At 71.6% G+C, this 57,671-nt stretch carries 42 protein-coding genes and 1 pseudogene (1 of these 43 running past the window's edge); 27 read left to right on the top strand and 16 right to left on the bottom strand.

The window, feature by feature from the left end; all coding sequences use genetic code 11:
- The 5 genes from crtI to H7A69_RS07100 all read left to right on the top strand — a co-directional run.
- On the top strand, nt 1–1,131 hold the 3' portion of the coding sequence (gene crtI, locus H7A69_RS07120) for a phytoene desaturase family protein (RefSeq protein WP_182046421.1). 501 nt of this gene lie to the left of the window's left edge; the window shows 1,131 of its 1,632 coding nt (coding positions 502–1,632); the start codon falls outside the window, past its left edge; its stop codon occupies nt 1,129–1,131.
- 3 nt (nt 1,132–1,134) lie between these two features.
- A complete protein-coding gene (locus H7A69_RS07115; protein WP_182046420.1) occupies nt 1,135–1,497 on the top strand; it encodes a lycopene cyclase domain-containing protein in 363 nt (120 codons plus the stop codon).
- Nucleotides 1,494–1,874 carry a lycopene cyclase domain-containing protein gene (locus H7A69_RS07110; protein ID WP_182046419.1) on the top strand — a complete coding sequence of 127 codons (381 nt, stop codon included), beginning with the start codon at nt 1,494–1,496 and terminating at the stop codon, nt 1,872–1,874. Before H7A69_RS07115 ends, H7A69_RS07110 begins: the two co-directional genes overlap by 4 nt.
- The gene (locus H7A69_RS07105; protein ID WP_182046418.1) at nt 1,871–2,797 is read left to right on the top strand and encodes a prenyltransferase; all 927 of its coding nucleotides are present in this window, start codon (nt 1,871–1,873) and stop codon (nt 2,795–2,797) included. Before H7A69_RS07110 ends, H7A69_RS07105 begins: the two co-directional genes overlap by 4 nt.
- Nucleotides 2,798–2,899: 102 nt before the next feature.
- Nucleotides 2,900–3,943 (top strand): Gfo/Idh/MocA family protein, encoded by a 1,044-nt coding sequence (locus tag H7A69_RS07100; RefSeq protein WP_182046417.1) that lies wholly within the window; start codon nt 2,900–2,902, stop codon nt 3,941–3,943.
- A 351-nt stretch (nt 3,944–4,294) separates the two neighbouring features.
- On the opposite strand, the gene H7A69_RS07095 is transcribed toward H7A69_RS07100, so the two are convergent.
- Nucleotides 4,295–5,035 carry an MBL fold metallo-hydrolase gene (locus H7A69_RS07095; RefSeq protein ID WP_182046416.1) on the bottom strand — a complete coding sequence of 247 codons (741 nt, stop codon included), beginning with the start codon at nt 5,033–5,035 and terminating at the stop codon, nt 4,295–4,297.
- 63 nt (nt 5,036–5,098) lie between these two features.
- Here H7A69_RS07095 and H7A69_RS07090 point away from each other — a divergent pair, with 63 nt between their 5' ends.
- The 3 genes from H7A69_RS07090 to H7A69_RS07080 all read left to right on the top strand — a co-directional run bounded on the left by H7A69_RS07090 (nt 5,099) and on the right by H7A69_RS07080 (nt 7,451).
- A complete protein-coding gene (locus H7A69_RS07090; protein ID WP_182046415.1) occupies nt 5,099–5,620 on the top strand; it encodes a hypothetical protein in 522 nt (173 codons plus the stop codon).
- 3 nt (nt 5,621–5,623) lie between these two features.
- Entirely contained in the window at nt 5,624–6,685 is a 1,062-nt protein-coding gene (locus tag H7A69_RS07085; RefSeq protein WP_259346123.1) for a YihY/virulence factor BrkB family protein, read from the top strand.
- 67 nt (nt 6,686–6,752) lie between these two features.
- The gene (locus H7A69_RS07080) at nt 6,753–7,451 is read left to right on the top strand and encodes an SDR family oxidoreductase (protein ID WP_182046414.1); all 699 of its coding nucleotides are present in this window, start codon (nt 6,753–6,755) and stop codon (nt 7,449–7,451) included.
- A 6-nt stretch (nt 7,452–7,457) separates the two neighbouring features.
- Here the strand turns inward: H7A69_RS07080 and H7A69_RS07075 are convergent, their stop codons facing one another.
- Nucleotides 7,458–9,032: an ABC-F family ATP-binding cassette domain-containing protein gene (locus H7A69_RS07075; RefSeq protein ID WP_182046413.1), complete on the bottom strand. Its 1,575-nt coding sequence runs from the start codon at nt 9,030–9,032 to the stop codon at nt 7,458–7,460.
- 284 nt (nt 9,033–9,316) lie between these two features.
- Between H7A69_RS07075 and H7A69_RS07070 the strand changes: the two genes are divergently transcribed.
- Entirely contained in the window at nt 9,317–9,742 is a 426-nt protein-coding gene (locus tag H7A69_RS07070) for a DUF3151 domain-containing protein (protein WP_182046412.1), read from the top strand.
- 147 nt (nt 9,743–9,889) lie between these two features.
- Here the strand turns inward: H7A69_RS07070 and H7A69_RS07065 are convergent, their stop codons facing one another.
- The 4 genes and pseudogenes from H7A69_RS07065 to H7A69_RS07050 all read right to left on the bottom strand — a co-directional run bounded on the left by H7A69_RS07065 (nt 9,890) and on the right by H7A69_RS07050 (nt 16,255).
- Nucleotides 9,890–12,904: a glycoside hydrolase family 2 TIM barrel-domain containing protein gene (locus H7A69_RS07065; RefSeq protein ID WP_182046411.1), complete on the bottom strand. Its 3,015-nt coding sequence runs from the start codon at nt 12,902–12,904 to the stop codon at nt 9,890–9,892.
- On the bottom strand, nt 12,901–13,809 hold the full coding sequence (locus tag H7A69_RS07060) for a carbohydrate ABC transporter permease (RefSeq protein WP_182046450.1): 909 nt from the start codon (nt 13,807–13,809) through the stop codon (nt 12,901–12,903). The genes H7A69_RS07065 and H7A69_RS07060 overlap by 4 nt, the downstream gene beginning before the upstream one ends.
- Before the next feature lie 188 nt (nt 13,810–13,997).
- Nucleotides 13,998–14,921 (bottom strand): annotated as a pseudogene (locus H7A69_RS07055) (carbohydrate ABC transporter permease); the annotation flags it as partial.
- Nucleotides 14,918–16,255 carry an ABC transporter substrate-binding protein gene (locus H7A69_RS07050; protein WP_182046409.1) on the bottom strand — a complete coding sequence of 446 codons (1,338 nt, stop codon included), beginning with the start codon at nt 16,253–16,255 and terminating at the stop codon, nt 14,918–14,920. The gene H7A69_RS07050 and the pseudogene H7A69_RS07055, both read right to left, overlap by 4 nt.
- A 262-nt stretch (nt 16,256–16,517) precedes the next feature.
- Between H7A69_RS07050 and H7A69_RS07045 the strand changes: the two genes are divergently transcribed.
- Both H7A69_RS07045 and H7A69_RS07040 read left to right on the top strand, forming a co-directional pair.
- On the top strand, nt 16,518–16,823 hold the full coding sequence (locus tag H7A69_RS07045) for a hypothetical protein (RefSeq protein WP_182046408.1): 306 nt from the start codon (nt 16,518–16,520) through the stop codon (nt 16,821–16,823).
- Nucleotides 16,823–17,989, top strand: coding sequence for a Vms1/Ankzf1 family peptidyl-tRNA hydrolase (locus tag H7A69_RS07040; RefSeq protein WP_182046407.1), 1,167 nt, complete (start codon nt 16,823–16,825; stop codon nt 17,987–17,989). Before H7A69_RS07045 ends, H7A69_RS07040 begins: the two co-directional genes overlap by 1 nt.
- 146 nt (nt 17,990–18,135) lie before the next feature.
- On the opposite strand, the gene H7A69_RS07035 is transcribed toward H7A69_RS07040, so the two are convergent.
- Nucleotides 18,136–19,338, bottom strand: a complete 1,203-nt coding sequence (locus tag H7A69_RS07035) for an MFS transporter (protein WP_411469353.1) — start codon at nt 19,336–19,338, stop codon at nt 18,136–18,138.
- Nucleotides 19,339–19,414: 76 nt separating this feature from the next.
- On the opposite strand from H7A69_RS07035, the gene H7A69_RS07030 reads away from it, so the two are divergent.
- Nucleotides 19,415–20,155, top strand: a complete 741-nt coding sequence (locus tag H7A69_RS07030; protein ID WP_259346122.1) for a GntR family transcriptional regulator — start codon at nt 19,415–19,417, stop codon at nt 20,153–20,155.
- 65 nt (nt 20,156–20,220) lie between these two features.
- On the opposite strand, the gene H7A69_RS07025 is transcribed toward H7A69_RS07030, so the two are convergent.
- Nucleotides 20,221–20,376, bottom strand: a complete 156-nt coding sequence (locus tag H7A69_RS07025) for a hypothetical protein (protein ID WP_182046406.1) — start codon at nt 20,374–20,376, stop codon at nt 20,221–20,223.
- Between the two features lie 205 nt (nt 20,377–20,581).
- Between H7A69_RS07025 and H7A69_RS07020 the strand changes: the two genes are divergently transcribed.
- From H7A69_RS07020 to H7A69_RS06990, 7 genes are all read left to right on the top strand, one after another.
- A complete protein-coding gene (locus H7A69_RS07020) occupies nt 20,582–21,685 on the top strand; it encodes a LacI family DNA-binding transcriptional regulator (protein WP_182046405.1) in 1,104 nt (367 codons plus the stop codon).
- A gap of 139 nt (nt 21,686–21,824) precedes the next feature.
- Nucleotides 21,825–23,555: an ABC transporter substrate-binding protein gene (locus tag H7A69_RS07015; RefSeq protein WP_259346121.1), complete on the top strand. Its 1,731-nt coding sequence runs from the start codon at nt 21,825–21,827 to the stop codon at nt 23,553–23,555.
- On the top strand, nt 23,552–24,532 hold the full coding sequence (locus tag H7A69_RS07010; RefSeq protein ID WP_182046404.1) for an ABC transporter permease: 981 nt from the start codon (nt 23,552–23,554) through the stop codon (nt 24,530–24,532). Before H7A69_RS07015 ends, H7A69_RS07010 begins: the two co-directional genes overlap by 4 nt.
- A 58-nt stretch (nt 24,533–24,590) precedes the next feature.
- A complete protein-coding gene (locus H7A69_RS07005) occupies nt 24,591–25,517 on the top strand; it encodes an ABC transporter permease (RefSeq protein ID WP_259346120.1) in 927 nt (308 codons plus the stop codon).
- Nucleotides 25,514–27,283 carry an ABC transporter ATP-binding protein gene (locus H7A69_RS07000; RefSeq protein ID WP_259346119.1) on the top strand — a complete coding sequence of 590 codons (1,770 nt, stop codon included), beginning with the start codon at nt 25,514–25,516 and terminating at the stop codon, nt 27,281–27,283. Before H7A69_RS07005 ends, H7A69_RS07000 begins: the two co-directional genes overlap by 4 nt.
- Nucleotides 27,280–28,140, top strand: coding sequence for an alpha/beta fold hydrolase (locus H7A69_RS06995; protein WP_182046402.1), 861 nt, complete (start codon nt 27,280–27,282; stop codon nt 28,138–28,140). The genes H7A69_RS07000 and H7A69_RS06995 overlap by 4 nt, the downstream gene beginning before the upstream one ends.
- A 22-nt stretch (nt 28,141–28,162) precedes the next feature.
- Nucleotides 28,163–29,359 (top strand): glycoside hydrolase family 1 protein, encoded by a 1,197-nt coding sequence (locus tag H7A69_RS06990; RefSeq protein WP_411469354.1) that lies wholly within the window; start codon nt 28,163–28,165, stop codon nt 29,357–29,359.
- Nucleotides 29,360–29,557: 198 nt separating this feature from the next.
- Here H7A69_RS06990 and H7A69_RS06985 read toward each other — a convergent pair whose 3' ends face one another.
- The 5 genes from H7A69_RS06985 to H7A69_RS06965 all read right to left on the bottom strand — a co-directional run bounded on the left by H7A69_RS06985 (nt 29,558) and on the right by H7A69_RS06965 (nt 37,765).
- Nucleotides 29,558–30,643: an acyltransferase family protein gene (locus H7A69_RS06985; RefSeq protein ID WP_182046401.1), complete on the bottom strand. Its 1,086-nt coding sequence runs from the start codon at nt 30,641–30,643 to the stop codon at nt 29,558–29,560.
- A gap of 40 nt (nt 30,644–30,683) precedes the next feature.
- Nucleotides 30,684–31,586 (bottom strand): ankyrin repeat domain-containing protein, encoded by a 903-nt coding sequence (locus H7A69_RS06980; protein WP_182046400.1) that lies wholly within the window; start codon nt 31,584–31,586, stop codon nt 30,684–30,686.
- Between the two features lie 75 nt (nt 31,587–31,661).
- Nucleotides 31,662–32,096 carry a hypothetical protein gene (locus tag H7A69_RS06975; RefSeq protein ID WP_182046399.1) on the bottom strand — a complete coding sequence of 145 codons (435 nt, stop codon included), beginning with the start codon at nt 32,094–32,096 and terminating at the stop codon, nt 31,662–31,664.
- A gap of 41 nt (nt 32,097–32,137) precedes the next feature.
- A complete protein-coding gene (locus H7A69_RS06970) occupies nt 32,138–33,520 on the bottom strand; it encodes a polysaccharide biosynthesis tyrosine autokinase (protein WP_182046398.1) in 1,383 nt (460 codons plus the stop codon).
- Between the two features lie 102 nt (nt 33,521–33,622).
- Entirely contained in the window at nt 33,623–37,765 is a 4,143-nt protein-coding gene (locus H7A69_RS06965; RefSeq protein ID WP_182046397.1) for a hypothetical protein, read from the bottom strand.
- Between the two features lie 246 nt (nt 37,766–38,011).
- On the opposite strand from H7A69_RS06965, the gene dnaK reads away from it, so the two are divergent.
- From dnaK to H7A69_RS06940, 5 genes are all read left to right on the top strand, one after another.
- Nucleotides 38,012–39,883 (top strand): molecular chaperone DnaK, encoded by a 1,872-nt coding sequence (dnaK, locus tag H7A69_RS06960; protein ID WP_182046396.1) that lies wholly within the window; start codon nt 38,012–38,014, stop codon nt 39,881–39,883.
- 2 nt (nt 39,884–39,885) lie between these two features.
- The gene (locus H7A69_RS06955; RefSeq protein ID WP_182046395.1) at nt 39,886–40,533 is read left to right on the top strand and encodes a nucleotide exchange factor GrpE; all 648 of its coding nucleotides are present in this window, start codon (nt 39,886–39,888) and stop codon (nt 40,531–40,533) included.
- A gap of 23 nt (nt 40,534–40,556) precedes the next feature.
- The gene (locus H7A69_RS06950) at nt 40,557–41,558 is read left to right on the top strand and encodes a DnaJ C-terminal domain-containing protein (RefSeq protein WP_182046394.1); all 1,002 of its coding nucleotides are present in this window, start codon (nt 40,557–40,559) and stop codon (nt 41,556–41,558) included.
- Nucleotides 41,559–41,743: 185 nt separating this feature from the next.
- A complete protein-coding gene (locus tag H7A69_RS06945) occupies nt 41,744–42,154 on the top strand; it encodes a heat shock protein transcriptional repressor HspR (protein WP_182046444.1) in 411 nt (136 codons plus the stop codon).
- A 70-nt stretch (nt 42,155–42,224) separates the two neighbouring features.
- A complete protein-coding gene (locus H7A69_RS06940; RefSeq protein WP_182046393.1) occupies nt 42,225–43,931 on the top strand; it encodes a hypothetical protein in 1,707 nt (568 codons plus the stop codon).
- Nucleotides 43,932–44,183: 252 nt separating this feature from the next.
- Here the strand turns inward: H7A69_RS06940 and H7A69_RS06935 are convergent, their stop codons facing one another.
- Nucleotides 44,184–44,840 (bottom strand): GntR family transcriptional regulator, encoded by a 657-nt coding sequence (locus H7A69_RS06935; protein WP_182046392.1) that lies wholly within the window; start codon nt 44,838–44,840, stop codon nt 44,184–44,186.
- Between the two features lie 146 nt (nt 44,841–44,986).
- On the opposite strand from H7A69_RS06935, the gene H7A69_RS06930 reads away from it, so the two are divergent.
- Complete coding sequence (locus tag H7A69_RS06930; RefSeq protein WP_182046391.1) at nt 44,987–46,135, top strand: class I SAM-dependent methyltransferase; 1,149 nt, start codon at nt 44,987–44,989, stop codon at nt 46,133–46,135.
- A 57-nt stretch (nt 46,136–46,192) separates the two neighbouring features.
- Here the strand turns inward: H7A69_RS06930 and H7A69_RS06925 are convergent, their stop codons facing one another.
- Together H7A69_RS06925 and H7A69_RS06920 are read right to left on the bottom strand one after the other, a co-directional pair.
- On the bottom strand, nt 46,193–48,115 hold the full coding sequence (locus H7A69_RS06925; protein WP_182046390.1) for a hypothetical protein: 1,923 nt from the start codon (nt 48,113–48,115) through the stop codon (nt 46,193–46,195).
- Nucleotides 48,116–48,309: 194 nt separating this feature from the next.
- Nucleotides 48,310–49,140: an aldo/keto reductase gene (locus H7A69_RS06920; RefSeq protein ID WP_182046389.1), complete on the bottom strand. Its 831-nt coding sequence runs from the start codon at nt 49,138–49,140 to the stop codon at nt 48,310–48,312.
- Nucleotides 49,141–49,447: 307 nt separating this feature from the next.
- Here H7A69_RS06920 and H7A69_RS06915 point away from each other — a divergent pair, with 307 nt between their 5' ends.
- Together H7A69_RS06915 and H7A69_RS06910 are read left to right on the top strand one after the other, a co-directional pair.
- Nucleotides 49,448–53,467 (top strand): hypothetical protein, encoded by a 4,020-nt coding sequence (locus H7A69_RS06915; protein WP_182046388.1) that lies wholly within the window; start codon nt 49,448–49,450, stop codon nt 53,465–53,467.
- 263 nt (nt 53,468–53,730) lie between these two features.
- A partial coding sequence (locus H7A69_RS06910) for a hypothetical protein (RefSeq protein ID WP_411469352.1) occupies nt 53,731–57,671 on the top strand: 3,941 nt, incomplete at its 3' end.

Below are 57,671 nucleotides of genomic sequence, written 5' to 3'. Positions count from 1 at the left end.
ACGAAGCTCGCCGCCCCGGACGTGCTCCGGCGGCTGCCGAAGCTCGCGCGCCTGCTGCTCCAGCCGCTGTCGACCTTCGCGTCGAAGGCCGTGCGGGACCGTCGGCTCTGGCAGGTCCTCGGCTACCCGGCGGTGTTCCTCGGCACGAGCCCGTACGCGGCGCCGAGCATGTACCACCTGATGAGCCACCTCGACCTGGCCGACGGGGTGCTCTACCCGAAGGGCGGTATCACCGAGGTGATCGCCGCCGTCGAGCGCGTCGCCCGCCGCGAGGGCGTCACGATCACCACCGGCGCGCCGGTCGAGCGGATCGTCGTCGAGGACGGGCACGTCACGGGGGTCGTCCACCGCGACGCCGCGGGTTCGTCGCACACCGTCCCCGCCGACCTCGTCGTGAGCGCCGCCGACCTGCACCACACCGAGCTGCAGCTGCTCGACGCCGAGCACCGGACCTTCCCCGAGCCGCACTGGCGGAAGCGCGACCCCGGGCCGAGCGCCGTGCTCGTCTACCTCGGCGTCGAGGGCGAGGTGCCGGGGCTGCTCCACCACACGCTCGTGTTCACCGCCGACTGGCGGGCCAACTTCGGCGCGATCTTCGGGAAGGACCGGCACGTGCCGGACCCCGCGTCGATCTACGTCTGCGCGCCCTCGCTCACCGACGACTCCGTCGCGCCCGAGGGGTCGAGCAACCTGTTCGTCCTCGTGCCGCTGCCCGCCGACCTGTCCATCGGGAAGGGCGGCATCGACGGCGCCGGCGACGCCGAGGTCGAGCGGATCGCCGACCGGGCGATCGCGGTCATCGCGGAGCGCTCGGGCGTGACCGACCTGCGCGACCGCATCCGCGTCCGGCGCACCATCGGCCCGCAGGACTTCGCGGACGACTACAACGCGTGGAGCGGCTCGATGCTCGGGCCGGCGCACACCCTGGCGCAGAGCGCGTTCTTCCGCGAGGCGAACGTGTCCCGCAAGGTGGAGGGGCTCTACTACGCCGGCGCCTCGACCACGCCGGGCATCGGTCTGCCGATGTGCCTGATCAGCGCCGAGGTGCTGCTCAAGCGCATCCACGGCGACACCTCGACCGAGCCGCTCCCGACGCCGCTGCCGGCGACGGCGGCCGCCCCGGTCGCGTAGCCGATGCCGGGCGTCTACCTGATCGGACTCGTGGTGTCGATCGCCGGCATCGCGGTGCTCGACGCCCGGTACCGACTGTTCTTCTGGCGGAGCCCCCTGCGGGCGGCGGCCGTGATGGTCGTCGGGCTCGTCTTCTTCCTCGTGTGGGACGTCGCCGGCGTGCACCTCGGCGTCTTCTTCATCGGCCGGAACGACCTGCTCACCGGGGTGCTGCTCGCCCCCGAGGTACCGCTCGAGGAGGTCTTCTTCCTCGTGCTCCTCTGCTGGACGACGATGGACCTCTTCGGCGCCCTGCGTCCCGTCGTCGCGCGGCGGCTGGAGCGGACCGACGGGCTGGAGCGGACCGACGGGGGGTCCCGCTCGTGACCGGGACGGCGACGTACGCGCTGCTCGCGGTGCCGTTCCTGGCCACCGCCGCACTCGTCGCGGTGGCCGCCGGCGCGGTCGCCGCCCGTCGTCGCGGTGCCGGCGGCCGCCGGGTCGGGATCGTCAGCGCCGTGGTCGCCGGGGCCGTCCTGCTCGTCATGACGGGCGTGTTCAACAACGTGATCGTCGGGCTCGGGATCGTCGCGTACGACCCCGCGCTCGTCTCGGGGGCGCGGATCGGGCTGTTCCCCGTCGAGGACCTCGCGTACTCGATCGGGGCCGCCCTGCTGCTGCCGAGCTGCTGGGTGCTGCTCGAGCGCCCGGTACGGTCGGAGCGCCCGGGCCAGCCCACCCACCGACCGGAGGAGACCCCGTGACCGTGAGCCGTGCCTCCCGACCGTCGACCCTGCGCGCACTCTTCGTGTCGTCGCGGCCGATCAGCTGGGTGAACACCGCCTACCCCTTCGGTGCCGCGTACCTGCTCGGCAGCGGGGTCGGCCTCGACGGTGGTGGCGGGTTCTCGCTCGTCGCGTTCATCGTCGGTGTCGTGTACTTCCTCGTGCCGTACAACCTCGCGATGTACGGCATCAACGACGTCTTCGACTACGAGTCGGACCTGCGGAACCCGCGGAAGGGCGGCGTCGAGGGGGCCCTGCTCGACAAGAGCGTGCACCGCGCCACGCTGTGGGCGGTCGTCGTCACGAACGTGCCGTTCCTCGTCGCGCTCGTCGTGCTCGGCGCGCTGAGCGGCAACGGTCCGTGGTCGTGGGCCGTCCTGGCGATCAGCGTCTTCGCGGTCGTCGCGTACTCGGCGCCGGGCCTGCGGTTCAAGGAGCGGCCGTTCCTCGACTCCCTCACCTCGTCGACGCACTTCGTGTCGCCCGCGGTGTTCGGTCTCACGCTCGCCGGTCCGCACTGGACCGGGCAGCTCGTCGCGGTGTGCGTGGCGTTCTTCCTGTGGGGGGTGGCCTCGCACGCGTTCGGTGCCGTGCAGGACGTGCTCGCCGACCGCGCGGGCGGCATCGGCTCCGTCGCGACCGTCATCGGGGCGCGGGCGACCGTCCGCCTGGCGTTCGTGGCGTACCTCGTCGCGGGGGTCGCGCTGCTGTTCTCGGCGTTCCCGGGGCCGATCGCGGCGGTCGTCGTCGTGCCCTACGCGCTGAACGTGCTGCCGTGGTGGAACGTCACCGACGAGGGGGCGGAGTCGGCGAACGCGGGCTGGAAGCGCTTCCTGTGGATCAACTACGTCGCGGGCGCCGTCGTCACGATGGCGCTCATCGGGTACGCCTTCACGCACTGACGGCCGTCCGCGCCGCGCCTGCGGGCAGCGTCCGAGGCCCCTGACAGACTGGAGGGACGCGCCACGGGAGCCGTGGTGCGCCGGTCACGAAGGAGTGCACGCATGACGGTCCGCATCATCCACGTCGGTCTCGGAGGGTGGGGCGGCAACTGGGCCCGCACCGCCATCCCGCAGGTCACCGAAGTGGAGGTGGTCGGGCTCGTCGACCCGGTCCCCGCGACGCTCGAGGCCGTCCGCACGGACCTCGGGCTGCCCGCGACCGCCGCCTTCGCCTCGCTCACCGAGGCCCTCGCCGGGGTCGAGGCCGACGCCGTCGTCATCACCGCGCCGGCGGTCACGCACGTGCCGCTCGCGCTCGAGGCCCTCGACGCGGGCAAGCACGTGCTCGTCGAGAAGCCCTTCGCGAACTCCACCGACGAAGCCCTGCAGGCCGTCCGCCGTGCCGAGGAGCTCGGCCTCGTGCTGCAGGTCAGCCAGAACTACCGCTGGTACCCGGCGCCCCGGGCGGTCAAGGACCTGCTCGCGGCACGGACGCTCGGCGAGCTCTCCGCCATCAGCATCGACTTCCGGCAGTGGGACAACGACGCCCCGGTGGAGACCTACCCGCACTACCGGTTCCCGCACCCGATGATCAACGACATGGCGATCCACCACTTCGACCTGATCCGGATGGTGACCGGGCTCGAGGCCGTCCGCGTGTACGCCCGCGCCTCGTACCCGGAGCACAGCAAGTACCAGGACGAGGCCGTCACGTCGATGATCATCGAGCTCGAGGACGGCCTCGTCGTGAGCTACCGCGGCAGCTGGCTCTCGCGCGCACCCCGGACCGCGTGGGCGGGGGAGTGGAGCATCCAGGGCGAGGACGGCGAGCTCTGGTTCACGAGCCGTGACGGGTCGCCGAGCGAGATCGCGGGCGACCGGGTGACGCTGCGGGCCGACCAGGACGCCGAGGCGGAGGCCGTCGAACTGCCGACGCTCGAGCACACGGACCGGCAGGGCGGGCTGCAGGCCTTCGCGCGCTCGGTCGAGGGCGGCCCGGCGCCGGAGACGAGCGGGCGCGACAACCTGCGGAGCCTCGCGGTGATGGAGGCGGCGGGGCGCTCGGCCGTGTCCGGCGTCCCCGAGGACGTCGTCCTGCCCGAGTAGCCCGTGCGCGCCGAGCCGAGCCGGGCCGAGCCGGGCCGCTCGGGCGCGCGCTCCCGAGTGCGCCCGGTCGGATCGGGCTTACCTGGTCGGATCGGGCGTACCTGGTCGGACGGTTCCACCAGGTACGCCCGATCGCACTTGCCATCGCGGCCGTCCTGGGAAGGAACGAGCGCGCCGACCTGCGCGCGCACCCGCGGCACGGACGTCCCACCCGACGGACGGGAGGCGCGTGGCGGGCCCGCACCGCGCCTCCCGTCCGGCGGGGGGCACGAGACTCGCGCTGGGCGACAGCCCTCGTGCGTGCGAGCGCGAGGATCGTCGCTGGGTCCGAGACTCGTGCCGTTGCGCGCGCTACGCGGCGCCGGCGGCGCGACGCGCCTGCGCCACCGCCGCACGCACCCCGCGCGAGAACACGGGACCGTGGCCGGGCAGCACGTGCCGGGCCTCGGTGTCCTCGAGGCGGGACAGCGACGCGACCGCGGTGTCCACGTCGGCCGTCGCGGCCGGCGCGACGATCCGCGGACCGATCCCGCCCGTGTACGGGTCGAGCGTGACGAGGGCGTCGCCGGCGATCACTGCGTCGCGGTCGGCGAAGTGCAGCGCGACGTGGCCGTCGGTGTGGCCGGGCGTCTCGATGATCCACGGGTTGCCGGGGACGTCCGCGCGGGACACCATCGGCTCGGTGTCGTCGATCCCGTCGACCGTCGCCGCCCCGGCGAGCAGCATCCGGCCGAGGGGCGCGAGCCCGCCGGGGTGCACCGCGACGAAGCCGAACCGGTTCGTCTGCGGCCGGTACGAGTACGGGTGCGCCGCGAGGTCCCGGTCGCCCGGGTGCACGTACACCGGCGTGCCCCACTCCCGGTGCATGCGGGCGGCGGTCCCGACGTGGTCGAAGTGCCCGTGCGTGAGCAGCAGTGCCTCGACCCGCGCCGGGGCGTAGCCGAGGTCGTGCACGGCGAGGAGCAGGTGCGGCCACGCGGCGGGGAGCCCCGCGTCGACGACGAGCAACCGGTCGCCGGTCTCGACGAGGTAGGTGTTGGTGTGTGCGATCTCGAGGCGGTGGATCCCCTCGGCGACGTCCCGGAACAGCATGACCTGCACCGTAGACCGCGGCCGCTGGAGGCGGGTCCGGCCCCCGCCTGGTAGGCACGATGCATGGCCAAGGACAGCATCCCCGAGCTGGAACTCGCGAACGTGCGCACGCGTGAGCGCCTCACCGACAGCGTCACCGAGATCCGGCGGCGCTCGGACGTGCCCGCGCGCACCCGGCTCGCGGTCGCGAAGGCACGGCAGCGCTGGCACCGCGACCCCACCCCGCTCGTGGCCATGGGGGTCACCGCAGCGGCCGGCATCGCCGCGATCGTCCTCGGCACGCGCATCGGCCGCACCGACGCCGGACACCTCGACCGTCCCGCGGCATCGACGGCGTTCACCGCGCTGCTGCCGTTCGGCCCGCGCGGCGAGCTGGACACCGACCAGACGAAGGACGGCCGCAAGGGTCGCAAGGCCCGCCGGAAGGCCGCCGAGGAGTCCCTCGAGCGCGACCCGGTGCACAAGAACCGGGTCAAGCAGCGCGCGGGCATCGCCGCGGTGCAGCGCCGCGCCACCAAGAACCGCAAGCAGGCCGCGAAGCGGTCCAAGGCGGCGGCGAAGGCCGCGGCGAAGGTGAAGGGCTAGACCATGGCGCGCAAGGACCACGACCTGCAGCAGGACATGCAGCACAAGCCCGCGCCGGACGACCCCCGGAAGCCGGACAGCCCGACGGACCTCACCAAGCCGTCGTTCACGTACACGCTCAAGAAGACGCTCCGCGAGTTCTCGAGCGACCAGTGCACCGACCTCGCCGCGAGCCTGACGTACTACACGGTGCTCGCGCTCTTCCCCGGGCTGCTCGCGGTGGTGTCGATCCTCGGGCTCGTGTCGAACCCGCGGGACACGATCGACAGCCTGCTCGAGATCATCACCAACGTCGGTGGCGGGCAGGTCGCCGACCTGCTCCGCAGCCCGGTCGAGGGCCTCGTCCGCTCGCCCGCCGCCCCGATCACGTTCATCGTCGGTGTGCTCGGTGCCCTCTGGTCGGCCTCCGGCTACGTCGGCGCCTTCGGCCGCGCGATGAACCGCATCTACAACGTGCGCGAGGGCCGGCCGATCTGGAAGCTCCGCCCGACCATGCTCGGCGTCACGGTCTTCACCGTCGTGCTCCTCGTCATCGGCCTGCTCGTGCTCGTCTCCGGACCGCTCGCCCGGACGTTCGGTGACGTCATCGGCCTCGGTGACGCCGCCGCGCTCGTGGTGTCGATCGTGCAGTGGCCGATCCTGCTCGCGGTGATGATCGTGGTGGTCGCGGTCCTGTACTACTGGGCCCCGAACGTCCGCCAGTCGAAGTTCAAGTGGGTCAGCGGCGGTGCCCTGGTCGGCATCGGCATCTGGATCATCGCCAGCGTCGGCTTCGGCTTCTACGTCGGGAACTTCTCGAACTACAACGCCACGTACGGGTCGCTCGGTGGCGTGATCGTCTTCCTGCTCTGGATCTGGATCACGAACAACGCACTGCTCTTCGGCGCCGAGTTCGACGCCGAGCTCGAGCGTGGCCGCCAGCTGCAGGCCGGCATCCGGGCCGAGGAGGACATCCAGCTCCCCGAGCGCGACACCCGCCAGATCGAGAAGCAGGACGAGCAGCACGCCAAGGACGTCCTCGAGGGCATCCGCATCCGCGAGAGCGCGGGACGCTCGAAGGACTGACGCACCCCCGCCACGGCCTGGAGGCGCGGTGCGGGTCCGCCCCGCATCCTTTCGTAGGGTGGGACGCATGACCGACACCGCGCCTCCCGTCACCCGTCCGACCGCACTCGTCACCGGGGCGACCCGGGGGATCGGCCGCGCGATCGCGATCGAGCTCGGGCGTACGCACCACGTGTTGGTCGGTGGCCGGACGGCATCCGCGGTCGATGCTCTGGTGGCCGAGCTGCCGAGCGCGGCACCGTTCGTCGGCGACCTCGGTGCCGGTGACGTCCCCGCGCTGCCGGACCGGCTCGACGTCCTCGTGCACAGTGCCGGCGTCGAGCAGGGCACTCGGATCGCGGACACCCCGCGCGACGTGTGGGAGCAGGTCTTCGCGACGAACGTCTTCGCGGTCGCCGAGCTCACCCGGCTGGCGCTCCCCGCGCTCCGGACGGCGCGCGGCATCGTCGTGCCGGTGAACAGCGGGTCGGGCTTCGTCGCCGGTCCCGGTGGGGGCGTCTACGCGGCGTCGAAGTTCGCCCTCCGCGCGTTCGCCGACGCCCTGCGCGAGGAGGAGCGGACGTCCGGCGTCCGGGTGTCGAGCGTGCACCCGGGCCGGACGGACTCCGACATGCAGCGGGCCCTGACCGAGAAGCTCGGCGAGGACTACGACACCGCCTACTACCTGGCGCCGGAGGACGTGGCGGCAGCCGTCCGCACCGTGGTCGACCTGCCCGAGCGCGGCACGATCGAGTCCCTGGCGATCCGGCCGACCCGGAAGCGCTGACCCGGGCTACACGAGCTCGAGCCGCGCCGTCAGCGACAGGCGGTCGAGGAACACCTCGTCGTGGCTGACCACGACGAGGGCTCCTCGGTACGCCCGGAGCGCGTCGACGAGCTGGTCGACGCTCGTCAGGTCGAGGTCGTTCGTCGGCTCGTCGAGCACCAGGAGCTGCGGGGGCGGGTCCGCGAGCACCAGGGTCGCCAACGCCACCCGGAAGCGCTCGCCGCCCGACACGGTCGCCACCGGGCGGTCCACGGTGTCCCCGCGCACCAGGAGTCGCGCCAGCTGGTTGCGGAGCTCGGCATCGGGGACGTGGCTCGCCGCCCGACGGACGTTCTCGAGCACGGTCGCGCCGTCGTCGAGGGCGTCCCGCCGCTGCGGCAGGTACCCGATCGGGTCGACGTGCGGGGCCGCGGCGGTGTCCGGGAGCGGGTGCTCGCGCGCGCCCGGCAGCCCCACGAGCTGCTCGAGCAACGTCGTCTTGCCGACACCGTTCGCCCCGGTGACCGCGACGCGCTCGGGCCCCTGGACGACGACCGACCGGCCACGCACGGTGACGGTCGCGATGCGCCGTGATGCGGGGACCCGCGGGTCGGGCAGCGTGACGTGCAGCGACTCGTCGTCGCGGAGTCGCAGCTCGGCCTCCTGCACCGCAGACCGTGCCTGCGCCTCTGCCGAGCCGTGTGCCGCACGCAACCGACCGGCGGTCTGCTCGGCCCGCTTGCGCTGCTCGTTCGCCAGGATCTTCGGCATCGAGCGCGCGGCCTCGCGGCCGGCCCGGGCCCGGCGGGCGATCTTCGTCTCCGCCTCGATGCGCTGCCGCTGCTCGGCACGGTGCCGTTGCTCGGCGACCCGGACCTCGCGCTCGACGGCGGCCTGCTGCACGGCGAGGTGCTCCTCGTAGGCGCTGAAAGTCCCGCCGAACACCGTGGCCGATCCCGAACGCAGCTCGACGGTCTCGTCGACGTGCTCGAGCAGCTCGCGGTCATGGCTGACGACGACGAGCGTGCCGTTCCACCCGTCGACCAGGTCGAGCAGCGCGGCGCGGGCCCGTCGGTCGAGGTTGTTCGTGGGCTCGTCGAGCAGCGCGATCGGCCGGCCGCGCAACCGGATGCCGGCGACGGCCGTCAGGACCGCCTGCCCGCCGGACAGCGTCCCGACGGGCCGGTCGAGGTCGGCGCCGCCGAGCCCGGGCACGTGCGCGAGCGCGGCGGCGGCCCGCTCCTCGACGTCCCAGTCGTCGCCGATCGCGTCGAAGTGCTCCGGCGAGGCATCGCCGCCGAGGACCGCCCGGAGCGCGGTCAGGGTCGCTCCGACGCCGAGCAGGTCCGCCACGGTGTCCCCGGGGCGGGCGTGCAGTCGCTGGGGCAGGTGGTCCACCGGACCGGAGGTGCGGATCGAGCCGGACGTGGGGCGGAGCCGTCCCGTGACGAGCCGGACCAGCGTGGACTTGCCGGCCCCGTTCCTCCCGACCAGGCCGGTGCAGCCACGGCCGAAGGCGGTTGTGAGGTGGTCGAGCGCGACGGAGCCGTCGGGCCAGGTGAAGGTGAGGTCGTCGAGGACGACGGACGGTGTTGCGGGCATGGGTGTGCCTCCCGGATCGTGAGCTGGGCGCACGACACCGGACCCGCGGCGACCGGAGGGGTCGGCGCGCGGAGCGCCCGACGGGGCGCGACGATCACGGTGTCAGCGCGAGGACTGCGCGGTACCGGTGATCGACAGCAATGCGGCTCTTCCGTCGGGGACCCCCGTGACCGCCACCCGTGCTGCCGGTCGGTCTCCCGCCCCGGCGGCCCCGCGGTGACGACGAGGTGTCATCCACGGTACGACCGGACCCGGCCGGGGGCAAGAGGTGACAGGCTGGACGCATGCCGGAGAACCTGCTGCCGAACCCGACCGCGAACCCCGCGACCCTGCTGCCCGAGGAGCCGGAGGTGACCGCCGCGCTCGCCGCCGACGCCCCCGTGTCGAGCGTCGTCGTGTCGCACCCGTCCTCGAGCCTGGCGTGGGCACTGCTCGCCGACGAGGCCTGGGAACGCGGCGCCACCCTCGAGTCGTACGCCTACGCCCGCGTCGGGTACCACCGCGGCCTCGACGCGCTGCGGAAGGCCGGCTGGCGCGGAGCCGGTCCGGTGCCGTGGTCGCACGAGCCCAACCGCGGGGTGCTCCGGGCGCTGTTCGCCCTGCGCCGCGCGGCCGAGGCGATCGACGAGCCGGGCGAGCCCGAGCGGCTGACGGACTTCCTCGACGCGTCGGACCCCGAGGCGCTGCGCGCCCTCACCGCGGGGGAGTAGCGCGGGGCGGGGCGCCCGCTGCACCGTGCCCCACGCACCCCGAACAACCGGAGGCACCTCGCGCCACGGAAGTCCGTGGCGCGAGGTGCCTCCGGTCGTGCGCGAGCGAGCCGCGCCACGAGCACCCCGCCGCGCGCCCGCCCCGCCCTACCCGAGCACCACGCTCCACGAGAACGCCTGCGGCCACAGCTGGTGCTCGGGCAGCACGTCGAGCCCGCACGCCCGCGACCCGAGCCCGTGCTGCGCCGCGTCGAGGTACAGGTACGTGTGGTCCGGCGTCGGCAGCTCGTACGGGTGCATCGCCCGCCCGACCTGCTGCGCGGTCCAGGGCGTGAGCGTGAACCCCGCCCGGTGCGCCCCGACGGTCGACACCGTGAACGGGCCCACCGACAGCGCACGCAGCCCGGGGCGGTGCCCGGTCTCCTGCGGCATCGAGTAGTCGACGGTCAGCGCACGCACCGGTTCCGAGAAGCGCCCCACGCGTGCGGCCCGCGACGAGTCCGCGTACGACTCCGCCGGCCCGGTGCCGAACCACGAGGCCTCGCCGTCGAGCAACGACGCCGGCAGGTCGAACCGCACGCCGACCCGCGGCCACGTGACGTCCCAGGCGCCGAAGGGCACCGCGTCGGTCTGCAGGAGCAGTCCGTCGTCCGTGAGCGTCCAGCGGTGCGTCACGTCGACGCCCCACCCGCTGTTGGCCGCAGCGACCCGGACCCGCTGGACCAGTCCGGACGAGCTCCGGTCCACCGACACGAGCCGGTGCGTCAGCCGGTCGAGCCCCCGCTCCCGCCACCGCACGGCCGACGCCGGTGCGTCCGGATCACCGACGCCGCCGGTGAGCACGGGGTCGGCGGTCTCGTAGCCGCCCTGCGAGGCGAGGCTGTCGTTGTCCGTCGGTGCACGCCACAGCTCCAGGCGCGGCCCGGCCACCTCGTGCCCCTTCCAGGACACCAGGTCACCCCGGGCGCTGAAGGTCCCGTCCCCGAGCACGTCACCGTCCCAGCCCTGCCGGGAGGCGCGGGGCACGTCCGCAGCGCGCGACGCCACGAGCCGCTGGCTGCGTGCCACGACGTGGCCGGTGTCCGCCCACGCGGTCGGCCCCGCCAGTTCCACCGTCACCTCGAACCACAGCTCGTCCGCGGGTGCGAGCTCGGCCGTCGCGGCGGCGAGCACCTCGTCCGGCACCGGCACCGTCGCCGACTGCCGGGCGGCGACCACGCCGGGGGCGAAGCGGCCGGACGACTCGACGACGCCGTTCCGCGAGAGGGTCCAGCAGAACCGCAGCCCCGCGGTGGAGGCGGAGTGGTACCGGTTCTCCACGAGCACGGTGCGGTCGCCGAGCGCGACCCGGACCGGGGCGACGACGGCCGCGAACTCCGCCAGGCCCGGGGTCGGGGTGTCGTCGGGCAGCACGAGGCCGTCCATCACGAAGTTGCCGTCGTGCACGACCTCGCCGAAGTCACCGCCGTACGCGAAGTAGTCCTGGCCGTCGGCGGTCCGTGCGAGCAGACCGTGGTCCCGCCACTCCCACACGAAGCCGCCGTGCAGCCGCGGGTACCGGTCGACCAGGGCCTCGTACTCGGCGATCTGCCCGGGGCCGTTGCCCATCGCGTGCACGTACTCACAGTGCAGGAACGGCTTCGAGCGCTGCCGTGCGGCCTCGGCCGGACCGCACCCGAGCAGCGGGGTCTCGGGACCGCCGCCGATCGACTCGGTCTCCTGCAGCGTCGGGTACATCCGCGAGTAGACGTCCGTGTAGGCGCCGGTGTAGTCGCCCTCGTAGTGCACGGGGCGCTCGTCGTCGCGGTCGTGCACCCACTGCGACATCGCCGCGAGGTTCCGCCCGGTGCCGGACTCGTTGCCGAGCGACCACATGACGATCGACGCGTGGTTCTTGTCGCGCTCGACGGTGCGGGCGATCCGGTCGAGGTACGCGTCCCGCCAGGCCGGGTCGTCAGAGGGGTTCCCGACCCAGTCGGTGAAGAGGAACCCGTGGGTCTCGAGGTCGCACTCCAGCACCACCCAGAACCCCAGCTCGTCGGCCAGGTCGAGCACGCGCGGGTGCGGCGGGTAGTGCGAGGTGCGGATCGCGTTGACGTTGTTCCGCTTCATGAGCACCATGTCCGCGCGGGCGTGCTCCTCGTCGAAGACCCGGCCGCGCACGGGGTGGGTCTCGTGCCGGTTGACGCCGTGGAAGACCACGCGCTCGCCGTTCACGAGGAACCGGTCGCCCTCGATCGCCACGGTGCGGAAGCCGAGCCGCAGCGACACGGTCTCGCCGCCGTCGCGACCGCCGGCGTCCGTGCCGGTGGCGACGGTGGCGTCGTACAGCCTCGGGACCTCGGCACTCCACGGTTCGACGCCCTCGACGGTGATCGGCGCGACGTCGTCGGCCGACCGCCAGGTCACGTCGACGCCCAGGTCCGGCACGGCGAACCGCACCGGGAACGCGGCGTCGAGCGTCGGGAACGTGATGGTCCCCGTGCCGGTGCCCGGTCGTCCCGAGGCGGCGGTGCCGGCGGTCGCGGCGTCACCGAGGGTCGCGGTCCAGCCGGCGCGCACGAAGACGTCGTCGATCGGTGCCGTCGGGCGGGCGAGCAGGGTGACGTCGCGGAAGATGCCGGGCAGCCACCACTGGTCCTGGTCCTCGAGGTACGAGGCGGCGCTCCACTGGTGCACGCGGACGAGCAGCTCGTTCGTGCCGGGCACGAGCAGCGGGGTGACGTCGAACTCGGTGGCGAGCCGGGACCCGGTCGACCACCCCACCTCGGTGCCGTTCAGCCACACGCGGAAGTGCGACTCCACGCCGTCGAAGCGCAGCAGCACCCGGGCGGCACCGTCGAACGACGCGGGCAGCGAGAACGCGCGCCGGTGGTCACCGGTCGGGTTCTCCTCCGGCGGGTGCGGCGGGTCGATCGGGAACGGGTACTGCAGGTTCGTGTAGCTCGGCGCGCCGTGCCCGTGCAGGACCCAGTGCGACGGCACCGGGATGCTGCCCCACGTGTCGTCGGCCCCGGGCAGCGGCACGTCGGCGACCGGCGACCACCGGAAGTCCCAGTCGCCGTTCAGCGACGCGCTCGGGGCGTCCGTGTGCAGCGAGGCCCGCGGGGCGAGCCGCGAACCGGAGCCGGGGGTGGTGGAGGCGAGTGCAGCGATGGTCAACCCTTGACCGATCCTTCCGTGAGGCCCCCGCGCCAGAAGCGCTGCAGGACGATGATCGCGATCACCAGCGGGATGACCGAGACGAGCACCCCGCCGGTGGTGAGCTGGTAGAACTCTGGCAGACGATCGACCTGTGCTCGCCAGTTGTTGAGGCCGAGCGTGATCGGGTACAGCTTCTGGTCGGCCAGCATGATGAGCGGCAGGAAGAAGTTGTTCCAGATGCCGACGACCTGGAACAGGAACACCGTCACCAGGGCCGGGGTCAGCTGCCGGAGCACGATGGTGTGGAAGATCCGCAGCTCGCCGGCGCCGTCGATGCGCGCCTGCTCGAGGAGCGCCGTGTCGACCGAGGCGGCGGCGTACACCCGGCAGAGGAACAGCCCGAACGGGGAGACGAGGCTCGGGATGAGCACGCTCCAGTACGTGTCGGTCAGGCCCATCGTCGAGAACAGCAGGAACAGCGGCAGCGCCGTCGCGGTCCCCGGCACGAGCACGCCGCCGAGGATCGTCCCGAACACGAGCTGGCGCCCCCGGAACTCGTACTTCGCGAGCGCGTAGCCGCCGGCCGCCGCGAAGTAGGTCGCGAGGACCGCACCGACGCCCGAGTACAGGACGCTGTTGGCGATCCACCGGACGAAGATGCCGCCGTCGTACGAGAAGACCTGCTGGATGTTGCTGAACAGGGCGAACTCGCCGCCGAACCAGAACCCGTTCGTGCTGAACAGTGCGCCGGTGGTCTTCGTCGCCGCGATGACGACCCAGTAGAGCGGCACGAGGAAGTAGACCGCGACGACGACGAGGATCGCCGTCACGACGATCTGCGAGCGGGGTGAGCGGTCGAGCTTTCGACGCTGGTGCGCCGTGATCGACGTGGTGTCGACGGGCTCGGCGGCCCGCTTGGTCACCGGCGCCTCGATGGCTTCACTGGTCATCGGTCCGTTCCTTCCGTCGTCGCGACGCGACCGGACTGGAGGCCCTGGTCGGCCTGGGTGGTGACCACCGGTCGGGCGGATGCGCGCCCCTGGAGCGCGCGCCGCGCCTCCAGGCCGTCGCGCTTCGCCCGCTTGCGGCGGTCTCGCTCGTCCTTCGGCGGACGGTTCGTCAGCGCGAGGAACACGAACGACAGGACGAACGCGGCCAGCGCGATGATCACGGCCTGCGCGCTCGCGACCCCGTACTCGTTGAACGCGAAGGCGTTCGTGTACGCGGCGTAGTTCGGCGTGTACTCGGTGTCGATCGCGGGCGCGACCGTCGACAGGATCTGCGGCTCGGCGAAGAGCTGCAGCGTGCCGATGATCGAGAAGACCGTCGTGAGCACCAGGGCCGGCGCGATGAGCGGGATCTGGATGCGCCACGCGACCTGGAAGGGGCCGGCGCCGTCCATCTTCGCGGCCTCGTAGACCTCGCCGGGGATCGACTTCAGCTGCGCCACGATGATGAGCATGTTGTAGCCCGTGTAGGTCCACGTGACGATGTTCGCGATCGACCACAGCACGCTGTTCGCGCCGAGGAAGTCCGGCTGCAACCCCATCGACTGCAGCAGCGCCACGATCGGCGACAGCCCGGGCACGTAGAGGAACGACCAGAGGATCGTCGCGATGACGCCCGGGACGCCGTACGGCATGAAGTAGACCGCTCGGAAGAACGCGGGCCACCGGGCGCTGGCGGACTCGAGGAGCAGCGCGAGAATCGTGCACGCGATGATCATGACCGGCACCTGCACGATGCCGAACAGCAGCATCCGGCCGATCGACGCGACGAAGCCGGAGTCCTGCAGGGCGATCGCGTAGTTGTCGAAGCCGGCGAACCGCCCGGTGACGCCGTCCTCGCCGAACAGGCCCTCGCGGTCGACGGTGGTGAAGCTCTGGAACAGCGCGCTGATGATCGGGATGACGAAGGTCAGCACGAACAGTGCGAGGAACGGGGCGAGCAGGATCCACGGCGCGCGCTTCTGGGCGCTCGTGGCCTTGGTCGACGTGCGGAAGCCGGTCGTGCGGTCGCGGGTCGTGGTGCTCATCGTGCCGTCCTCACGCTCAGGCCCTTGTCCTTGAAGGACTGGACGATCTCCCGCTGCGCCAGCTCGACGGCGTCGGTGAGCTTCAGCCCGCCGGTGAGCTTGCGGCGGAACTGGTTCTGCAGGCTCGTGAAGGCCGACTGCGTCACGGGCGACCACGACCAGTCGAGGTTCTGCTCCTGCGCCGACGGCACGAAGACGTCCTCGTTGTAGTTCTGCCCGGAGAACCACGCCGACGGCTCCTGGCGGGCCGCGCCGATGTAGTCGGCGGCGGGTGACCAGCCGATGCCGCAGTACTTGATCATCGCGTCGACGCCCTCCTTCGAGGTGGTCATCCACGTGATGAACTCGAGCGCCTCACGTGGGTGCTTCGCGTTGGCCAGGACCGCGGCCGTCGAGCCGCCGATCGAGCTCGAGCCGTAGCCCGTGTCGCCCCAGGTCTGCATCGGCGCGACCTTCCACTTGCCCTCGCCGCCCTGCACCGACTGGATGAGGGCGTCACCCCAGCTCGCGCTCGTGACGGCGGCGATCTTCCCGCTCGCGGCGGCGGCGTACCAGCCCGGGGTGTACGCCCCGGCGCTGGTGTCGACGAGCTTCGCGTCGATGACGCCGTCGAAGAACTCGGCGACCATCATCGTCTTGTCGTCGGTCATGTCCACGACCCACTCGTCGCCGTCGGTGCGGAACCACCGGGCGCCTGCCTGCTGCACGTAGGCGGCGAACGGCGAGGCGTCGGCGACCGGGAAGACCTCGAGGTAGTTGCCGTTGCCGGTGCTCCGGACCTTGTCCGCCAGGTCGCGCCACTCGTCCCAGGTCGTCGGGGGTTCGCCGCCGGCCTGCTCGAGGATCGCGGTCTGGTAGTAGAAGCCCATCGGGCCGGTGTCCTGCGGGATGCCGTACACGCCGTCGACGAACTGCACCTGCGACCACGCGGCCTCGTCGTACTTCGACTGCACGTCCTTCGCCCCGTAGCGCGCGAGGTCGACGAGCCCGTTCGCGAGCATGAACTCCGGGATCTGCCGGAACTCGACCTGGCCGATGTCCGGGCCACCCCCGGCCGCCAGCGCCGAGTACATCTTCTGGTACCCGCCGGCGTTGCCACCGGGGATCCAGTTCGCGGTGACCTGGATGCGGGGGTTCTTCGCGTTCCACACGTCGCAGACCTTCTGCAGGTCCTTGAGCCACGCCCAGTACGTGATCTGGACGGTCCCGCTGCCGGCGGCGGCCGGCACCAGGGGTGCCTTGTTCACGTTGGTGGAACCCGGGACGGCGCACCCGGCGAGCAACCCCGCCGCGGCCGTGCCGAGCCCGAGGCCCAGCAGGTTCCTTCTCGTCATCACACGTCGGGATGGTGTCGGCGTCATTGCCTGCGCTCCGGTTCGTCGTCGGATCGGGTTCCCTGCCAGTAGAGCACGAAACCGAGCGACGCTGTGCATTCACGAAGGTTTCACGGCGACGCGTGTCGACGCCCGTGCCTGCGTGTTCGCTCCGACCTCCGAGCGCCACCAGCGCCGGGCGCGCAGCGTGGGAACCACGCAGAACACCGAAGCCGCGAGCGGCCCGACAGCGCCGTCGGCGGCACGAACGGGAGGACCGACCATGACCGATCGCGGCAGCAGCACGAACGGACCCCGCATCGACGACGAGCTCGCGCACGAGGCGCAGAGCATCGTCCAGGGGCACGGCAGCAACGCCCACGTCGAGGAGTTCCGGCAGGCCGAGGCGGTGCCCGACGACACCGACGACGCCGAGACGCTCGCCGCGTCCGGGTACGACGGCGAGGTCGAGGGCTCGTTGCAGGACGACGGGTCCGTCCTCGACGGCGGGTCCGACGCCGTCTTCACGAGCGAGACCGACGCGGACGACGTCCCGCCGAGCGGGACCGACGCGGACGGGGGCCGCTGATGGCCCAGACGACCCGCGAGGCCAGCGCCCTGCAGCCCGAGGTCGTCCAGGCGCTGCAGGCGCCGGGCACCTGGACGTGGGCGTACGTCGACGCCTCCGGCAACCGCGAGGACCCCCGCCGTCTCGCCGCACTCCAGCGCCGGACCGTCTCGGACGCGCTCCGCGAGCAGGGGACGTCCGACCGGGCGGTCCGGGTCGTCGAGGACGAGCTCGCCGAGCAGCCCGGCGCCCCCGCACCGGTCGCGCGCTACGTGCTCGTCCGCGACGACGAGCTCGTGCTCAGCGAGGTGCTGCCGGGCCACCTGCACGGCCAGGAGTCGGTCGGGACCGGAGCGGTGCCCGACCTGCTGCCCCTGCTCGCCCACCGGCCGTTCGACCTGCCCTTCCTGGTCGTCACCGTCGGCCGCGAGGGCGGCGGCTTCCGCAGCTACCGCCTCGGGCACGCCCCGACCGGCGCGGCCGAGGACGAGCAGCGCATCCAGGGCCGGACCGACACCCTGCACAAGGCGAAGTCCGGCGCCGGGTGGAAGCAGCCGCACTGGCACCAGCACGCCGAGGAGATCTGGAAGCAGACCGCGGGCGAGGTCGCCGCGTCGATCGAGGAGGCCGTCCGCGCGACGTCGCCGCGACTCGTCGTCGTCGCGGGGGACATCCGGGCCCGGGAACTGCTGCGCGGCGAGCTCTCGACGTCCACCCGCGCGCTCGTCACCGAGGTCGCGGTCGACCCCCGCGCCGACGACGCGTCCGAGAAGGCGCTCGTGCAGCACGTCGACCTGGCGCTCGCGCGGATCCTGGCGTCGCACCGGCACGACGTGCAGGACCTGCTCCGGACGCACGAGGGCCGCGGCGACAACGAGAGCGTCAGCGGGCTCGGCGCGGTGGTCTCGGCGCTCCAGCAGGCGCAGGCCGCCGTGGTCGCGCTCGACGCCGGCGCGCTCGGCGATCGCACGCTCCTGGCGCTCGACGCCGCACCGTGGGTGGCGACCGCGCCCGAGCAGGCCGCGGGGGCGACGGTCCTCGGACCGGTGCCCGCCGTGTGCGCCCTCGTGCGCGCGGTGGTGCTCACCGACGCCGAGCTCGTCCTGGTGAACGCGGCGTCGCTGCCGAGCGGTGCCCCGGCGTCCGCGCTCCTGCGCTGGCCGGTCGGCCCCGCCGTGCCCGCCTGACCTGCCGCCGGGACCTTCCGCCCGCCGGCGTACCCGGTCTCTCCGGGCGTACCTGGCCGGTTCGGGCGTACCTGGTCGTTCCGAACGACCAGGTACGCCCGTTCCCGCCTTCCACCGCGGCCGTTCTGGGAACGAACGGGCGGGAGTCAGTCGTGGGAGCGATCGGCGCGCGGGACGATCGGCAACGCCAGCAGGGGCAGCGCCGCCACGATCGCGAAGGACGCCGCGAAGCCGAGCACCCCGACGAGCGCACCGACGCCCGGTCCGACGGCGCTCGCCGCGAGGAACTGCCCGGTGTTCTGGGTCCCGAGCGCCCGCCCCGACCACGATGGCCCGGCGGCCTCGGCCACCGAGGTGTACGCCAACCCGTTGTCCGCCACCGTGACGCTCGTCGCGACGACGAGGAACACCGCCGCCGCTCCCCAGTGCGACACGTCGACGAGTGCGAGCACGCCCATCACCACCGCCGCGGCGACCGCCACCAGCCGGAGCGGTCCGACGCGCGACCCGGCGCGGTCGCTCCACGCGCCGACCAGGATCCGCCCCACGGCACCGACGAACTGCGACGCCCCGACCAGGAGGCCCGCCGCGGGTGTCGACCAGCCGAGGCCGACGAGCCAGACGAGTCCGTAGGTCGAGAGCGTGAACTGCGGGACCACGAGCAGCACGGACACCGCGTGGACCCGCCAGAGGAAGCCGGACGTCCGGTACGGGTTCGCGGCCCGGACGGTGCTCGTGCCCTCGGCTCGCGGTGCTCGAGGGGGATCGGTGATGCCGACGGCGCACAGCACGGTGAGCACGGCGCACAGCACGAAGGGCAGGACGAGCGCGGTGCGGATGCCGTGCGTCTCGGTGAGCACCGGGACCGTGACCGCCGCGAGCGTCACCCCGAGCGGCTGCGACATCTGCCGGATGCCCATCGCCAGTCCGCGGCGCTCCTTCGGGAACCAGCCGACCACGACCCGTCCGCTCGCGGCGTTCGTCGAGGCGCTCGTCATCCCCGCGGCGAGGAAGGCGATCCCGAGCAGCAGCGGGTCGCCGGCGCTCACCCAGGCCGCCACGACCGCGAGGGTGGTGAGCGCCAGACCGCCCGCGATGACGACGCGTTCACCGACCCGGTCGGTCACCGCGCCCCAGGCGATGAGCGTCAGGACGAGGCCGATCGTCGGGGCGGCGGCGAACAGTCCGGCCGACGCGAAGGGCATGCCCCCGGCGAGCAGGTGCGGGATGAGCAGCGCCGGAGCGGAGACGACCAGGGTGCCAGCGGCCTGCGCGGCCACCCCGAGCCCGAGCATCGTCCAGGCGCGCCGCGGGACGGTCGTCGCGGCAGCAGCGGTGGTCGGCGGCACGGGTCCCGTCCTGGGTGCGGTTGGTGTACCACGACGGTATACCAACCGTCACCCAGCCGCACTATGCTGGTCCGCCGTGACCGAGACGACCGAGAACGCCGTGCCCGTGTCGCAGACGAGCCAGCTCTACGACAACCTGCGCGAGGCGATCCTGACCCTCGACATCGCGCCCGGCGAGCGGATCTCCGAGCGCGGCCTCGAGGGTCGCTTCCACGCGTCGCGCACGCCCGTCCGAGCCGCGCTGTCGCGCCTCGAGCGCGAGGGGCTCATCCTGCACGAGGGGCGCTCGTGGACGGTCACGCCGATCGACCTCGACGAGATCGCGTCGCTCGCGGAGCTCCGCGGTGTGCTCGAGCCCGCAGCGGCACGACTCGCCGTCCAGCGCGCGTCCGCCGAGCAGCTCGACGAGGTCCGCGCACACCTCGACGGCCTGCGGGGGAGCCCCGACCGCGAGACGGGCATCCGGATGGGGTCGACGTTCCACCTCGACCTGGCCGCGCTCGGCGGGAACCGGTTCGTCACCGATGCCATCGCCGACGCCCTGACCCGCCTCGAGCGCACCCGGTGGATCGAGGTGCGCACCGCTGCGGCCCGCGAGGCCGCGTGGGAGGAGCACAGCGCCGTCCTCGACGCCGTCCGTGCCGGGGACGCCGACCGGGCTGCCGAGCTGCTCGCGGCGCACGTCGCGGGCACGAACGACCGCCTGCTCGCGTGGATCGGGCAGGAGCGCCGACGCCTCCGTGGCGCGGGCATGGCGATCGTCGGGAGCACCGGACTGCTCGCCGAGGCGGAGCAGGCCGAACCCGTCGGCCGCTGACCGCTCCGCCCAGCCGGGCGCTGACCGCAGCAGGCTGCACGCGGCCGGCGCCCGCTCCCGCGGGATCAGCCCCTCGTCGAAGGTTCCTCGGACCCGTCGATGTCCTGGGCGGCGTCGGCCGCTCCGTGCCGGGTGTGGTCGAGGAGTGCGTCGCGCACCTCGGCCTCGTCGGTGGTGAGTCGGATGGCGTGCTTGCTGCCGGACCGCGTCGACTGGGACATCGTGTTCCTCCTGTGTGCGTGGGCATCGGGTGGTGATGCGCTTCCTCACGGGACGTTCTGAGGTCGCCCCAGTGTGCGCCCGCCCGCCCGGGGCGCGCAAGCACCACCGCCGACCTGTGGAGGGATCGGTCCCGGGGCCGTGCCTAGGATGGTCCGGCCGCGCACGGGTGCGGCGGACGGACGGACGTCGGAGGGGAGGCGCGGCATGAGCGGGCAGCGCACCGCACCGCCCACGGTCTACGACGTCGCCTCCGAGGCCGGCGTCTCGATCGCCACCGTCTCCCGCGTGCTCCGCACGCCGGACGCCGTCCGCGAGGGCACCCGCGACCGCGTCCAGGCGGCGATCCGGACCCTCGGCTACGTGCCGTCCGGCAACGCCAGGGCACTCGCCGGCAAGCGCACCGGCGTGGTCGGACTCCTGCTGCCCGGGTTCGACGTCGTGCCGGACGAGCGGCCCGACCTCGTGACCGACGGCGGCGTCCGCGTGGTCGACGACCGCCGGCACGTCACCCAGCCGTTCTCGTCGAACCTGTACTTCGACGAGGTCCTCCGCGGCGCGGAGACCGAGGCGTGGCAGCGCGGCCTCGCGCTCATGGTCGCCGCCGGCCGAGGGTCCTCGCGGGACGTCATCGTGAACGACGTCGCCGGCCGGGTGGACGGCCTCGCGGTGCTCGCGCAGACCGTGCCCGACGACCTGCTCGAGCACGTGGCCCGACGCATCCCGGTCGTGGTCCTCGCCGACGACCGGCGCTCGCACGGGTTCGACTCCGTGAGCGTGGATAATGCCGCGGGCATGCGGACCCTCGCGTCGCACGTGATCGGGCGGCTCGGCATCCGGTCGCTGGCGTACGTCGCGGGCCCGATCGACTCCCCGGACGACATCGAGCGCTCGGCGGGGTTCCGTCAGGCGCTGGCGGACCACGAGGTGCCGCCGTCCGCGGTCCGGACCGTGCACGGAGACTTCGGTCGGGTCCGCGCACGGGAGCTCGCCGCGGTGCTCTTCGAGGGACCCGAACTCCCGCGCGCCGTGATCTGCTCGAACGACCAGTCCGCGCTCGGTGTGCTCGACGCCGCCGGTGCCCGCGGGCTCCGCGTGCCGGAGGACGTCGTCGTCACCGGCTTCGACGGCATCGACGCGGGGCGGTTCTCGGCGCCGCCGCTGACCACCGTGCACCAGCCGATGGGGGAGCTCGGGCGCGCGGCGGTCCGGGCGATCGTCGACCGCTTCGAGCGCCCGGAGGGAGCGCCGCGTGCGGTGCGGCTGCCGGTCGAGGTGCTGCTGCGGGAGAGCTGCCCGCCGGTGCTCTAGCGACGGTGCACGGCTCGTCCGCCGGTCGCTGCCAGGCCGGCCACCCGCCGTCTCGGAACGGGAACCTCGTGTTGCGCGACGTGATGTAAGCGCATACATTGGGGCGCAGCACCCACTCGACACGGAGGTCGACCGAGCAATGACGCTTCCCCCACAGCGCACGCAGCACGGCCCGCGCCGCCGCGGCCGGCTGCTGACCGCGCTCGCCGGCATCGCCGTCGTGGCCCTCGCCGCCACCGGCTGCAGCATCCAGGTCCGTTCGGAGCCGGACCCGAGCATCGGCAAGGACACGATGCTCATCAACGCGGACCGCGGCAACCCGCTGTTCGACCGCAACTTCAACCCGTACATCCCGAATGCCCGTACCGCGAGCAAGTGGATGTACGAGCCCCTCATCGAGATCAACCCGCTCGACGGCAAGGGCACCCCGTGGCTCGCGAGCTCGTGGGACCTGCCGGACGCCCGGACGATCGACATGACGATCCGGAAGGGCGTCGAGTGGTCCGACGGCACGCCGTTCACGCCCGAGGACGTCCTCTTCACGTTCGACCTGCTCAAGAAGTTCCCCGCCATGGACGTCAAGGGCGCCTGGCAGCACATCGACCGGATCGAGCGGGACGGCGACCACCTGGTCTTCCACCTCGAGGGCGAGGACGTCCCGAGCCTCAACATCATCGGCGCGACGTACATCCTCCCCGAGCACCACTACGGCGGGGTGCAGGACCCGGTCACCTGGCGCGACCCGAACCCGGTCGGCACCGGCCCGTTCGTGCTCGGCAACTACTCCGACCAGCAGTACTCGATGGACAAGAACCCGACGTACTGGCAGGCCGACGAGATCGCGATCGAGCACCTGGTCCTGCCTGCGACGAACACGCAGCTGGACACCGTCACCCGTGGCTACGACTGGGCGTACTCGTTCATCTCGGACGTCAAGGGCACCTGGGGTGCCGCGTCCGACACGAACCAGTGGTGGTTCCCGGCCGGCGGCGTGATCGGGCTCATCCCGAACCTGACGAAGGCGCCGTACGACGACGTCAACGTCCGCAAGGGCATCTCCTACGCACTCGACCGCGACGGCATCGCCGAGACCGCTTCCGAGGGCAACCTCAGTGCCGCGGGTCAGACCGGCCTGATCCTGCCGAACCAGGAGCAGAACCTCGACCCGTCGATCCCCGACAGGGGGATGATCACGCAGGACACCGACCGGGCCCTCGCCGAGTTCGCGAAGTCCGGCTACGAGCGGCAGGGCGGCAAGCTCGTCAAGGACGGCAAGCAGCTCGAGATCAACCTGATGACCGCGAACGGCTACTCGGACTGGCTCCGCGCTGCGCAGCAGGTGCAGCGCGACCTCGGGAAGATCGGCGTGAAGGTGCAGATCCAGGCACCGCAGCCCGCCGGCTACCAGCAGAACATCAACAACGGGAAGTTCGACATGGCGATGGGCGGCATGGGGAACGGCGACGTCTTCCAGGCCTACAACTCCCTGCTGTCGAGCGACTTCTACCAGCCGGTCGGCAAGTCGACGGTGAACAACTTCGAGCGCTACCGGAACGCGGACACCCAGAAGCTCCTCGACGAGTACCGCGGGACGACCGACCGTGCCGAGCAGCAGCGCATCCTCAACCAGCTGCAGGCGATCGTGTACGACGACCTGCCCGTGATCGGCATGTACTACGGCGGCCTCTGGGGCCTGTTCAACACCGGCAAGTTCGTCGGATGGCCGAGCGCGGAGGACCCGTACATGGCGCCGCAGAACTACGACTCGGCTCCGCTGCTCATCTTCACGAAGCTCCGACTCCGTGACAGCGCCGCAGGCAAGGCGATCCTCGAAGAGACGAAGCACCAGCAGAAGGAGGCAGGCAAGTGAAGTACGTCCTCCAGAAACTCGTCCTCTTCGTCCTGACCCTCTGGGCCGCGGTCACGCTGAACTTCGTGCTCCCGCGCCTCATGCCGGGCAGCCCGTCCGACGCGGCGCTCGCCAAGCTCAGCCAGAACGGCCCAGTCACCGACGCCACGAAGAAGGCCATCGAGGCTCAGCTCGGCGTCCCCTCCGGCAACCTGTGGGACCAGTACGTCAGCTACCTGCACCAGGTCGTCACCCTCGACTTCGGCACGAGCTACACGTTCTACCCGCAGCCGGTCGGCGACCTGGTCGGCCGGGCCCTGCCCTACACGCTCGTGCTCGTCGGGACGGTCACGGTCCTCGCGTTCGTGATCGGCACGCTGATCGGCGTCGCGGCCGCCTGGAAGCGCGGCACCTGGCTCGACTCGCTCCCGACCCTGTCGGGCTCGTTCATGTCGACGTTCCCGTACTTCTGGACCGCACTCCTGCTGCTGTTCTTCCTCGGCTACGTCCTGCACTGGTTCCCGACGACCGGGGCGTCGTCCGCGACGAGCGTCCCGGGCTGGAACGGCACCTACATCGGCGACGTCCTGCGGCACGCGGTCCTGCCGGCCGTGACGATCCTCGTGACGAGCCTGGGCGGCTGGATCATCGGCATGCGCAACGCGATGATCAACACCCTCGGTGACGACTACGTCACCTTCGCCGAGGCGAACGGCCTCCGCGGTCGCACGGTCGCCGTCCGGTACGCCGCGCGCAACGCGATCCTGCCGAACCTGACCGGCTTCGGCCTGGCGCTCGGCGGCGTGGTCGGCGGCTCGGTGCTGGTCGAGCAGGTGTTCGGCTACCCGGGCATCGGCTACCTGCTGTTCAACGCCGTGATCGGGCAGGACTACCCGCTCATGCAGGCCCTCTTCCTGATGATCACCGTGTCGGTGCTCATCGCCAACTTCATCGTGGACGTCCTCTACGGCGTCCTGGACCCGAGGACGCGCCGATGACGACCAACTCGCGATGGGCGGCGTGCTCTGCCCACAACCACCACCCGAGGACTCGACGATGAGCACTGTCGCAGTGAGAACACAAGAACAAGCCGCCCCGTCCAAGTGGCGCGCCGCCGCCCGCCAGTTCGGCGTCGTCTGGAGCAACACCAAGGCCCGCATCGGCCTCTGCATCCTCGCCTTCTTCGTCCTCGTGGCGATCGCCGCCCCGTTCCTCGCCCCCTACGGCGCGAGCCAGAACGGCTTCGCACGGAACGCCGACGCCACCTGGGCGCACTGGATGGGCACCACCGCCGCCGGCGAGGACGTCCTCTCCCAACTGATCTACGGCGCCCGGGTCTCCGTGCTCGTCGGTGCGGTCGCGGGCTTCCTGTCGACCCTCGTCGCCGTCGCGATCGGCCTGAGCTGGGGCTACATCCGCGGCTGGGTCGCCGAGGTCATCGGCTTCATCGTGAACCTGTTCCTCGTCATCCCCGGTCTGCCCCTGATGATCGTCATCGCGGCCTACCTGCAGAACGGCGGCATCACGGTGATCATCGCCGTGATCGTCGTCACCGGCTGGGCCTGGGGTGCGCGCGTCCTCCGCAGCCAGACGCAGTCCCTCCGGAGCCGCGACTTCGTCACCGCGGCACAGTTCTCCGGCGACGGCGCGACGCGCATCGTCTTCCGCGAGATCCTGCCGAACATGACGTCCCTGATCGTCGGCAGCTTCTTCGGTGCGGCCACGAGCGCGATCCTGGCCGAGGCGGGGCTCGAGTTCCTCGGCCTAGGGGACTCGTCGATCGTCAGCTGGGGCACCATCCTCTACTGGGCGCAGAACTCGAACGCGCTGCTCACCGGCCAGTGGATCCTGCTGTTCGCCCCCGGTCTCTGCATCGCCCTCCTGGCGATGAGCCTGACCCTCATCAACTTCGGCGTCGACGCCGTGTCCAACCCGCGGTTGCGCGAGGGCGCGCGCCGCAAGCGCAAGGAGGTCACCGCATGAGCGGTGCAACCACCGACGGCCTGGAGGCGCGGGACGGCGCCGCCACGCGCCTCCCGTCCGACACGACCCAGCAGGACGTCCTGCTCGACGTCCGCGACCTGTCGGTCGTCTACGAGTCGGCCGGCCAGACGGCCGTCCAGGCCGTCGACCACGTCTCCTTCCAGCTGCGCAAGGGCGAGTTCGTCGGCCTGGTCGGCGAGTCCGGCTCGGGCAAGTCGACCCTCGGCTACGCGCTGACCCGGCTGCAGAAGCCGCCGGCGCGCACCAACGGCGGCAGCATCGTCTTCGGCGGGGCGGACATCCGTGACCTCGACGACGAAGCGCTCCGCCAGCAGCGCCAGGGCGGCTTCGCGATGGTCCTGCAGTCCGGCATGAACGCGCTCAACCCGGTGCGCACGATCCGCAACCACTTCATCGACGTCTTCCGGGCGCACGGGCACGTGCCGCGCGAGCGGTGGGACGCCCGGATGCGGGAGCTGATCGGCAAGGTGAAGCTGCCGGAGACGATGCTGGCGCGCTACCCCGGGGAGCTCTCCGGCGGCATGCGGCAGCGCGTCTCGATCGCGATCGCGCTGTCGCTCGAGCCGCAGCTCATGGTGTTCGACGAGCCGACCACGGCGCTCGACGTCCTCGTGCAGCACGCCGTGATGGACACGATCATCGAGCTGCAGCGCTCCGAGGGCTTCACGGCGATCCTGATCAGCCACGACCTCGGCATCGTCCTCGAGGCCACCGAGCGCGTGCTCGTCATGCACGAGGGGCGGATCGTCGAGGACGGCCGCTCGCTCGAGGTCCTCCGTGACCCGCAGGACGACTACACGAAGATGCTGTTGTCGCACTACGCCGACCCGCGTGCTTCGGTCGTGAGCCTGCCGGGGTTCCCGGATCGGTCACTGCGCGGCACGGACCAGACCCGGCAGGAGACGACGTCGTCGTTCGCCACCGTCGGGTCGCGTGAGCGCAGCGCCGCGAAGAACCCGATCGTCGTCGACCACCTCGTCAAGACGTACCCGGCGCCCCGCCGCGGTGAGCAGCCCGTGCAGGCCGTCCGCGACGTGTCGTTCACCCTCGAACCCGGGCAGTCGCTCGCCCTGGTCGGCCAGTCCGGCTCGGGCAAGTCGACCATCGCGAAGATGCTCACCGGCGTCGAGCAGCCGACGAGCGGGACCGTCCGGTTCGGCGACACCGACGTGGCGAAGCTCGGGAGGCGCGGCCTGCAGGACCTGCGCTCCGAGGTGCAGATGGTGTTCCAGGACCCGTACGCGGCGCTCAACCCGCTGCACACGGTGGAGTACATCCTGTCCCGACCGATCGCGAACTACACCGGACTCCGCGGGCGCGATGCCCGACGCCGGATGCTCGAGATCCTCGAGACCGTGGGCCTGACGCCCGTCGAGCAGTTCGCGCAGAAGCTCCCGCACCAGCTCTCCGGCGGGCAGCGGCAGCGCGTGGTCATCGCCCGGGCGCTCGCGAGCGACCCGCAGGTGATCATCGCGGACGAGCCGGTGTCGATGCTCGACGTCACGCTGCGCGCCGGCGTGCTCGCGCTGCTCGAGGACCTGCGGGAGCAGTGGGGCGTCTCGCTCCTCTACATCACGCACGACCTGCTGAGCGCCCGGCTCATCACCGACGACGTCATGGTGCTGCACGACGGCGCCGTGGTCGAGCGGGGCCGCACGGCCGAGGTGCTGCAGCACCCACAGGACGACTACACGGTCGCGCTGCTGGACGCGGTGCCGAACCCGCGGCGGACACTGCTCGCATGACGTTCCCCGCTGTTGCTCCCTTCGGCCACCTCCCCACACCCGCGGGTGTCGACGTCGTCGGCATCGACCTGCCCGTCGGTCGGCTCACCGCCTACCGGGTCGTCCCGAACGGACCCTCGAAGGGCACCGTCCTGATCGTCCCCGGGTACACCGGGTCGAAGGAGGACTGGCGCACGTTCATGCCGCTCCTCCGGGAGGCCGGTTGGACCGCGGTCGCGATCAGCCGCCGCGGCCAGGCCGACTCGGTGGCGCCGACCTCGCCGTCCGACTACTCCCTCGACGAGGAGGCGGCCGACGTCGTCCGGGTCGCGGCGCTGCTCGACGACGGCGCGCCCGTGCACCTGATCGGGCACTCGCTCGGCGGGGTCATCGCCCGCGAGGCCGCGATCGCGTCCCCGCAGTCCTTCCGGTCGGTCGTGCAGTTCTGCTCCGGCCCGTACGGCTGGCCCTACCGCAAGGTCACCGAGCTGACGATCCTGCACGACACCGGCGGGAACAACCGGCAGCTGTTCGACTCGACGAACCCCCTGTGGGCGTACCGGCCCGACGAGGAGCTCCCCGACGACGTCCGGATGGTCCGCGACCGCTTCGACGCGACGAGCCCGATGAGCGTCGTCGCCGGCGGGCACATCCTCGAGGACCACACCGACTCGTCCGCCGAGCTCCGCGCGACCGGGCTCCCCGTCCTCGTGGCGCACGGTGAGTGGGACGGCGCCTGGCCGATCCCGTGGCAGCGGCAGATGGCCGAGGACACCGGCGCCCGCTACGAGGTCGTCCCCACGAGCTACCACGGCCCCCACGTCGAGAACCCGGCCGCGACCATCGCGCTCTTCGACGACTTCTTGTCGGCGCACTGACGTCGGCGCACGGAAAGGACCCATCATCACCACGCTGCAGTTCCCCGACGGCTTCCTCTGGGGTGCCGCCACCGCCGCCCACCAGATCGAGGGCAACAACGTCAACGCGAACTGGTGGGCGCACGAGCACGAGCCCGACACCACCATCGTCGAACCCTCCGGCGACGCCGCGGACAGCTACCACCGGTACCGCGAGGACATCCGCATCGCCGCCGACCTCGGCCTGAACTCCTACCGGTTCAGCATCGAGTGGGCGCGCATCGAGCCCGAGCGCGGCTTCGTCTCCCGCGCCGAGGTCGACCACTACCGCCGCATGGTCGAGGCCTGCCACGAGGCCGGCATCGAACCGATCGTCACGCTCATGCACTTCACCGTGCCGCGCTGGTTCGAGCGCGACGGCTTCTGGCGCGCGCCCGACGCCGCCGACCTGTTCGCCCGCTACACCGAGGCCGCGCTCCCCGTCGTGCAGGACGGCGTCCGCTACGTCTGCACGATCAACGAGCCGAACATCGCGGCGATGCTCGCCGGGGGAGAGGACGCGGCGAACCTCGTGGCGTACGGCCTGCCGAACCCCGACCTGCACGTGGCGGACCAGCTGCTCGCGTCGCACCGGCGCTCCCGCGAGGTCCTGTCGCAGGTCCCCGGCCTGCAGTCCGGCTGGACCATCGCGACGCAGGCGTTCCGCGCGAACGGTGAGCCCGGGTCCGAGGAGATGCTCCGCGAGTACGGCTACCCGCGCGACGACTGGTACCTCGAGCAGGCCGCCGGTGACGACTTCCTCGGGGTGCAGGCCTACACGCGCACGTTCATCGGCGCCACCGGTCCGGTGCCGGTCGCGGAGGACGTCGAAACGACCCTGACCGGGTGGGAGTTCTACCCGGAGGCCTCGGCCGACGGACTCCGCAGCGCGTGGGAGCTGTCCGGCCACGTCCCGCTGATGATCACCGAGAACGGCATCGCCACCGCCGACGACTCCCGCCGGATCGCCTACACGCAGGGCGCCCTCGAGGGCATCCACCGCTGCATCGAGGACGGCATCGAGGTGCTGGGCTACCAGCACTGGTCGCTCCTCGACAACTACGAGTGGGCCTCCGGGTACCGGCCGACCTTCGGGCTCGTGGCGTGGGACCGCGAGACCTTCGCGCGGACGCCGAAGGACTCGGCGCGCTGGTACGGGAAGGTCGCGCAGGCGAACGCGCTCGAGACGCGGCGCGACTGACGCGACCCCCGACGCGACCCTGTGACGGACGGGAGGCCCGTGGCGGGTCCGCCACGGGCCTCCCGTCCGTCGCGGACTCCGGAGACATCGGTGAGCGTCGTCGGAGCCGCGTCCGCGTGGCCGCCGAAGTTCCGGCGCATGCTGTCGTACCGCCGTGCCCTCGGTGTGCTCCGCTGCCCGGATACGACCGGATGCGTGTCATGCATCCGCGGATCGATGATCGCGGGCCGCATAGGCGCGGATCAGGCGACGACGGAGGAATCGACCCACCGGGCGGTCGATGCAGCGGTGTACTGCGATGCCCAGGCCGACGGATGCGACGACCGACACCACGACGACGGGGAGCCACGGGACCTGACGTACGCCGAACCACCCGAGGGCGCGCGGGAGCACCTGGGCGACGAGCGGGTGGGTGAGGTACAAGGCGAAGGCGCTGTCCCCGCACATCACCACCCAGTCGGGAAGCCTCGAGCCGTACCGCCGCTCGACGGACACCACGAGTGCGAAGGTGATCGTCAGGAGCGCGAAGACGACGGCCGAGACGGCGGCAGGGCCGGATCGGACAACTCCGATCGCGATGATCAGTGCTGTCAGCGCCGAGCAGGTCGCGATCGGGGCGAGGACCTGGCCGGATCGGACAGCCCGCGCGATCGACATGCCCGCGACCAGGAAGAGGACGAGGGGATTCGCGTAGAACCAGATCGCACTGCCCTCGTCCGGTCGCCATGCGGCGAGGATCGCGAAGAGCACCAACACCGCTGAGACGGAGCGCACCGGATCGATCCGGACCGCCATGGCTGCCGTGACCAGGAAGTAGAACGCTGCTTCGAAGACCAGGGTCCACTCGACGCCCCACAGCATCGGGGCGATGCCGTGCTGACCGCGGGACGGCACGAGCAAGAACGACGTGAGGACGCGGACCGGAGTGAGCGCGCCGTCGAACATGGCACCGGGCACGACGACGGCCGCGATGATCTTGGTGGTCGTCATCAGCCAGGCGAGCGGCAGGATCCGGATCGCGCGTCGGAGGGCGAAGGTCTGCCAATCCGGCTCACGGCCGGAGTCGATGACGAGGACGACGACGAAGCCGCTGATCAAGAAGAAGACAGAGACGCAGACATCGCCCAGGAGTGCGCTCGACGGCGCTTGTGCGCCGGAGCCGGCGTCGCGGTTGACCCAGTAGCACGCATGAAGGGCGACGACGAGGAGTGCGCTCAGAAAACGGAGCGCTTGCACACCTCGGTAGGTCGTGGACGGCGCTTCAGTGGCGGGGGGGATGAGCACCCACCCAGTTTGCCGCCCGAGAGTTCCAGCGCAAGACATTTCACATGCCTGTGGATTCATCCTCCCGCTGCGGAGAGTCACTCGTGATCACGGCGCGCAGGAGCAGTTCCGTGCCGCGAGCGCCGCGCTCGCGTGCGATGTCGAGCGCCGTGCGGCCGGCCGCGTCCCGCAGGTCGACATCGGCTCCGCGTTCGAGGAGCGCCTCGGCTGCACTCCGTCGGTCGAACCAGGTGGCAGCGTGCAGCGGCGCCAGCCCCCAGCGCGGGTCGAGATCGTCGATGCCGGACGACGCGGAAGTGAACCCGTCCAGTTCGAGTGAGAGTCCGCCGATGTCACCGTGCGCCGCCGCGCGCACCGCGGGGGAGGCCCACTCCACCCAGCCGTCCGGCACCGGCCCGTGCCAGCCGTGTGGTGGCCGTCCCTCCAGCTCGGACCAGGCCGCTCCGTCGACGGGACAGACCTCGATCGCCACATCGCGGAAGTGCACCGCTAGTTCACCCGTCGGCGAGACCAGCAGACGGAGCTCCCAGACGTCCGCGTCCACGTGTGCGATCTCGCCTCGTGAGACCTGCACGTCGCCCGAGAGCAGAGCGAGTGACTCGATGTCCTCCGGCTCCAGCACTGCGCGGGAGAACCGCAGCGTGACCCTGGCGTGGTTCCACCGGCGCCACAGTCCGTCCGGGGTGTCGAGCACCTCGTCCGTCCGGACCACCACGGTCGCGTGCAGGGTCTGCCCCGGCGCCGAGCCCGCGCCGGCGGCGTCATCGGGGACACCGCTGACCTGCCACTCGGCGAACCGAGCCTCGTTCCAGGTGATCGATGCGAGAGCCGCGACCGAGGGCGGTGCGTCGACGATCAGACGGGCGAGGTACTGCGGGTACCCCTCGACGTCCTCGAGTGAGACGTACCCGGCCGCGGGCCAACCCACTCGACTCCATCGCACTGTTCGAGGCTACCGGGCGTCGCTGCTCCCGAGGGACCTGGGTGGCAGGAGCAGCGACGCGTGGCGGGGGAACGGTCAGCGCTCCTGCTGCTCGACGGTGTTGTCCTGCCCGATGTCCTGGACGGTGCTCTCGCCCCCGTGGGTGATCGTGTTCCGACTGCCGGGGACGATGATCTCCTTCGCCGACGCTGCATGGACGATGACGCCGTCGCCCTCGACCACGAGCTTCGACACCGCGCCGAGCTCGATCGTCGAACCTGGCGTCGCTGCGCCCACGATGGAGACGCGGTCGCAGTCGAGGGAGAACTCGTCGTCAGCAGGGAGATCGGAAGCGAGGATCCGAGCGACTCCGTCCTTGCAGACGTTGTACTCCGTCGACGGCGAACGGGTCGGTGCGGGGGACGTGGACTTCGACGCCTTGTCGTTCGTCGCGGCACCCGAGCAGGCGGTGAGCGTCGCCGCGAGTGCGAGACCGAGGGACAGGGCGACGAGTGTGTTCTTCGTGGACATGGGCTCTCCTTGTGTCGTGGTGCTTCAGTTGGGTGGTGGGGTCAGGGTGTCCGACCGGATCGGGAAGGGTCCTCGTGGTACGTGGTGTAGGCCCCGTAGGAGTCGGACCCCTTGCGGGAGGCCTTGCTCATGACCAGCCCGAGCGTCGCCGCACGAGCGTTCGACAGGGCCTGGAGTGCGCTGGCGACCTGGTGGCGGCTGGCTCGTGCTGCTGCGATGACCAACACGGCGCCGTCGGTGATGCGGCTGAGCACCGCGGCATCCGTCACGGGGAGCAGCGGTGGTGCATCGAAGATCACCGTGTCGAAGTCGGCCGCGAGTTGCTCGACCAACTTCGACATCGCGAAGCTCCCGAGCAGCTCGCTGGGGTTCGGCGGGACCTGCCCGGCGGGCAGGATCCTGAGTCCGCCGAGCCCCCACGGGAGCATGACGTCCTCGAGTTCCGTCCGTCCGAGGAGGACGTCGGTCAGGCCTGCCGAGCCCTCCAAGCCCATCAACGCCGCGACGCGGGGGCGACGGAGGTCGGCGTCGACCAGTGCGACGCGTCTACCGTTCTCGCTCATCGCGATCGCGAGGTTCGCCGCGATGGTGCTCTTGCCTTCGCCGGCGAGGGCCGAGGTGATGGTCAGTGTTCGTGTCGGGCTCTGCAGATCGATGAACTGGACGTTGGTCCGGAGGGCTCGGAAGGCCTCGGCGACGGGGTTGCGCGGATCGGCGTGCACGACGAGCGGTCGACGTTCGAGCGACGGTTCGACGCTGATCGTCCCGAGCAGCGGCGCATCTGACACCTGCTCGAGGTCGCTGATCGTTCGCAGCCTGGTGTCCAGGGCCTGGAGGACGAGGGCACCCCCGGTGCCTGTCGTGAGGCCGGCGACCAGTCCGAGGAGGACGTTGACGACGAGGCCCGGCGTTGCGGCGGCACTGGGCGTCTCCGCGGGCTGGATGACCTCGGGGCGCACCAGCGAGGTGCCGCCATCGACCGGTTTCTCGAGGCGCTCCGTCACCACGTCGATGAACGAGCGGGCCACCGCGTCGGCGATGTGCTGCGCCGTCTTCGGTTCGGGGTCCCGCACGGTGATGTCGACGAGCACGCTGTTCGCGGGGGAGAACGCGGTGATCTGCTCCGCGAGTTCCTCGACGTCCTGTTCGAGACCGAGGTCCTCGATGACCGGTTCGAGCACGCTCGCACTGGTGATCACCGCGAGGTAGGAGGTGACCTTCTGCTGTGCGGCATTGTTCCCCTGCGCGAGTTGCGTCACGTCTGTGCCCGATGGCTCCACGGCCACGAAGAGTTCTGTGATCGCGTCGTACTGCGGGGTCGATACCCACGTCCAACCCCCTCCGAGGAGTGCCCCGAGGAGCGTCGCGATGGCGACCAGGGCTCGGGAGCGACGGAGCGCGCGGGCGATGTCGGTGAAGGTCAAGGGGGACTCCGATCGTGGATGACGACCGTATCAGTATATCACATGTGTTATGCGAACGAGTGATCGGCGGACGGCCCGTGGGAGGGCCGTCCGCCGATGGACTCAGTTCGCGGGGCTCAGCGTGATCGTGTTGGAGTCACTGAACGTCCCGTCCGCGCGCTTCTGGGTCGCGGTGAGGTTGTACACGGCGCTCGGTCCGATGTTGTCGCTGTAGGACCACTTCCCGCGGCTGTCAGCCTGCGTCGTCCCGAACGGTCCCCAGTCGGCGCTGATCGTGATCTCTGCCCCGGGCGCGGAGGTGCCGGAGATCGTGGTCCAGGCGCCGGGCACGTAGGTGCCGCTCGGGGTGTCGATCACCACCGGAGCATCAGCAGGCACCACGGGCTTCAGCGTGATCGTGTTCGACGTGCTCGAGGTCCCGTCCGTCCGCTCCTGACGTGCCGTCAGGATGTACTCGGCAGAAGGGCCGAGGTCACCCCAGAAGGTCCAGGAACCGTTGTCGTCCGCGGTCACCGTCGGCTCCAGCGGGCCCCAGCTCGCGTTCAGGGTGATGACGGCGTTCGGGCTGGAGGTGCCGGAGACCTTCGTCTGGCCGTCCGGGTTGTACGTGCCGCTCGGCGTGTCGATCACGACGGGCGATGACTGGTCGGCCTCGGGCTTGAGCACGATCGTGTTCGACTTGCTCGTGGAGCCGTCGCCGCGGGTCTGCGTCGCCGTCAGCTCGTAGATCGCGCTCGGTCCGATGTGCGCCCACCATGCCCAGTCGCCGTTCTGGTCGGCGTACACGGTGTCGAGGTACCCGAACGACGCGGAGATGTCCACGCGGGCGAACGGCGTCGCGGTTCCGCGGACGAGCGTCGTCTCCCCGGGCGAGTAGAAGCCGCTCGGCGTCGTGATCGCGACCTCCTTGTGCTCGGACGAACCCTTCGGCGCGAGCTTGAACACGGCCGACTCGGACGTGCTGCCGTCGACACGCTCCTGCGAGGCGACGAGGTTGTAGGACGACGACGGGCCGTACCAGCCCCAGGCCTCCCACTTCCCGTTGCGGTCCGCCGTGACGGGTGCGAGCGTGTCCCAGTCGGAGCGCACGGTGACCTGTGCGTACGGCGTCGCCGTACCGGCGATCCGCGTGATCTCGCCCGGCGTGTAGTAGCCGTCGGTGGGTTCGGTGATGGCGACCGCGGTCGCCTCCTGGGAGCCGTTCGGCACGACGTCGGTGGACGAGGACGTGCGCAGCGCGCCCTTGGACTGCTGGGTCGCGGTGATCTTGACGGAGGAGGTGCCGCCCGGGATCTCGATGTCGGCGGACCACGTCGTGCCGGACACGGTCGTCTCGACCTGCTCGTCACCGGCCTGGACGGTGACCTCGGCTCCGTCCTGGCCCGTTCCGGAGACCGTCACCGTCCCGGGCGAGACCGTACCGGACGGGCCGGTGATCGCGACGCTGGCGCCGTAGTCGATCGTCGTCTCGGCGGTCTGGGTCCCGTCGTCGACCCCGGTCTGCTCGATGACCAGCTCGTGGGAGCCGGGTCCGATCGGGTCGATCTCCGTCGACCACTTGCCGTCGACCACCTTCACCGGTCCGGCGATCGTCTCGCCGGTGGCCTTGTTCTTCACCGTGATCTCGCCACCGTTCACACCGGTGCCGCTCACTACTGCCTTCTTCGTGATGTCGCTGAGGAAGCTGGCTTCAGCGGTCGGCTTCGCGACGGCGGACTTGCCCGGGTTGATCGTGATCTCGGTGGTGGTGGTGTTGTAGCCCTTGCTCACCGTCGACGCGACGAGCTGGTACTCACGGTCCTCGAGGTCCGCGATCGCCATGTCCCAGGTGCCGTCCTGCTTGCTCGCCTCGGCCGAGCCGAGGATCGAGTCTGGCTTGCCCTTCTCGAACACCTTGACGAGCGCGCCCGGCTGGGACTTGCCCTCGAGATCGAGCGTGCTGCCGGGCTCGAGCGCGGCACCGTCCGCCGGCGAGGTGATCTCGGTGCCCGTGCCGTAGTCGACCGGCAGGGTCTGCTTGCCGTTGTCTGCACCCCGGATCACCTGCACGATGTCGAGGGTGTCGACACCGGCCTTGTTCGGTGCGTTCACGCCGGCGGTCCACGTACCGTCGGCGTCCACCGGCACCTTGTTCACGGCCTTCCCCCCGCGACGGATCTCGACCTTCGTGTGAGGGGTGGCCTTACCGCTCAGCTGCACGACCGTCCGAGGGTCCGGGTCGAACTTCGCAGACGCGGTGACCTCCTGCACCCGCAGGTCGACAGGGACGTCGATGCTCCCAAGCGGCTCCTCACCGTCGTAGGCGCGGACCGTCACCGTGTTCTCACCGAGGGCGAGCTTGTCGAGCGGCAGCGAGAAGGTGTCGTCCTGCAGGGAGATGTTGCGCTGCTGGTCGCCCCAGGCCACCTCGACTCGGTCCGCGTTCGTCGGGGTGGAGCCGGTCAGGAGTGCCGTGCCCTCCTCGACGTTGATGTCCGTTGCGTTCGCGTCCAGAGCGAGCGGCAGGGTGACCTCCTGGCGCTGCCCGCGGTCGTCCGACCAGATCGTGGCGCTGGTGACGTCCGACGGCAGCTCGAGGACCGCGCGCCGGATCCATCCGGAGTCGTCGGCCTTGATGATCTGGTAGTCCTGCTTGCTGGTGTCGCCGCGCGACACGTGGATCGTCGCGTCGGGGGCGTCCGCGAACGCCGTGAGCGTGCGCCGGCTGCCGCTCTTGCCGACGGCGACCTTCGTGAGCGGGGAACTGTGCAGCGGGACCGCGGTGAAGGCGGGACTGCCCGCCGGACGGACGAGCAAGCTGGTGCCGGCGGTGAGGTCCCGCTCCAACTGGATCTCGTACTCCTTGTTGACCGAGGCGGTGACGGCGCGCCAGGATTCCCCGTTGTCGGCACTGACCTCGATGAGGCTGGCGTCCTTCGTGGTGGTCCCGCTGAGCGTGAAGGAGTCGTCGCGTTCGTCGTAGGACGTCGTGGCGGAGAAGATGGAGGGGCGGGTCAAGAAGAGGCCCCAGGACTTGCCGTTGACCCACTCGTTGCCGACGCGGACACCGGCGTACACGTAGACGGCACCCTTCTTGCCGGGCTTGAGCCCCATCTCGTCGAAGTCGACGCGGAACTGGACCTTCTGGGAGCCGGTCGTGTCTGCCGACGAGCCGACGCTCCAGAGGTCGCGCTGGGACGCATCGCGCGAGAACCCGGTGCGGTCCTGCGTGTAGGCGAAGGCAGCGGTCGTCTTCCCGCCGGTGTCGGGCAGTGTGGCCTCGAGCACTGCTCCGTTGTCGTCGCTGTCGACGACGTGCACGTCGGTCAGTGCCTCGGGGAGGGCACCCCGGGTGATCGCGGTCGAGTTCGTCGAGGAGCCCGTCCAGAAGTCACTGCTGGACGGTGGGGCGAAATCACCCTTCCACTGCATCGTTGCCGTGGCGGTGCCGCTGAAGGAGTCGTCGACGACGAGTTTCGGCCTGAACTCCCACCACTGGCCCTTGCGGATGTAGCTGCCGGTCACGTCGTCGGACGTGCACGTCAGGACCGTCCCACCGAGACTGAGAGCGCAACCCTTCGCGCTCAGCTTGGAGTCGTACAGGACGGGGACCTCGTCTTGGTCCGCGAAGTGTGTCCCGGTGGGCGCTCGGAACGTGAAGGTGGTGTTCCGCACCTGGAAGTTCGCCGTCGTCTGGAACAGGAAGGGCACCTCCACCTCGCTCTGCCCCTGCTCCATGGTGGTTGCGGTCGGGGTGGCGAACAACGGCATGAACTCCGCCGGACCGAGGTCCATCGCATCGCCCTGACTGGCGCTGAGGCTCGCGCGCAGGCCCTTGGCGGTGGCGTTCACACCCATGTAGGCGTGGTTGTCGACGCGGCGCAGCTTGGTGCCGCCCTCGACCTCCCACACCTGTGCGGTGTCACACGACTCGAGGCGGACCTTGTAGGTGCCCGTGTCCCTCAGGCAGTCCTTCGTGCCGGAGAGACGAACCTTGGCGGACCCGCTGGTCGGCACGTCGTAACTCGCAGCGGCTGCGCGAGCCGCCGCAACGGTGTCGAACGGGGTGGCCGCGACGCGGTCGTCCGTCGGGATGTTCGACGAGCCGACCGCCCAGAACTTGCCGTCTGCCTTGAACACCAGCTTCCGGGTGATCGTCCCGGCATCTGCGGCGGCGTAGCTCGCGGCTGGCCCGAAGCTCAGCCCTGTGACGATGGTTGCAGCAGCCAGGCCGGTGGCCCCTACTGCGCGGAGTGTCTTCTTCATGTGCGAGGAGTTGTCTTTCCGAGGTCAGCCGTGCAGACACACGGCTCCGACATGTACATGTGGAATATCGCACCAATTTCCTGAAAACATGCCACACGCGAGAGGTAGCGGAACCTGACAGGAGTCGACGCAACTCTCGCCTTCCGCGCTTGACGTGCCGCCCATCCCGAGTAAACTTGAGTGCAGCGGACGCAACTCCGCGTAGGCTTCAGCAAGACCACGAACCAACAGAAGGAGCACCACAACATGGGACGTGCAGTAGGCATCGACCTCGGAACCACCAACTCGGTCGTCAGCGTGCTCGAGGGTGGCGAGCCCACCGTCATCGCGAACGCCGAGGGCCTCCGCACCACGCCGTCGATCGTCGCCTTCACGAAGGACGGCGAGGTCCTGGTCGGCGAGACCGCGAAGCGCCAGGCCGTCACGAACGTCGACCGCACCATCGCGAGCGTCAAGCGCCACATCGGCACCGACTGGAAGGTCGACATCGACGGCAAGAGCTACACGCCGCAGGAGATCTCGGCCCGCACCCTCGGCAAGCTCAAGCGCGACGCCGAGCAGTACCTCGGCGAGGACGTCACGGACGCGGTCATCACCGTCCCGGCGTACTTCAACGACGCCGAGCGCCAGGCCACGAAGGACGCCGGTGAGATCGCCGGCCTCAACGTCCTCCGCATCATCAACGAGCCGACCGCTGCGGCGCTCGCCTACGGCCTCGACAAGGGCAAGGAGGACGAGCTCATCCTGGTCTTCGACCTCGGTGGCGGCACGTTCGACGTCTCCCTGCTCGAGGTGGGCAAGGACGACGACTTCTCCACGATCCAGGTCCGCGCGACCTCCGGCGACAACCGCCTCGGTGGCGACGACTGGGACCAGCGCATCGTCGACCACCTCGTCAAGAAGTTCAAGAGCGAGCACGGCGTCGACCTGTCGACCGACAAGATCGCCAAGCAGCGTCTGAAGGAAGCGGCGGAGCAGGCCAAGAAGGAGCTGTCGTCGCAGATGTCGGCGAACATCCAGCTCCCGTACCTGACGCTGACCGCCGACGGCCCCCTCAACCTCGACGAGACCATCTCGCGCGCGCAGTTCGAGCAGATGACCTCCGACCTGCTCGACCGCACGAAGAAGCCCTTCAACGACGTCATCAAGGAGGCCGGTGTCAGCGTCAACGACATCGCGCACGTGGTGCTCGTCGGCGGTTCGACCCGCATGCCCGCCGTGGCCGAGGTCGTCAAGAGCCTGACCGGCGGCAAGCAGCCGAACCAGGGCGTCAACCCGGACGAGGTCGTCGCCGTCGGCGCCGCGCTGCAGGCCGGTGTGCTGAAGGGCGAGCGCAAGGACGTCCTGCTCATCGACGTCACGCCCCTGTCGCTCGGCATCGAGACCAAGGGCGGGCTGATGACGAAGCTCATCGACCGCAACACCGCGATCCCGACCAAGCGCAGCGAGACCTTCACGACCGCCGACGACAACCAGCCGTCGGTCGCGATCCAGGTCTTCCAGGGCGAGCGCGAGTTCACCCGTGACAACAAGCCGCTCGGCACCTTCGAGCTCACCGGCATCGCGCCGGCTCCCCGTGGCGTCCCGCAGGTCGAGGTCACCTTCGACATCGACGCCAACGGCATCGTGCACGTGTCCGCGAAGGACAAGGGCACCGGCAAGGAGCAGTCGATGGTCATCTCCGGCGGCTCGTCGCTGCCGAAGGAGGACATCGAGCGCATGGTCCGCGAGGCCGAGGAGCACGCGGCCGAGGACAAGGCCCGTCGCGAGGCGAACGAGCGTCGCAACCAGGCCGAGCAGCTCGTCTACTCGATCGAGAAGCTCATCAAGGAGAACGACGAGAAGCTCCCCGCGGACGTCAAGTCCGAGGTGCAGGGCGACGTCGACGCCCTCAAGTCCGCGCTCGCGGGTGACGACGACGAGGCCGTGAGGAGCGCCTTCGACAAGCTCAACGAGTCGCAGGGCAAGCTCGGCCAGGCCATCTACAGCCAGCAGGACGCGGGTGCCGCGGCCGGTGGCGAGCAGCCGGCCGGCGACCAGGGCCAGCAGCAGGCGGACGACGAGGACATCGTCGACGCCGAGGTCGTGGACGACGAGGACGACAAGGACAAGAAGTAGCCATGACGGACCCGAAGGACAACGTGCCCGAGGACGCCGAGCCCCAGGTCGAGGGCGACGCCACCAACGCGCAGGAGCCCGAGGACCTCGTCGAGGCGGAGGGGCCGGACGTCGAAGTGCCGACGGACGCCCCCGCCGCCGGCGGGCCGGACAACGACCTGTCGCCGGAGGACCAGGCCCTGCTCGACGACGCCGCCCGAGGCATCGAGGAGGACAAGCTGTCGCAGTCCGACCGCGACCTCGTCGCCGACATGCGCACGGACATGCTCCGGGCGCAGGCGGAGCTGGTGAACTTCCGGAAGCGCGTCGAGCGCGACCGCGAGGCGAACCGCGACGCCGTCATCGCCGAGGTCGTCCGGGCCCTGCTGCCGGCCCTCGACGACCTCACCCGCGCCGAGGCGCACGGTGACCTGACCGAGGGCCCGATGCAGGTCATCGGGCAGAAGATCCGCGGCGGCTTCGAGAAGTTCAAGCTGGTGCAGATCGGCGAGAAGGGCGAGCCCTTCGACCCGAACGTGCACGAGGCGATCGTGCAGCTGCCCACGCCGGGTGCGACCGACCAGACCGTGGCGGACGTCGTGGAGCCGGGCTACAAGCTCGGCGACCGCGTGCTCCGTGCGGCCAAGGTCGCCGTCGCGGTCCCGGCCTGACACTCGGGAGGAGGTAGGGATTCATGGCCAGTCAGGACTGGTTCGACAAGGACTTCTACAAGGTCCTCGGCGTCGACAAGACGGCGAGCGACGCTGAGCTGAAGAAGACCTACCGGAAGCTCGCCCGGCAGTACCACCCGGACTCCAACCCGGGTGACGCTGCGGCCGAGTCCCGCTTCAAGGAGATCAGCGAGGCCTACTCGGTGCTCTCCGACAAGGAGCAGCGCACCGAGTACGACCAGGTCCGCGCCATGGGCTCGGGCGCCCGCTTCACCGCGGGCGGCCCGGGCGCCCAGGGCGGTTTCGAGGACGTCTTCGGTGGCATGTTCGGGCAGCAGGGCGGTGGCGGGCAGCGCGTCCGCTTCGGCCAGGGCGGCGGCGGTGCCGGCGGCTTCGAGGACATCCTCGGCGGCATGTTCGGTGGCGGCGGCTTCGGGCAGAACTCCGGCGGCTTCCGCGGCTTCGGTGGTCCGACCAAGGGTCGCGACGTCACGGCGTCGACGACGCTCGACTTCACCACCGCGATCGCTGGCGACACCGTCAAGCTCTCGCAGGGCAACGGCCGGCCGGTCAACGTCCGCATCCCCGCGGGCGTCGCCGACGGGCAGAAGATCCGCCTGCGCGGGCGCGGCGAGCCGAGCCCGGACGGGGGAGAGGCCGGCGACCTGGTCGTCAGCGTCGCCGTCCGGAAGCACCCGGTGTTCGAGCGCGACGGGCAGCACCTGCGGGTGGACGTCCCCGTGACGTTCGCCGAGGCCGCCCTCGGCGCGACGATCCAGGTGCCGACGCTCGGCGGCGAGCCCGTCAAGCTGAAGGTCGCCCCCGGCACGCCGTCCGGTCGCGTCCTGCGCGTCAAGGGACGCGGGGTCACGACGAAGAGCGGCACCGGCGACCTCCTCGCGACCGTGCAGGTCGCGGTGCCGTCGCACCTGTCGGACAAGCAGCGCGAGGCCGTCGAGGCCCTCCGCGCCGTACTGCCCGACGAGGACCCCCGCGAGGACCTCCTCGCCAAGGCGCGCAGCTAGCGCTGCGCAACCACAGCAAGCGACCGGTCTGGAGGCCCGGTGCGGTTCCGTCAGGATCCGTCACCGGGCCTCTCCCCACCGGCACGGCCGCCCCGCCGCTGGCGCGTCGCGTCGGAACCGGCGGCGTGGGCCCGGACTGGTTTCCGGACCACGCGGACGACGGAAAGGAACGAACCATGACCGACATGGACGAGAACTCGCCCGTCTTCGCGATCGCGGTGGCGGCGGAGCTCGCGGAGATGCACCCGCAGACGCTGCGGCAGTACGACCGGCTCGGACTGGTCGTGCCGGGCCGCACTCGCGGCGGCTCCCGCCGGTACTCGATGCGCGACGTCGCGCAGCTACGCGAGATCGCGCGGCTCGGTTCCGAGGGAGTGTCGTTGGAGGGGATCCGGCGGGTGCTCGACCTCGAGAACGAGAACCAGCTGCTGCGTGATCGTGTCCGCGAGCTCGAGCGGGCGCTGGCCGACCAGCTCATCGCCCGGCCGGGCGCTCGCGTCTTCGCAGCGACGACGACCGGCGGCGCCGTGCCGTTGCGGGCGGGTATGCGCCCCCAGCGGAACACCGCGGTGGTGCTCTACCGACCGCAGCACTGAAACACCGTATTCCACCTTCTGGTTCAGTGGAGGCGTCCGTTTCGGACCCCACCGACCACCAGGAGGACCCTTGCGAACACCGTCCCTGCGGCGTCTGGCCGCGATCACCTGCGCCGCGCTCGCCCTCGTACTCGTCAGCCCTGCCACGGGCGCTTCTGCGGTGCCCGAGGCGTCGTCCGAGCAGCTGTTCGACGCCGCGACCGGCGCACGGACGTCTCCGGACCACCACGTGCAGCCGCGCGAGTTCGCCTTCGCACAGACACCGTCCGGCGTGAGCGTCCGGTCAGCGGCCTCGGGCTACTACGTCTTCGCCAAGCCGCAGTGCACCGGGGCGTGCTGGAACGTCAAGAGCCTGATCGACCGTGACGGCGAGCGCATCGCGAACCGGGTCGACACGACGGGCGGCTACTTCGTCCCGTGGCCGTCGTCGTGGGCGGAGGGCCAGACCCGGGACGCCGGGACCGTGTACAGCGTGGTGTACGACGGCTTCTTCTGGTACTGGAACTCGAACAAGGGTGTCCGGCTCGGCACCGTGACCCGGCCGTACGAGACCGCTCCGCTGCGGATCAACTCCACGAGCAAGAACGACGCGGCCCGCACCATGACCGTCGCCGGTCAGGCGACGAAGCACGCCTCCATCCGGCTCGCGGGTGGCGGTGAGCTGACGAAGGCGGACGGCAACGGGCTCTGGGCGGCGACGATCGGCGGACTGTCGCTCGGGTCGAACACGCGGACGATCCAGCAGTACGTCGGTGACCAGTTCGTGGACGAGCAGAGCGCGACGGTGACGATCGTCGACCCGGTGAAGACGGACCAGATCGTCGGGGAGACGGGTACGGCCGAGCTCACGCGGGGTGGGACGTCGGACGTGTCCGTGACCTACACGGCGAAGTCTGCGTTCACGACGCCGAACGGCCGGCTGACGGTGCAGGCGCCGGCGGGGACGGCCTTCGCACCCGGGCAGGACCAGCAGCGCGGTGAGTACCTCGACGGCGACACCTGGCGGACCTTCGGCGGCAACTCGATCGTCGGCGGCGAGCGCTCGCCCGACGGGACCCGGTACGAGTACCAGCTGGGGAACCGCAACTGGAACGTGGCCGCGGGTCAGCAGTTCCGCTTCACCTTCCGGGTCGAGACGCCGGCGGACGTCGCCACCACCTCGGGTGCGATGACCGGCACGCTCGCCGGGAGCTTCACGAACGCGACCTTCGACACGACGGCGCGCACCACGACGACCGTCGTCGGCAGGCCGTTCACCGCCGCCGTGCGCTTCTCGGAGGACGTCACCCAGCGTGCGACGCTCTCGGGGACGGGGCAGGCGGGATCCACCGTCTCGATCGGCGGAGCGTGGTTCGTGCCCCAGCCGGTGACGGTGGCGTCCGACGGCACGTGGTCGGTGACGATCCCGGCGCCGGACGCCTCGGGAGCGAAGACCCTGACGGTCACGCAGACGACCTCGGGACAGCCGACCGGTTCGGTCGAGGTCCCGGTGGACTACGGCAACGGCGTGCGCATCTACTCGCCCGCCGACGGGTTCCAGATCACCCCGGTCTGGGACACGGTCCGGGTCAGCGGCACGGCGGAGCCCGGTGCCCGGGTCAGCCTCGGTGAGGACGGCGACGCGGACCGGTACGGGACGGTGACCGCCGACGCGGACGGCAGGTGGGCGATCACGACGACACCGCTCACCATCGAGGAGCACCGGCTCGTCGCCACCGCGCTCTCGAAGGGCGCGAACACGACGACCGACCGGGTGCTCGTCGTGTCGACGTCCTGATCGAGGACCCGACCGTCGCAACGGGCCCGGGAGCGCACCGAGCGGTGCGTTCCCGGGCCCGTCCTCGTCCGGCACCCACCGCGGGTCGGGGAGGGGGATCGTCAGGGCTCCGGGTCCGAGCGGACGTCGTCGAGGGTGGCATCGACCACCGGGCACCGGCGCGGTGCCGGTCGTTCGTCCTCGGGTAGGCAGCGCGCCGTCCGGCGGGACCGCACGTCGGCGATCACGGCTCGGAGGCAGGTGCCGCACACGTCAGGCCCGTCCGCGGTCGGGGTCCTGCAGCAGGTGCACCGTCCAGGTCGCCCGTTCCGCCAGACGCCCGTCACGGCAGTCGATGGCGACCCGGAGCGCCACGAGCCCGTTGCGGATGTGCTCCCACGGCAGCGCGGTCCGGATCTCGTCGTGCCGGAGGCGGTACGTCAGGCCGTCGAGGGCGCCGCTCAGGGTCGACGCCAGCAGCGGGTTGTCGCACGCGGTGATGAACGTCCGGTAGACCGGGGTGATCGCGTCGGCACCCCACTGCCACGTGGGCATCGCCATGCAGTCGAGCACCAGGCCGACGCGGCGGAAGAGCGCTGCACGGTCACGGTCCTCCATGTCGCCGATGGTGGTCCGCACGACGCCGCCGAAGAGCAGACCCAGCGCCTGCAGGGTCGGCACGAGCTCGTCGCGACGGGGCACCGTGACGCGGGTGTAGCGGTTCGGCCGGAACTCGACGAGTCCGAGGTGCCCGAGGTCCGACAGTGCTTCTCGGACGGGCGTCCGGGAGCAGCGGAGCCGCAGGGCGAGCTGCTCGTCGTCGAGCAGGGTGCCCGGGGCGAGGACGCCGCTCATGATCTCGGTACGCAGTCGTTCCCGTGCCTGGTCCCGCAGGCGGGGACGGAGGACGGCGTCTGGCGAAGCGAACATCGGCCCCTCTCGCTCGTCGTGCCGCTGGTCGTCCGTCCGGCGGTCTCCTCCGAGCGTACGACGCTGGGATACCAGTGACCCCGGTGATATACCGCTGGTTCCCGCCGGCGCGCGGGCGTGCGGGTGGCGCTGGGTACCCTGGGGCGGTGCCATTCGACTTCGCCGACCACTTCCGGCGCTCCCCGGCCAGCGAGGAGCCCGACCTCGTGGCCATCGACGGCACCGACCGCTTCCTGCTCGACGAGGCGCCGCACGTGCACGGGGACGCGCTCCGGCAGCCCGGCGAGGTCGCGGTCGTCGACGACCGGTACGGGGTGCTCACCCTCGGGGCGATGACGGTGCACGGGGCCTCGGGCGTCCGGGTCGTCCAGGACTCGCTGGTGGGCGTGCGCGCACTCCAGGCCAACGCCGGCACCTTCGGGCGGAGCGGCTTCGTGCTCACCGAGACGCTCGAGCAGGCGTTCCGCGACGTCCGCCTGGTGCTGCTGCGCCTGTCGAAGTCGAACGACCGGCTCGACGAGCTCGCCCGGGCGGTCGCCCGGTGGGCGGCGCCCGACGTCGTGCTGCTCTGCGGCGGGGTCTCGAAGCACATGAACCTGTCGCAGAACGACGTGCTCCGCCGGTACTTCGGGGAGGTCACCGCCTCGCGGGGGCGGGGGAAGTCGCGGCTGCTCGTGGCGCAGGACCCCCTCCGCGCGACGGCGGTGCGCGCGGACGCCACCAACCCCTGGCCGCGCTCGGTGCACGTCGACGAGCTCGGGATGACGCTCGTCGCGCACGGCGGGGTGTTCGCGGGGACGTCGCTCGACCAGGGCACGCGCGTGCTGCTCGGTGTCGTCGACGACGCCGTGCCGTCGGCGCGGGTCGCCGTCGACCTCGGGTGCGGGAACGGGGTCATCGCGACCGCGTTGGCCCGGCGGCGCCCGTCCGTGCGGGTCGTGGCGACCGACGTGTCGGCGATCGCGGTCGCGTCGACGCGGGCGACGGCTGTGGCGAACGGCGTGGCCGACCGGGTCCGGGTCGTCCGGTCGGACGCGGGGGACGAGCTCGATTCCGGCTCGGCCGGGCTCGTGCTCTGCAACCCGCCCTTCCACGAGGGCACGACGGTGAGCACCGACGCGGCGGAGGCGATGTTCCGCAACGCGGCCACGGTCCTCCAGACCGGCGGCGAACTGTGGTGCGTCTGGAACTCGCACCTGCGCTACCGGCCGGTGCTGGAGCGTCTGGTCGGGCCGACGCGACAGGTGGTCCGGACCGACAAGTTCACGGTGACCGCGTCGCGACGCTCGGACTGAGGGACCGCACGAGGCCCCCGTCACCGTGGTGACGGGGGCCTCGCTGTGCGGTCAGCGTCAGATGTGCACGGACACCTGCGTCTGCTTGCCGCCGGAGACGAGGGTGATCACGTGGTCGCCCTTCATCAGGCCGGAGACGGAGATGCTGCCCTCACCGTCGTCCTTGATCACGCCGGTGGCCAGCGTGCGGTCGCCCTCACGTGCCTGCAGGCCGCCGATGCCCGAGGGCAGGCCCCAGACGGTGATCTTCGCCGAGCCGAGCAGCGCGCTGGTGCTCGTGACCTCGGCCTCGAGCGCGTCGGCGGCGTGGTCGCCGTTGCCGATCGTCAGCGTGCGCTCGACCTGCTCGCCGGCGATGGTGGCGGTGACCGTCACGGTCGTCGTGAGCTTCTTCGGTGCGGTGATCAGGGTGTTGCCGTAGTCGGTGTCGCCGAGCGTCACCTTCTTGCTCTCGCCGTTGGCGGAGACGGTGACCTCGGTGCCCTTCGGGCCGTGGACGCCGACGTCGACCTGGCGGTCGCTGACGCGGAGCGCGTCGGCGCTGAAGGCGGTGTCGGACGCGCCGTCGCCGGGCTCCTCGGTACCGCCGTCGCCGGGCTGGCCGCCCTCGTTGCCGTCGCCGGGCTGCTCGCCGCCGTTGCCGTCGCCGGGCTGCTCGCCGCCCTTGCCGTCGTCGTAGGTCAGCGTGTAGGACTCGGTCTTCCACTTGCCGTTCAGGTCCTGGTAGGACGCGGTCAGCTCGTTCACGCCGGGCTTCAGGTCCTCGGAGACGTCGAGCACGAACTCGCCGCTCGCGTCGGTCCGGGCGTGCCCCATCGGGCGGTAGCTGTCAGCGGTCTGCAGATCGACCGGGGAGTAGGCGTGCGCGCCGGCGCCGGTGATCTTCGGGCGGGCTTCGGTCACGGTGCTGCCGTTCGCCGGCGTCTGCACGGTGAACCGGTCGACCTTCGGGACGTAGTGGACGAGGAGGCTCTGCGCCGTGCGCCACGTGCCGTCCGGACGCTCGTAGGAGACGGAGAGCGCGTTGTCACCGGGACGCAGGAAGCTGGCCTTCGTCGACCAGTTCCCGTGCTCGTCGGCCGTCGCGATGCCGATCGCCAGGCCGCTCAGTGAACCGGTGTCGATCCGGACGCGGCCGTTGGGGCGAGCGGTGCCCTCGAAGACCGGCTCCGCGGTGTCGACCGTGTCCCCGTCGTGCAGGTTCGTGACGGCTTCGACGGGTGACTGGCCCTCGCCGGGCTGCTCGCCGCCGGTCGCCGGCGTGACGTCCGTCCAGCCGCTGACGGCGAAGTGGTCGTGGTCGGGGGTGCTCGCCGGCACGTCGTCGTTCACCGCACGCAGTGCGACCTGCTTCGCGGAGGCGCCGCCGGGGACCCGGACCTCGAAACGGCCGTCGGTGCCCGCGTCACCGGATGCGATGATCTCCTTGCGGTCGAGGGAGGCCTCGACGCGGATGCCCCGGTTGGCGTTCCCGCGCAGGACGAGGTCGTCGCCCTTGCGCTCGGTCGCGGTGACGACCGGAGCAGCGGCGTACGCGTCGAGCAGCGCCTGGTCGGGCTCGCTGTAGTGCCCGTTCGGCTTCACGACCGCAGCGGTGATCACCTGCGGCCCGGACGGGATCGCCGCGAGGTCGCACGAGTACAGGTGTGCGTTGGCGGGAGCGCTGCTACCGCTGCAGAGCAGACGACCGCGCTGGTCGACGACCTCGAGGCGACCCTTCGTCACTGAGCTCGTGACGGCGATCGACGGGTTCGAGCGGTCCGCCCCGAAGACGCTGAGCCCGTCGCGCTCGCTGGTGCTCGGTGCGCCCTGGATCTCGGAGAAGCCGGTGAAGCTGTCCGGGATCGGGCGCTCGGCGGACGCGCCGGGGATGGCCGGTAGGTCCGTGTCGGCGTGGGCGGCGGTCGCCGCCACGAAACCGGAGGACGTGAGGACGAGGCCGAGTGCCGTGCCGGCTGCGGCGCGGGTGATCTTGCGCATGGGTTCCTTCCTGTCCGCGATCGGAGACGTCGCGGTCGAGGACCCATGTTGTATGTTGAATACCGAAACTATCTCGAGCGCGTGCACTACGCGGGCAGGGCCGGTACGTCCGCACACGACGGACGGGAGGCCCGTGGCTGCGCAGCCACGGGCCTCCCGTCCGTCGTGCGGTCGCGTTCCGCGACCGTCGGCACTCAGGCCGGGACGTAGTCGAACGTGTCCGGGTCCGGGCCGGTGCGGTGGCCCTTGTCGAGCGAGGTGATCGCCGTCATGTCGTCGTCCGAGAGCTCGAAGTCGAAGATGGCGAAGTTCTCCTCGACGCGCGAGCGCGTGACCGACTTCGGGAAGACGATGTCGCCGCGCTGGATGTGCCAGCGGAGGACGACCTGCGCCGGGGTCTTGCCCGTGGCGCCGGCGATGCGGGTGATGGTCTCGTCGTCGAGCACGAGGCCCTGGGCGATCGGCGACCACGCCTCGGTCGCGATGCCGTGCTCGGTGCCGTAGGCGCGGAGCTCGTCCTGTACGAGGTACGGGTGGACCTCGATCTGGTTGACGGCCGGGGTGATCGTCGTCTCGGCCGCGAGGCGGTTGAGGTGGTGTGCCTGGAAGTTGCTCACGCCGATCGAACGGGCGGTGCCGGCGTGGTAGAGCTCCTCCATCGCCTTCCAGGTGGGGACGAAGTCCGACACGGTCGGCAGCGGCCAGTGGATGAGGAAGAGGTCGGTGTACCCGCCGAGCAGGTCGGCCGACTTCTTGCCGTTCTCGGCGGCGAGGGACGGGTCGTGGAAGCCGTTGTTGAGCTTCGACGTGACGAAGATCTCCTCGCGCGGGATGCCGGACGCCTCGATGGCCTCGCCGACCTCCTTCTCGTTGCCGTACATCTCGGCGGTGTCGATGTGGCGGTAGCCGACCTCGAGCGCGGTGAGGGTGGCCTCCTTCGTGTCCGAAGGGTCGATCTGGAAGACACCGAAGCCGAGCTGCGGGATGGTCTTGCCGTCGTTCAGGGTGATGTTCGGAACGGTCATGTCCCCATGCAACCAAAGCGCCCCCAGGGTGCTTCCCGGGAACGTTCAGGCGGACAGGTCGACGCCCACCCGGTACGAAGGAGTTGTGCATTTCACATACCAAAGATCACGACGAGGCGCCTGTCGCCGAACGGTGACCAGGACCATCGCGGCCGTCGGTGCGGTCGCGGCGGTCGTCGCGGGAGCGCTCCTGTCCCCCCAGGGCGCTCCCGCGGCTCCCCTCCCACCGGTCGCGTCCCGGGGCGGCGTCCACGTCGTCCCGGGAGCGCAGCCGCGGGTGTTGTTCTCGGAGGACTTCGAGAACGGCATGAGCACCCGAACAGTGATGCTGAACCAGTACGTCGGGCGGAACGGCGAGCACTACACCGCGGCGCCGCAGTGGATCGACGCCCAGCAGTGCAACGGCATCGTCACCAGCGCGCGCAGCACGGCGGTGAGCGCCTGCGGGCGGAACGCCGAGATCCGCGGACTCGCCTCGGTGCTCGGACAGGCCGGCGGGACGGACCCGGGCACCAACCACGCGGTGAGTGCCTGGACCGAGGACCGGAACGTCCCGGTGAACGCGGTGCAGGTCGAGCCGACGACCCCGACGCGCGTCGGCGCGTCTGGGCGCTTCATCTCGTTCGGCGTCGTCGCCGCGGCCGGGTCGTGCGGCCCCGAGTGGGCGCACCCGAAGCTCGCGTTCAGCCTGGTCGACGGCGCGACGGAGCGGAACGTGTCCGACCACGCGATCGATCCCTGCACGGAGCAGGGCAGTGCGACGTACTCGTTCGGCGGGCAGAGCTACCGGGCGGGCAGGTTCACGTCGAGCGGCGGGCTGCTCTTCAGCGGCGACACCGTGCAGTGGCGGCTCCGGAACCAGCAGGGTTCGTACAGCGGGAACGACGGTGCGATCGACGGTGTCACCGTGCTCGACTCCACCCCGGTGCTCGCCAACGCCTACGCCGGTGAGCCCTTCGTCGGGGACACCGCGCGCATGACCGCCCGTGTCGTCAACACCGCGGAGCGGGGATCGAAGCCGGGGTGGTCGTTCGCCGAGGACCTGCCGGAGGGACTGCACATCGCCCCCGACCCGAAGATGCAGACGACGTGCCAGGGCGCGACCGTCTCCGCCCCGGCGGGTGGCGACGCGCTCGCCGTGCGGAACGGCAGCCTCGCCCGCCTCGCCGCGGACTGCACGGTCTCCTTCGACGTCGTGGCGGACCGCGCGGGGACGTACACGATCACCGCGGACGACGTCACCGAGCACGTGGGTGTCGACCTGCCGGAGCCCGCGAGCGTCACCTTCCGCGCCGAGCGGAACGCCCTCGCGGTCACCGACCGGGCGGTCCTCACGGACGGGAACGACGACGACGTGGCCGACCTCGGCGAGCAGGTCGCCTTCGCGAGCACCGTCCGCAACGACGGCGACGTCCCGGTCCACGACCTCGCGGTCACCGGGCGGAACGGCACGGTGACGTGCGGTGCCGACGAGCTCGCTCCGGGTGCCTCGACGTCCTGCACGTCACCGGCGCGGGCGGTGACCCAGTCGGACCTCGACGCGGGGCGGATCGACGACACGGTCGACGCGACCGCGGTCTCGCGTGGGGGAGCGACGGTGACCGGATCGGCCTCGGCGTCCGTCGACACGACCGCGTCCGCTCCGGCCGTCGAGGCCACCCTGCGGACCGTCGTCGACGACGGACCCCCGGGCGTCGGCGGTACCGTCGGACTCCGCCTGCGCGTGCGCAACAGCGGCACGGTGACGCTCCACGACCCCACGGCCACGATCGACGACCGCCCCGGGTTCCGGGTCGACTGCCCGGACGGGCCGCTCGCGCCGGGTGACGCGGTCGACTGTGCCGTCGACGGGCGGTACACCGTCACCCAGGAGGACGTCGATCGGGGCAGCGTCCCGTTCGCGGCGACCGTCGTGGCGAAGGACCCGCGGGACGGCGACGTCCGCGGGGTCGCACGGGCCGACCAGCCGACGATCGCACCGGCTCCGGCGGTCGGGACGCGGGTGACGGCAGCCCTGCCCGACGGTGCGGCGTCCGCGCCGGGCACCGTCGCCGACGTGTCCGTGCGCGTCACGAACACCGGGAACGTCACCCTGACGGACCCGGCGAGCACCTTCACCCGTCCCGAGGACATCACCGCGACGTGTCCGCCCGGCCCGCTGGCACCGGGCGCCTCCGTCGACTGTGCGACGTCGGGGTACCCCCTCACCCAGCAGGACGTCGACGCCGGCGCGGTCCGGTTCGACGTGCGGTCCACGGGCGTCGCACCGGACGGCGCCACGGTCTCGGCGACGGACGCGACGACGCTCGCGGTCGCCCAGGAGGCGCGCATCACCACCACCCTGACCGCCGTTCGGGCGGACCAGGACCGGGCGCCCCGGGCCGGCGAGCACGTCCGGCTCACGGCGGTCGTGACCAATGCCGGCAACGTCACCGTGCACGACCCGCGGCCGACCGGTGTCGAGGCGACCTGCCCGCAGGGGGCGCTGGCGCCGGGCGCCGAGCTCGCGTGCGCGGTCGAGGACCACGTCCTCACCCAGCGCGAGATCGACGAGGGGTCGGTGGGCTTCGCGCTGCACGTCGTCGCGACCGCTCCGGACGGCGGATCCGTCGAGGCGGACGACCGTACGGCCGTCCCGCTCGCTGCGGCGCCGTCGATCGCGGTGGGCGCGACGAGCGCCCTGGCACCGAGCGAGCACGAGGTGCCGTTCGCCGGGGACGACGCACAGCTCACGACGACGGTGGAGAACACCGGCAACGTCACCCTGCACGACGTCACCGCGGTCGTCCGTGGCCGTGGGGACACGCGCGTGCACTGCCCGGACGAGGACCTGGCGCCCGGCGACCGGACGACCTGCACCGTGGACCGCGTCGCGCTGACGCAGGCCGAGATCGACGCGGGCACCGTCCACTTCGACGTCGACGGCCGCGGCTCCGCGCCGTCGGACGCCGAGGTGACCGCCACCGCGCCGACGGACCTGCCCCTGCCGCGGGCGACGGCGATCTCGGCGTCGGCATCGGCGGTCCTCACCCCCGTCGAGCACGCGCTGCCGCGCGCCGGCGACGGCACGGCGCTGACCCTGGTCGTCCGGAACACGGGCAACACCACGGTCCGGGACACCTCGGCGCTCGTCGTCGACCGACCCGGCACCACGGTGCGCTGCCCCGCGGGACCGGTCGCACCCGGAGCGGAGGTCGCCTGCGAGGTCGACGGGTACCCGTTTACCCAGGACGACGTCGACGCCGGACGGGTCGACTTCGCCTTCACCGTCACCGCGACCGGGGCGGACGACCGGCAGGCCACCGCCTCGCCCACCGCCGGGGTGGACGTCGAGCGGCGCGCCCTGCTCGACGCGGAGCTGTCCGCGCACCTCGCGGCCTCGGAGCACGAGGTCCCGCGACCAGGTGACCTCGTGGAACTCGCCGCGACGCTCCGGAACACCGGGAACGTCACGCTGCGTGACCCGCACGCCGAGATGGTCGAGCTCGCCGACGGCGCGGTGGACTGCCCCGCGGACCCGCTCGCGCCGGGGGAGTCGATCGTGTGCACCGTCACGGACCACGTCCTGACGCAGAGCGAGATCGAGGAGGGTGTCGTCCCCTTCGTCCTCGTCGGCACCGGTACCGGGCCCGACGACCACGAAGCGACCGACCGCGACGAGGTGCGCGTGGGGCTGCTCGCGGCGAACCGGCTCGACCTGCGGATGTCCCCGGTGGTCCGCACCGGATCGGGCACGGTCCGTGCGGCCGGCGCGCACGAGGTGTTCCACGACGGAGACGTCGTCGCGGTCCGCGGCACGCTGCAGAACACCGGCAACCTCGAGGTCCACGGCATCCGCACCGGCGACGGGCAACCGGTGTCCTGTGCGGCGGCGACCCTGGCCCCGGGTGCGGAGACGACCTGCGAGGGGCGCTTCCACACGGTGACCGATGCGGACGTGCGCGCCGGTCACGTGCTGTTCCGCTCGCAGGCCGAGGGTCGGGTCACCCGTGCAGACGGCGCGACCGAGCAGGTCCGGGGGTCGGCGACGACCGGGCAGACCGAGGGACACGGGGCGACACCGCTCGCCGCGACGGCGGAGGGAGCGGAGCCGGACGATGACAGCCCGGCCTCGGTCGAGGCGCGGCCGGTGCGGGTCGTCTCGCAGGTCGTCCCCAACGAGGTGCTGGTCGAGGCTCGGCCCGGCGCGCTCGCGTTCACGGGGACCGAGGTCCTCCGAGCCGCGCTCCCCGCGGGCGCCGCCCTCCTGCTCGGCGGCGTCCTGCTCCTCGCCCGGGCACGGCGCCGCTCGCGGGGAGCGGGGGGCTCGGTGCGCCCGAGCGACTGAGTCGTCCGGACGCCCCCGGCAGCGGGACCGCTCCGTTCAGCCTGTGCTGGGCACCGGGCGGTCCCGCTGCCACCCTCCGGCGGAGCATATCCAACGTATACAATATACTGATATGCGTTTGCTTTGATCCAGGAGGACTCTTGCTGATCCGCTCTCGGGGGCGCTCCACGCTGCCCGCCCTCTCCGCAGCCGTGACCGCGCTCGCTGCCGTCGCCGCACCGATGATCGGTGCGGTCCCGGCGGCAGCCGCATCGGCTGCACCCATGGCACCCCGTTCGGCCCCCGACGGTGGACACGGTTCCGCGGTCGTCGCGCACGATCCACGCCCGTTCTTCGTCGAGGACTTCGAGAACGGTCTCGACAAGACCCCGGTGATGCTCGACGCCTACACCGGCGCAGCCGGGGAGACCTACACCGCCGACCCCGCTTGGATCGATGCCGCGCAGTGCAACGGCATCATCACCAGCGCCGCCAGCGCCGACATGCCGGGCTGTCGCAGCAACGACCCGCTCCGAGAGCTGGGTCGCGTCCTCGGCATGATCGCAGGGCAGGACCCGACGAACAACCACGCGATCAGCGCCTGGACGGCGTCGAAGGCCCTGCCGGTCGACGGCGTGCAGATCGAGTCGAAGGACCCGTTCTCCCTCGGCGCCAGCGGCCGTTTCGTGTCCTTCGGCGTGAACGCGGCCGCCGGTGCGTGCAAGGGGTACGCGCACCCGTTGCTCGACTTCCGCCTCGTCGACGGGAACGAGGACCGGCCGGTGTCGGAGCGCCCCATCGACCCGTGCGACGACGAACGCTCGAAGCCCTACGACGTCGACGGGAACGCCTACCGCGGCGGTGAGTTCGTCTCGAGCGGCGGCGTGCTGTTCCAGGGTGAGCAGCTGCGCTGGCGACTCGTCAACAAGCAGACGGCCTCCGAGGGCAACGACGGCGCCATCGACCAGGTGACGATCGTCGACTCGACCCCGACGCTCGTCAGCTCCTTCGGCGGAACGCCCGTCATCGGCGACCCGACCCGGATGACCATGCGCGTCGTCAACACGACCGAGCGCGGCGGCAAGCCCGGCTGGGCCTTCTCGGAGCGCCTCCCGGACGGCCTGACCGTCGCCGACGACGCGAAGACCGAGACCACCTGCGCGAACGTCGGCGCGGACATCGCCGCCGGCGCTGCTTCGGTGTCGGTACGCGGTGACCTGGCGATCGATTCCGCAGACTGCGAGGTCTCCTTCGACGTCGTCGCGGCGAGCCCCGGAACGTACGCCACGTCGTCGTCCGACGTCTCCGGCGTGTCCGGTCTCGACGTGGACGTCGACGCTTCGGTGACCTTCGAGCCCGAGCACAACGTCCTCGCGGCGTCCGAGCGCGCGGACCTCAGCGGAGGGAACGGCGACGCGGTCGCCGACCTCGACGAGACGGTGACGTTCGTCACGACGGTCGAGAACCAGGGCAACGTCGTCGTCCGTGACCTCGCGGTCGAGGGCCAGCGGGGCACCGGGGCGTGCACGGTACGGGAACTCCAGCCCGGCGCGCGGACCGAGTGTGCCGAGCCGGCTCACACCGTGACCCAGGCAGACCTCGACGCGGGCACCGTGACCGACTCCGTCGCGGTGCACGCGTCCTCCCGCCTCGGACAGGACGTGTCGGCGTCGGCCGCAGCATCCGTCGCGACGACCGTCGGTCAGCCGGCAGCCGTCCTCACCGTCACCCCGGAGGTCGACGGGCGTCCGGGCGTCGGGGACGAGGTCGGTCTGGAGGCGGTCGTCACCAACACCGGGAACGTCTCGATCGCTGACCTCACGGTCGTCGTCGCGGACCGCCCCGAGTTCGCTGCAGCGTGCCCGGACGGCCCCCTCGCGCCGGGTGCGTCGATCGCGTGTGCGGTCGAGGGCACGCACACGGTGACGCAGGACGACGTCGACGCGGGGTCACTCGGTTTCTCGGCGGTCCTGCACGGCACCGGCGCGAGCGGCGACACGGTGACCGCGAACGCCTCGGCGACGCAGGAGACCGTGGCGCAGGCCCCGGCGGTCGGATCCACGCTCACGTCCTCCGTCGAGCCGACGGGTGACCGTCCGGCGGCGGGCGACCCGATCACCTCGACCCTCGTCGTGGGGAACACCGGCAACGTCACGCTGTCGGACCTCGAGGCGACGGTCGCCGACCACGCCGGACACGCCGTGGACTGCCCGGACGGGCCGCTCGCACCGGGAGCCGAGGTCGAGTGCACCGTCGAGGACGGCACGATCCGGCAGGCGGACCTGGACCGCGGCACGGTGGACGTCACCGCCGACGTGACGGCGCACGGGCCGAAGGGTCAGGACGTCGCCGCCTCGGACACCGCCACCGTGACCGTCGACCAGCACCGGGGCCTCGCCGCCGTCGCGCACGCCGCCCTCGCTGACGACGGTTCCGCACCCCACGCCGGGGACCGCGTCGCGCTCGACGTCCTCGTGCGCAACAGCGGCAACGTCACCCTCCGCGACGTGGTCGCCGAGGTGGACGGCCGGAGCCCTGCCACGGACTGCCCCGAGGACGCGCTCGCACCCGGGGCCGAGGTGACCTGCACCCTCGCCGACCACGTGCTCACGCAGGGGGACGTCGACGCCGGAGCCGTGGAGTACACCGTCGAGGTCCGCGCCACCGGCCCGGGCGGCGACGCCAGCACGACCGACAGCGCGTCGGTCACGCTCGCCCGTGTGCCGGCCCTGACGGCCTCGGCGACGAGCGTCCTCGACGCGACCGAGCACGAGGTGCCCCTCGCCGGGGACACGGCGACGGTCGGGATGACGGTCCGGAACACGGGCAACGTCACGGTCACCGGGGTCCGCGCCGCGGTGGTCGACCGTGCGGGCCTCGAGATGGACTGCGGGGACGACGTCCTCGCACCGGGTGCCCGGACCACGTGCGCGGGCGCGTCCTACACGCTGACGCAGGCCGACGTCGACGCCGGGTCCGTGCGCTTCGACACGACGGTGGCCGCCACCGGGACGAACCGCGAGCGCGCCGAGGCCGCAGCGTCCACGACGCTGACCGTCGTGCGGGCCCCGGCGATCACCTCGCGCGCAACCGCCGCGCTCGTCGACGGCGCCCACGCGGCGCCGGTCGCCGGCGACGAGGCCGAGGTCGAGGTGCTGGTGCACAACGCCGGCAACGTGACCCTGCACGGGCTGACGGCAGCGGTCGAGGGCCGCGAGGGCCTCGTCGTGACCTGCGCCGACGACACGCTCGCGCCGGGAGCCGACGCGACCTGCACGGCGTCGCGGTACCGCTTGACCCAGGAGGACGTCGACGGCGGTCGTGTGGACTTCGCGGTCACCGCTGCGGCCACCGGCGCTGACGGGCGTCGCGTGACGGCATCGGCAGGCGCCGGTGTCGACGTCGACCGAGCGCCGGCGGTCGACGCCGAGGTGCTCGCGCACCTCGCCGGTTCCGAGTCCGCTGTGCCCCGAGCCGGCGACCGCGTCACGGTCGGCGTCCGCGTGACGAACACCGGGAACGTGACGATCGCGTCCGTGACCGGCGAGGTCGTGGAGCTCCCGGACCTCGCCGTCGACTGTGGTGCGGCACCCGTCGCGCCCGGCGCGTCCGTCGAGTGCACCGTGCCCGAGTACGTCCTCACGCAGAGCGACGTCGAGCGTGGGCAGGTCACCGTGGCGGCGGTCGTCGACGCGGCGGGCCCGGACGAGCTCGCCGCCGACGCCCGCGACGAGGTGCGGGTCGGACTCACCGCAGCGAGTGCGCTGGACCTGACCGGCACCGCCGTCGTGGAGGACAGCGCAGGACGGCCGGTGGCTCCGCCCGCCGATCGGGTGCTGCGTCCCGGCGACCAGGTGAGCATCCGGTACACGGTGGTCAACACCGGCAACCTGACCGCCGAGGGGCTCGCGCCGCACGACGGCTCGGTGGCGATGGACCTCGAGCACACGGTCCTCGAACCGGGCGCCCGGACGGCTGCGACGTCGGCGCCGCACACCGTGACGGACGCGGAGGCCGCGGCAGGCGAGGTCGTGCTCGTCGGCCAGGTCACGGGTCACGTCGCACGCGCAGACGGTGACTCGGTCGTGGAGAGCGACGCGACCACCGGACAGACCGGTGGGCCGACCACGATCATCCGGACCGGACCCGCGACCGCGGGACCCGCCAGCGCGGGTGCGGACGAGGCCCCGCAGGGTGCTGCGGTGTCGTCGGAGCAGCTGCGGAC

It is taken from the genome of Curtobacterium sp. ME26 (assembly GCF_903970945.1).
Taxonomy (GTDB): Bacteria; Actinomycetota; Actinomycetes; order Actinomycetales; family Microbacteriaceae; genus Curtobacterium; species Curtobacterium citri.
The sequence above is the reverse complement of the archived record's forward strand: the minus strand, read 5'-3'. Positions and strand labels throughout refer to the sequence as shown.

Excerpts from the sequence above, each read along its gene's own strand:
- H7A69_RS06945 (WP_182046444.1), top strand. The coding sequence starts at position 41,744 with ATGGACGAGAACTCGCCCGTCTTCGCGATCGCGGTGGCGGCGGAGCTC.
- dnaK (WP_182046396.1), top strand. The coding sequence starts at position 38,012 with ATGGGACGTGCAGTAGGCATCGACCTCGGAACCACCAACTCGGTCGTC.
- H7A69_RS06935 (WP_182046392.1), bottom strand. The coding sequence starts at position 44,840 with ATGTTCGCTTCGCCAGACGCCGTCCTCCGTCCCCGCCTGCGGGACCAG.
- H7A69_RS07025 (WP_182046406.1), bottom strand. The coding sequence starts at position 20,376 with ATGTCCCAGTCGACGCGGTCCGGCAGCAAGCACGCCATCCGACTCACC.
- H7A69_RS07080 (WP_182046414.1), top strand. The coding sequence starts at position 6,753 with ATGACCGACACCGCGCCTCCCGTCACCCGTCCGACCGCACTCGTCACC.
- H7A69_RS07040 (WP_182046407.1), top strand. The coding sequence starts at position 16,823 with ATGGCCCAGACGACCCGCGAGGCCAGCGCCCTGCAGCCCGAGGTCGTC.
- H7A69_RS07045 (WP_182046408.1), top strand. The coding sequence starts at position 16,518 with ATGACCGATCGCGGCAGCAGCACGAACGGACCCCGCATCGACGACGAG.
- H7A69_RS07090 (WP_182046415.1), top strand. The coding sequence starts at position 5,099 with ATGGCCAAGGACAGCATCCCCGAGCTGGAACTCGCGAACGTGCGCACG.
- H7A69_RS07070 (WP_182046412.1), top strand. The coding sequence starts at position 9,317 with ATGCCGGAGAACCTGCTGCCGAACCCGACCGCGAACCCCGCGACCCTG.
- H7A69_RS07050 (WP_182046409.1), bottom strand. The coding sequence starts at position 16,255 with ATGACGAGAAGGAACCTGCTGGGCCTCGGGCTCGGCACGGCCGCGGCG.
- H7A69_RS07100 (WP_182046417.1), top strand. The coding sequence starts at position 2,900 with ATGACGGTCCGCATCATCCACGTCGGTCTCGGAGGGTGGGGCGGCAAC.
- H7A69_RS06995 (WP_182046402.1), top strand. The coding sequence starts at position 27,280 with ATGACGTTCCCCGCTGTTGCTCCCTTCGGCCACCTCCCCACACCCGCG.
- H7A69_RS06965 (WP_182046397.1), bottom strand. The coding sequence starts at position 37,765 with ATGAAGAAGACACTCCGCGCAGTAGGGGCCACCGGCCTGGCTGCTGCA.
- H7A69_RS06955 (WP_182046395.1), top strand. The coding sequence starts at position 39,886 with ATGACGGACCCGAAGGACAACGTGCCCGAGGACGCCGAGCCCCAGGTC.
- H7A69_RS06920 (WP_182046389.1), bottom strand. The coding sequence starts at position 49,140 with ATGACCGTTCCGAACATCACCCTGAACGACGGCAAGACCATCCCGCAG.
- H7A69_RS07115 (WP_182046420.1), top strand. The coding sequence starts at position 1,135 with ATGCCGGGCGTCTACCTGATCGGACTCGTGGTGTCGATCGCCGGCATC.
- H7A69_RS07095 (WP_182046416.1), bottom strand. The coding sequence starts at position 5,035 with ATGCTGTTCCGGGACGTCGCCGAGGGGATCCACCGCCTCGAGATCGCA.
- H7A69_RS07005 (WP_259346120.1), top strand. The coding sequence starts at position 24,591 with ATGAGCACTGTCGCAGTGAGAACACAAGAACAAGCCGCCCCGTCCAAG.
- H7A69_RS06915 (WP_182046388.1), top strand. The coding sequence starts at position 49,448 with ATGAGCACCCGAACAGTGATGCTGAACCAGTACGTCGGGCGGAACGGC.
- H7A69_RS07075 (WP_182046413.1), bottom strand. The coding sequence starts at position 9,032 with ATGCCCGCAACACCGTCCGTCGTCCTCGACGACCTCACCTTCACCTGG.
- H7A69_RS06925 (WP_182046390.1), bottom strand. The coding sequence starts at position 48,115 with ATGCGCAAGATCACCCGCGCCGCAGCCGGCACGGCACTCGGCCTCGTC.
- H7A69_RS07020 (WP_182046405.1), top strand. The coding sequence starts at position 20,582 with ATGAGCGGGCAGCGCACCGCACCGCCCACGGTCTACGACGTCGCCTCC.
- H7A69_RS07000 (WP_259346119.1), top strand. The coding sequence starts at position 25,514 with ATGAGCGGTGCAACCACCGACGGCCTGGAGGCGCGGGACGGCGCCGCC.
- H7A69_RS07085 (WP_259346123.1), top strand. The coding sequence starts at position 5,624 with ATGGCGCGCAAGGACCACGACCTGCAGCAGGACATGCAGCACAAGCCC.
- H7A69_RS07015 (WP_259346121.1), top strand. The coding sequence starts at position 21,825 with ATGACGCTTCCCCCACAGCGCACGCAGCACGGCCCGCGCCGCCGCGGC.
- H7A69_RS06950 (WP_182046394.1), top strand. The coding sequence starts at position 40,557 with ATGGCCAGTCAGGACTGGTTCGACAAGGACTTCTACAAGGTCCTCGGC.
- H7A69_RS06975 (WP_182046399.1), bottom strand. The coding sequence starts at position 32,096 with ATGTCCACGAAGAACACACTCGTCGCCCTGTCCCTCGGTCTCGCACTC.